The organism is Paraburkholderia sp. BL25I1N1, assembly GCF_003002025.1.
Lineage (GTDB): Bacteria > Pseudomonadota > Gammaproteobacteria > Burkholderiales > Burkholderiaceae > Paraburkholderia.
Window position 1 is genome coordinate 1 of sequence record NZ_PVZB01000015.1, and the last position, 57671, is coordinate 57671.

General features: G+C 60.9%; 39 protein-coding genes, 1 tRNA gene and 2 pseudogenes (1 of these 42 running past the window's edge). 18 read left to right on the forward strand and 24 right to left on the reverse strand.

The genetic code is table 11. The features are described from left to right. The coding region (locus B0G73_RS40945) for a hypothetical protein (protein ID WP_219907291.1) at positions 1-242 on the forward strand (242 nt) is incomplete at its 5' end. 149 nt (positions 243-391) lie between these two features. Here B0G73_RS40945 and B0G73_RS22395 read toward each other — a convergent pair. The 3 genes from B0G73_RS22395 to B0G73_RS22405 form a co-directional block, all read right to left on the reverse strand. Beyond that, the gene (locus B0G73_RS22395; protein ID WP_106283462.1) at positions 392-1780 is read right to left on the reverse strand and encodes an MFS transporter; all 1389 of its coding nucleotides are present in this window, start codon (positions 1778-1780) and stop codon (positions 392-394) included. A 90-nt stretch (positions 1781-1870) separates the two neighbouring features. After that, positions 1871-4066, reverse strand: coding sequence for an acetate--CoA ligase family protein (locus tag B0G73_RS22400; protein ID WP_258193417.1), 2196 nt, complete (start codon positions 4064-4066; stop codon positions 1871-1873). A gap of 8 nt (positions 4067-4074) precedes the next feature. Continuing rightward, positions 4075-5283 (reverse strand): acyl-CoA dehydrogenase family protein, encoded by a 1209-nt coding sequence (locus B0G73_RS22405; RefSeq protein ID WP_106283464.1) that lies wholly within the window; start codon positions 5281-5283, stop codon positions 4075-4077. 144 nt (positions 5284-5427) lie between these two features. Here B0G73_RS22405 and B0G73_RS22410 point away from each other — a divergent pair, with 144 nt between their 5' ends. Then, positions 5428-6276 (forward strand): IclR family transcriptional regulator, encoded by an 849-nt coding sequence (locus B0G73_RS22410; protein ID WP_106283465.1) that lies wholly within the window; start codon positions 5428-5430, stop codon positions 6274-6276. A 725-nt stretch (positions 6277-7001) separates the two neighbouring features. On the opposite strand, the gene B0G73_RS22415 is transcribed toward B0G73_RS22410, so the two are convergent. After that, complete coding sequence (locus B0G73_RS22415) at positions 7002-7574, reverse strand: hypothetical protein (protein WP_181196622.1); 573 nt, start codon at positions 7572-7574, stop codon at positions 7002-7004. Positions 7575-8112: 538 nt separating this feature from the next. On the opposite strand from B0G73_RS22415, the gene B0G73_RS22420 reads away from it, so the two are divergent. Both B0G73_RS22420 and B0G73_RS40125 read left to right on the forward strand, forming a co-directional pair. Continuing rightward, positions 8113-11664: a hypothetical protein gene (locus B0G73_RS22420; RefSeq protein ID WP_181196623.1), complete on the forward strand. Its 3552-nt coding sequence runs from the start codon at positions 8113-8115 to the stop codon at positions 11662-11664. Between the two features lie 275 nt (positions 11665-11939). Further along, the gene (locus B0G73_RS40125) at positions 11940-12881 is read left to right on the forward strand and encodes a hypothetical protein (RefSeq protein ID WP_146144226.1); all 942 of its coding nucleotides are present in this window, start codon (positions 11940-11942) and stop codon (positions 12879-12881) included. Between the two features lie 753 nt (positions 12882-13634). Here B0G73_RS40125 and B0G73_RS22425 read toward each other — a convergent pair. Then, entirely contained in the window at positions 13635-14846 is a 1212-nt protein-coding gene (locus tag B0G73_RS22425) for a hypothetical protein (RefSeq protein WP_106283468.1), read from the reverse strand. Between the two features lie 8 nt (positions 14847-14854). Further along, entirely contained in the window at positions 14855-15382 is a 528-nt protein-coding gene (locus tag B0G73_RS22430) for a hypothetical protein (RefSeq protein WP_106283469.1), read from the reverse strand. 204 nt (positions 15383-15586) lie between these two features. Here B0G73_RS22430 and B0G73_RS22435 point away from each other — a divergent pair, with 204 nt between their 5' ends. After that, positions 15587-15883, forward strand: coding sequence for a hypothetical protein (locus tag B0G73_RS22435; protein ID WP_106283470.1), 297 nt, complete (start codon positions 15587-15589; stop codon positions 15881-15883). A gap of 1058 nt (positions 15884-16941) precedes the next feature. Here B0G73_RS22435 and B0G73_RS22440 read toward each other — a convergent pair. From B0G73_RS22440 to B0G73_RS22450, 3 genes are all read right to left on the reverse strand, one after another. After that, positions 16942-17514 (reverse strand): OsmC family protein, encoded by a 573-nt coding sequence (locus tag B0G73_RS22440; protein WP_106283471.1) that lies wholly within the window; start codon positions 17512-17514, stop codon positions 16942-16944. Between the two features lie 12 nt (positions 17515-17526). Continuing rightward, positions 17527-18492 (reverse strand): hypothetical protein, encoded by a 966-nt coding sequence (locus B0G73_RS22445; protein ID WP_106283472.1) that lies wholly within the window; start codon positions 18490-18492, stop codon positions 17527-17529. 306 nt (positions 18493-18798) lie between these two features. After that, positions 18799-19842 (reverse strand): AraC family transcriptional regulator, encoded by a 1044-nt coding sequence (locus B0G73_RS22450; protein ID WP_106283473.1) that lies wholly within the window; start codon positions 19840-19842, stop codon positions 18799-18801. Between the two features lie 455 nt (positions 19843-20297). Between B0G73_RS22450 and B0G73_RS22455 the strand changes: the two genes are divergently transcribed. Further along, on the forward strand, positions 20298-20708 hold the full coding sequence (locus B0G73_RS22455; protein ID WP_106283474.1) for a hypothetical protein: 411 nt from the start codon (positions 20298-20300) through the stop codon (positions 20706-20708). 404 nt (positions 20709-21112) lie between these two features. Here B0G73_RS22455 and B0G73_RS22460 read toward each other — a convergent pair whose 3' ends face one another. Further along, positions 21113-21745, reverse strand: coding sequence for a bifunctional 2-polyprenyl-6-hydroxyphenol methylase/3-demethylubiquinol 3-O-methyltransferase UbiG (locus tag B0G73_RS22460; RefSeq protein WP_106283475.1), 633 nt, complete (start codon positions 21743-21745; stop codon positions 21113-21115). A 340-nt stretch (positions 21746-22085) separates the two neighbouring features. On the opposite strand from B0G73_RS22460, the pseudogene B0G73_RS22465 reads away from it, so the two are divergent. Beyond that, positions 22086-23221, forward strand: a pseudogene (locus B0G73_RS22465) (IS30 family transposase). 515 nt (positions 23222-23736) lie between these two features. Here the strand turns inward: B0G73_RS22465 and B0G73_RS22470 are convergent. The 10 genes and pseudogenes from B0G73_RS22470 to tig form a co-directional block, all read right to left on the reverse strand. Then, a pseudogene (locus tag B0G73_RS22470) lies at positions 23737-23988 on the reverse strand (transposase); the annotation flags it as partial. A gap of 389 nt (positions 23989-24377) precedes the next feature. Beyond that, on the reverse strand, positions 24378-26120 hold the full coding sequence (locus B0G73_RS22475; protein WP_258193420.1) for a DUF262 domain-containing protein: 1743 nt from the start codon (positions 26118-26120) through the stop codon (positions 24378-24380). 314 nt (positions 26121-26434) lie between these two features. Continuing rightward, entirely contained in the window at positions 26435-30145 is a 3711-nt protein-coding gene (locus B0G73_RS22480; RefSeq protein ID WP_146144227.1) for an SIR2 family protein, read from the reverse strand. Positions 30146-31367: 1222 nt separating this feature from the next. Next, a complete protein-coding gene (locus B0G73_RS22485) occupies positions 31368-32708 on the reverse strand; it encodes an integrase arm-type DNA-binding domain-containing protein (RefSeq protein WP_106283478.1) in 1341 nt (446 codons plus the stop codon). A 205-nt stretch (positions 32709-32913) separates the two neighbouring features. Beyond that, positions 32914-32989 (reverse strand) — tRNA-Val (locus B0G73_RS22490). Positions 32990-33070: 81 nt separating this feature from the next. Next, entirely contained in the window at positions 33071-33343 is a 273-nt protein-coding gene (locus B0G73_RS22495; protein ID WP_106283479.1) for an HU family DNA-binding protein, read from the reverse strand. A gap of 338 nt (positions 33344-33681) precedes the next feature. After that, positions 33682-36105 (reverse strand): endopeptidase La, encoded by a 2424-nt coding sequence (gene lon / locus B0G73_RS22500; RefSeq protein ID WP_106283480.1) that lies wholly within the window; start codon positions 36103-36105, stop codon positions 33682-33684. Between the two features lie 202 nt (positions 36106-36307). Then, positions 36308-37579, reverse strand: a complete 1272-nt coding sequence (gene clpX, locus B0G73_RS22505; protein ID WP_007182009.1) for an ATP-dependent Clp protease ATP-binding subunit ClpX — start codon at positions 37577-37579, stop codon at positions 36308-36310. Between the two features lie 183 nt (positions 37580-37762). Beyond that, on the reverse strand, positions 37763-38416 hold the full coding sequence (gene clpP, locus B0G73_RS22510; RefSeq protein ID WP_007182010.1) for an ATP-dependent Clp endopeptidase proteolytic subunit ClpP: 654 nt from the start codon (positions 38414-38416) through the stop codon (positions 37763-37765). 190 nt (positions 38417-38606) lie between these two features. Beyond that, the gene (tig, locus tag B0G73_RS22515) at positions 38607-39953 is read right to left on the reverse strand and encodes a trigger factor (protein ID WP_106283481.1); all 1347 of its coding nucleotides are present in this window, start codon (positions 39951-39953) and stop codon (positions 38607-38609) included. A 591-nt stretch (positions 39954-40544) separates the two neighbouring features. Between tig and B0G73_RS22520 the strand changes: the two genes are divergently transcribed. Both B0G73_RS22520 and B0G73_RS22525 read left to right on the forward strand, forming a co-directional pair. Then, positions 40545-41690, forward strand: a complete 1146-nt coding sequence (locus B0G73_RS22520; protein WP_106283482.1) for a glycerate kinase — start codon at positions 40545-40547, stop codon at positions 41688-41690. 62 nt (positions 41691-41752) lie between these two features. Next, positions 41753-42202, forward strand: coding sequence for a MarR family winged helix-turn-helix transcriptional regulator (locus tag B0G73_RS22525; protein WP_106283645.1), 450 nt, complete (start codon positions 41753-41755; stop codon positions 42200-42202). A gap of 26 nt (positions 42203-42228) precedes the next feature. Here the strand turns inward: B0G73_RS22525 and B0G73_RS22530 are convergent, their stop codons facing one another. Beyond that, entirely contained in the window at positions 42229-43815 is a 1587-nt protein-coding gene (locus B0G73_RS22530; protein ID WP_106283483.1) for a DUF3999 domain-containing protein, read from the reverse strand. Further along, the gene (locus tag B0G73_RS22535; RefSeq protein ID WP_106283484.1) at positions 43812-47201 is read right to left on the reverse strand and encodes a DUF2339 domain-containing protein; all 3390 of its coding nucleotides are present in this window, start codon (positions 47199-47201) and stop codon (positions 43812-43814) included. The genes B0G73_RS22530 and B0G73_RS22535 overlap by 4 nt, the downstream gene beginning before the upstream one ends. 292 nt (positions 47202-47493) lie before the next feature. Here B0G73_RS22535 and B0G73_RS22540 point away from each other — a divergent pair, with 292 nt between their 5' ends. After that, a complete protein-coding gene (locus tag B0G73_RS22540; RefSeq protein ID WP_106283485.1) occupies positions 47494-47781 on the forward strand; it encodes a hypothetical protein in 288 nt (95 codons plus the stop codon). 16 nt (positions 47782-47797) lie between these two features. Here B0G73_RS22540 and B0G73_RS22545 read toward each other — a convergent pair whose 3' ends face one another. Both B0G73_RS22545 and B0G73_RS22550 read right to left on the reverse strand, forming a co-directional pair. Next, the gene (locus tag B0G73_RS22545; protein WP_106283486.1) at positions 47798-48475 is read right to left on the reverse strand and encodes an alpha/beta hydrolase; all 678 of its coding nucleotides are present in this window, start codon (positions 48473-48475) and stop codon (positions 47798-47800) included. A gap of 95 nt (positions 48476-48570) precedes the next feature. Next, positions 48571-49539 (reverse strand): LysR substrate-binding domain-containing protein, encoded by a 969-nt coding sequence (locus B0G73_RS22550; protein ID WP_106283487.1) that lies wholly within the window; start codon positions 49537-49539, stop codon positions 48571-48573. A 157-nt stretch (positions 49540-49696) separates the two neighbouring features. Here B0G73_RS22550 and B0G73_RS22555 point away from each other — a divergent pair, with 157 nt between their 5' ends. The 8 genes from B0G73_RS22555 to B0G73_RS22590 all read left to right on the forward strand — a co-directional run. Further along, positions 49697-50764 (forward strand): ABC transporter substrate-binding protein, encoded by a 1068-nt coding sequence (locus B0G73_RS22555; RefSeq protein WP_106283488.1) that lies wholly within the window; start codon positions 49697-49699, stop codon positions 50762-50764. Between the two features lie 80 nt (positions 50765-50844). Further along, positions 50845-51924 carry an ABC transporter ATP-binding protein gene (locus tag B0G73_RS22560; RefSeq protein ID WP_106283489.1) on the forward strand — a complete coding sequence of 360 codons (1080 nt, stop codon included), beginning with the start codon at positions 50845-50847 and terminating at the stop codon, positions 51922-51924. After that, the gene (locus B0G73_RS22565; RefSeq protein WP_106283490.1) at positions 51911-52783 is read left to right on the forward strand and encodes an ABC transporter permease; all 873 of its coding nucleotides are present in this window, start codon (positions 51911-51913) and stop codon (positions 52781-52783) included. Before B0G73_RS22560 ends, B0G73_RS22565 begins: the two co-directional genes overlap by 14 nt. Positions 52784-52799: 16 nt before the next feature. After that, positions 52800-53597 (forward strand): ABC transporter permease, encoded by a 798-nt coding sequence (locus B0G73_RS22570; RefSeq protein ID WP_106283491.1) that lies wholly within the window; start codon positions 52800-52802, stop codon positions 53595-53597. After that, positions 53594-54730 (forward strand): FAD-binding oxidoreductase, encoded by a 1137-nt coding sequence (locus B0G73_RS22575; protein WP_106283492.1) that lies wholly within the window; start codon positions 53594-53596, stop codon positions 54728-54730. The genes B0G73_RS22570 and B0G73_RS22575 overlap by 4 nt, the downstream gene beginning before the upstream one ends. Positions 54731-54737: 7 nt before the next feature. Next, the gene (locus B0G73_RS22580) at positions 54738-55118 is read left to right on the forward strand and encodes a (2Fe-2S)-binding protein (protein ID WP_106283493.1); all 381 of its coding nucleotides are present in this window, start codon (positions 54738-54740) and stop codon (positions 55116-55118) included. After that, positions 55108-56514, forward strand: a complete 1407-nt coding sequence (locus tag B0G73_RS22585; protein WP_106283494.1) for an FAD/NAD(P)-binding oxidoreductase — start codon at positions 55108-55110, stop codon at positions 56512-56514. The genes B0G73_RS22580 and B0G73_RS22585 overlap by 11 nt, the downstream gene beginning before the upstream one ends. Continuing rightward, positions 56507-57671 carry the 5' portion of an FAD-binding oxidoreductase gene (locus B0G73_RS22590; RefSeq protein WP_106283495.1) on the forward strand. 8 nt of this gene lie beyond the right edge of the window, so the window shows 1165 of its 1173 coding nt (coding positions 1-1165); its start codon is at positions 56507-56509; its stop codon lies beyond the right edge, outside the window. Before B0G73_RS22585 ends, B0G73_RS22590 begins: the two co-directional genes overlap by 8 nt.

The following is a 57671-nucleotide window of genomic DNA, read 5'->3' on the forward strand; positions in this document are numbered from 1 at the left end:
GGTTCCTGTTCTTCTTTGTCACGGTTGCTTCGGTCATAGGACGTTATTTCCGTTATCGTCTCATGACCTCGGCACACAGAAAATCTGACAGGCTCGGAACTGACAGATGCGGCTCTGTTCGCCTGCTCACCTATGTCTTCCGCCAGTCTCTAGGCATCCCTCCAAGGACCGCTGTCGACCCGTTGCTGACAGTCGCGATTTTGCGACGCTTGTGTCGCGTTTCGGACTACAGCGGCCATTGATAAGATCGGTTCGCTAGCCTCGGCCTCAACCGCCGTTCGGCTGGGCAGCGCATCAACGGTCACCTTTGAGCTACATCGCTACATCAGCCCCAAACGCACAAGCTCGCTTGCTTAATATCTGGCATATCCAAGCCCGGTGCCATCCGACGCTACCGCTGCGTCGGATCGAACCGGTGACCTCGCGGAGGGCGAGTGGCGGATGCCACCGCGACAGAGTTGCGCCCGGGTGAAGGAAACACCAACAGCAGCAACACGACGCCTGCCAGCAGCACGACGGCCAACCCGATCAGCCCGTATTGCACGCTCCCTGTCTGCGTCTTGACCCATCCCACGAACGCCGGACTCACGAAACCGCCCGTGCCGCCAAGACTGGTAATCATCGCGATGCCGCCGGCAGCCGAAGAGCGCGGCAGGAACGTCTGCGGAATCGTCCAGAACACGACGAAGCAGCCATACGACGATGCCGCCGCAAGCGCGAGCAGTCCGACACCGACCGCTACGCTATGCCCCGCCGCCGGCAGCAGCGCGAATGCGAGCGCCGTCACTGCCGCGCTGCCCGCGACGTGCCAGCGCCGCTCCATCATCCGGTCCGAACTCGCGCCGACGACATACGTCCCCAGCGCGGCCGCGATGAACACCAGCGCGGACAGCAAACCGACATCGAGCACGCTCGCCACGCCGAGATCGCGGATGATGGTCGGCGCCCAAAAGCCGATCGCGTTGAACGGCATCATCACGGCAAAGTACACGAGCGCCGCGAGATACACACGCGGGTTGGCAAGCGCGCCGCGCAATCCGTCGAGATGACCGGTCTGCTTCGACTTTTCGTCGGCGAGCAATTCGCGCGCGATCAGCGCCTTCTCGCGCGCGTCGAGCCAGTTCACGTCTGCAGGCGTGTCGCCGAGGAAGAAGAACGCGAAGATGCCGAGCGTTACCGCAGGCACACCTTCGAGCAGAAACAGCCACTGCCAGCCGGGCAGCCCGCCGGCGCCCGCGAGGCGCGTCATGATGAACCCGGAAAGGGGCCCACCGACGATCCCCGCCACCGCCGTCGCCATCATCAGGAATGCGGTAACGCGTGCGCGCCGGGCGCCCGGGAACCAGCAGCTCAGGTAATAGATGATGCCGGGAAAGAAGCCCGCTTCGGTCACGCCGAGTAGAAAGCGCATGGCGTAGAACTGCGTCGGCGTGCGCACAAACATCATCAGGCTCGACACCAGGCCCCACGCCAACATGATCCGCAACAGCGTGCGGCGTGCGCCGATGCGTTGCATCCAGAGATTGCTCGGCACCTCAAATAGCACGTAGCCAATGAAGAACAATCCCGCGCCGAGCCCATAGGTCGACTCCGAAAAGCCGAGGTCGTGCATGAACTGCAATTTGGCGAAGCTGATGTTCACGCGGTCGATGTAGCTGATCACATAACAGAGAAAAAGCAGCGGAATCAGCCGGAAAAACACCTTGCGATAGGTGCGCTCGATTTCAACCGGCGTATACTCGCCCGCGTCGGTAGCACTGTGAATCGAAGAGCTGTGCATGATGGTCTCGCGAAGAAGACGAATTCGATATTCGATGGCGCCGCGACGTTCACGCGGCGCGTGGCCTCGGTGGAGGCTTTCAGAGAGGCCCTATCCGTCGATGATCGCCTGCGCGCGAGGCTCGGCTTCCCGCTTGCTCGCAGGCCTCGGCTCACAGCGTGCGAACGCGTCGCCCGCCCGCACGCCCTTGCCTGCCGGAAGCACGAAGAGCGGATTGATGTCGAATTCCTTCAGGCCAGGCGCGAGATCAAGCGCCATCGCGGACATCGCGACAATCGCATCGGCAAGCGCGTCGACATCGCAATGCGGCTTGCCGCGCGCACCGTCGAGCATTGCGAAAGCCTGCAGTTCGCGGATCATCGCACACGCCTCGGTGCGCGTGACCGGCGCGAGACGCCACGCCACGTCCTTCAGCACTTCGGCATAGATGCCGCCAAGCCCGCACATCACCGCGGGGCCGAACGAGGGATCGTTGTCGATTCCGACGATCATCTCCACCGCATCGCGAATCTCTTCCTGCACCAGCACGCCGTCGATACGCGCGCCCGGAACGTGCCGCCGCGCGTTCGCGACGATCTCGTCGAACGCGTTCGACAACATCGCCTCGTCGCGGATGCCGACGCGCACCGCGCCCGCTTCCGTCTTGTGCGGGATGTCCGGCGACTGCACCTTGACGACGAGCGGAAAGCCCACCGTTCGCGCAAACGTGCACGCCTCGTCACGGCTCTTCACGAGCGCGCCCTTTGGCGTTCCGATGCCGTAGTGTTCGAGCAGACGCTGAGCGGCGTGCTCGGTCAGTTCGGTGGGACTCTGCGCAACGAGCGCACGCGCCATGTCGGCGCGAAGCCCGTCGCATGCGGGCGCTCGGCCGGCGCGAGCAGCCGCCCGCGTGCGCCGTGCCTGCGCATAGTCTGCCAGCACCGCGAAGGCACGGCCGCAGCGCACCGGCGTCGCGTAGAGCGGCACGCCAGCCGTCTCGATCACACGATACGCGTCCGCCGCCATCTCGCGGCGCGCATTCCACGCGAGCATCAGCGGCTTGTCGGTCGCACGATGCATGCGCACGATCGCCTCGGCCATCGCGAGCGCGACCTCGCCGCTCGCCGCAGCCGCCATGATGGCGATCGAATCGATGCCCGGATCGTTGGCGATGATTTGCAGCGCGTCCGTGAAGATCTGCGGCTCGGCGAGGATGCCCGCCGTCAGGTCGACGGGATTGGCGAGCGATGCGAACGCCGGAACGATCGGCCTGAGCGCATCGAGCGTCGCGGGCGAGAGCGGCGGCACTGTCATGCCGTGTTCGCTGCACGCATCGGTGATCAGAATGCCCGCGCCGCCCGACAGCGTGACGACCGCGATCCGGTTGCCGCGCGGCAGCCGCTTCGCTTCGAACGCTTTCGCGTAGTCGCCGAGATCGGCGACATCGGTCACTTCGATCACGCCCGCCTGCCGGAAGGCCGTGCGATACAGCGCCGACGCGCCGCCCAGATTCGCCGTGTGCGAAGCAGCGGCCTTCGCGCCGTCGGCCGTATTGCCGACCTTCCACGCGAGGAGCGGCTTGCCCGCATCGAGCGCGCGCGTCGCCACGCTGACGAGCCGCCGCGCGTCCTTCAGCCCTTCGATATACGCGGCGATCAGCGATGTTTTTTCATCGTCGATACAGGCATCGACGAGATCGAGCAGGCTCACGTCGGCTTCGTTGCCGGTCGTGATGAAATGGCGCAGGCCGATGCCAAGGTCGTCCGCCATCAGCAGGAGCGCGCAGCCAAAGCCGCCGCTTTGCGAAATCAGCGAGAGGCCGCCCGCACGGTAATCGACGCCGAACGGCGCGCCGAATCCCGCATACACGTTCGCGCCGGTGCTGACGACGCCCTGGCAGTTCGGCCCGATCACGCGGATGCCGAATGCGCAGGCCACATCGGCGATTTCGCGCTGCAATGCGGCGCCCGCCTCGCCCGCTTCGGCGAATCCCGAACTGTAGACGATCACATGGCGAATGCCTTTTTCTCCGCACTCGCGCAGCATGGCCGGCACGCGGCGGGCGGCGACGAGAATCAGCGCGAGATCGGGCGTCTGCGGCAGACTGGCGACGGCCGGATGGCAGGCCACGCCTTCGATGTGCGCGTACTTCGGGTTGACCGGATACAGCACCCCGCGATAGCCGTGCTGAAGGAGAAAGCGCAACGGCTGGCCGCTGATCGATTTCGGATCGTTCGACGCGCCGATGATCGCGATGGAACGCGGCGCGACAAGCCGCTCGATGTCGAGTCCGCGCTGATACTTCATGGCGGCGCTCATGCGGCACACGCGGCGGTCATAGCGACGCCGTCCCTGGATTGTGCCGCGGGCGTCTGCGCCGCGCGGCGCAGCGTGATCTTCGCGATGTTCAGCTGATGAATCTGCGTCGTGCCCTCATAGATACGGAAAGCGCGCACATCGCGATAGAAACGCTCCACCGCGTTGCCCCTGAGATAGCCACGTCCGCCGAGCATCTGCACCGCGCGATCTGCGACCCGTCCGCACATCTCGGAGGCGAACATCTTGCACATCGACGCCTCCAGTGCGACATCCTCGCCGGCGTCGCGCTTGCGCGCGCTTTCGAGGATCATCGAGCGCGCTGCGTAAATTTCTGTCTGACACTCGGCGATCAACGCCTGAACGAGCTGGAATTCCGCCACCGGCTTGCCGAACTGCTCGCGGCGCGACGTGTAGGCGACGGCTTCGTCGAGCATGCGGATCGCGGGGCCGGTGCACAGCGCCGCGAGATGGATGCGCTGCTTGTTCAGCACCTTCATCGCGGTGCGAAAGCCTTGGCCCTCCGCGCCGCCGATCAGACCAGCCGCCGGCACGCGGCACGCGTCGAAATGCACATCGCCGACGGGCGAACCTGCCTGGCCCATCTTCGCGTAGGGCTCGCTCGTCGAGAGACCGGGCGTTCCGCGCTCGACGAGGAAGGCGGAAATCCCGCCCGCGCCGGGCATCGACGGATCGGTGCGCGCCATCACCGTGAAGAGACCCGCGATCGGCGCATTTGTGATGAAGCATTTGCTGCCGTCGAGGACGTAGTGGTCGCCGTCGCGGCGTGCGGTGGTGCGAAGCGCCGTGGCGTCGGAGCCCGCGTCCGGCTCGGTCAGCGCGAACGCGCCCGTCAGCGCGCCCGACGCGAGCTGCGGCAAATAGCGCCGCTTCTGGGCTTCGGTGCCGTCCGCGACGAGCGCCTCCGAGCCGATGCCGGTATTTGTGCCGACCCGCGCCCGGAACGCCACCGACGCCTGCGACAACGCGAAGGCACCGCGCACGAGCTGTTCCGTCGTCAGCCCCGCGCCGCCGAATTCGCGCGGAATGCTCCAGCCGAAGTAGCCAAGGGCGCGCATGCGCTCCACGAGATCGTCCGGCACGGCGTCGGCCTGCTCGATTTCGTTTTCACGCGGAATCGCTTCCTCGCGCACGAAACGCGCGACATCGGCGAGCATCTGGTCGAAATCGGTGTTTCTGCTGTTCATTCGCTGTCTCCGTGATATAGGTCGATTTATGGACCTACTATCGAACTTTTTCGTCCGGACGGGCAGCCTTGTTCGACTCTGCTGAACAGAGTTTGGATATGCAGAACGCTTGCGTCAGAATGAGCGCAGTCGACGGGAGGCTTCATGGCACACAACGACGCACCGAAAACCGCACCGGTCGCGAGCGATTACCTGGATTCGAAGGCGCGCTACACGCCCGACGAGTTCGACGGCGACCGCCAGTTCGCCACGACGCTCGCGCGCGGCCTCGACATCCTGCACTGCTTCACGCCGCGCGACCCGCAACTCGGCAATGCGGAACTCGCCGCGCGCACCGGCATGACCAAGGCGACGATCTCGCGCTTCACCTACACACTGACCCGGCTCGGCTATCTGCGGGTGAACCGCATGAATAGCAAGTTCCAGCTTGGGTCGGCCGTGCTGTCGCTCGGCTATCCGCTGCTCGCGAGTCTTGCGGTGCGGCAGATCGCCCGGCCGTCGATGAAGGAACTGGCGGATCACGTCCGGGGATCGGTGTCCCTCGGTATGCGCGACCGACTAAGCGTCGTCTATCTGGAGAGCAGCCGCAGCAGCACGCCGCTCGGCCTACCACCTGATATCGGGCTAAGCTATCCGATCGTGCGCACCGCGATGGGCCGCGCGCTTCTCGCTGCGCTGCCCACGGAGCGGCGCGACGCCTTACTCAACGAGATCGCAGTCAAGTCGCCCGACGATTGGGCCACGTTCCGCGAGCGCGTGCTGCGCAGCATCGACAACTTTCGGGAGCACGGTTTTTGCGCGTCATATGGCGATCTGCGGCGCGAAGTCCATGCGGTCGCCGTGCCGATGAAACCCGCCGCCGACGGTGAGATCCTCGTGTTCAATTGTGGTGTACCGTCGTATTTGTTGAAAGAAGGACAACTGGAAGGCGACGTAGGACCGCGCCTCGTATCGATGGTGCGCAGCGTAGAAGGCGCAATGGGAATATTTTAGAGACGCGGCCCAGCGAATGGCCGTTCGCCAAGGGAAGCCGACGTCTGAATGTCCGAGCGACGCGTCGAATGAATGACACCTCGTGGCCGACAGTCGCACGATGCGTTTGACCGTAGCCGACCCTGAGCCGCCATTGGGACCGACACCAAGTCGATGGCCGCTTCCCAAGGTCCAACGGCCATCCATGAGTCTGCGGCGGCCGGCGCATTATCGGCCAAAGCTGCCAGTCTCTGATCAGTTACTCGTATAGCCGATTGGTCTGAGTAAGCAGTCGTTTGGATGTTTCCAAGCAAGGATAGGTTTGCTTCCTATGTCGAGAGAGTTCGCGCGTATGACACGCTGCCATTCCTGATCGCGTCTCAACGCGACCTTTTTCGACCACCACAGCCCGAGGCGTTCGGCAGTCGACGAGCGACTCTTCTACGGTCAAGCCGTCGGAAGTCCAATGGCAGAAATTCGCTCTTTAGCCGCTGATGCAAATCAGCTAGAGCCGCGTATGTAGGGCAAACTGCGGCCTGAGTGGCCCCGCCAAACGCGCGGCGACAGGGCCCCGGCTAAACAATGCAAGGTCGTCTTTGAGCGGCGCTACATGTGACAATCGACGCGCATGCGCCGACATACATCTAACGCCGAAGCCCATCTGGTGGATGAACACCGCAGAGCGGACGCAACTTGCGTGACGTCCAGCCCGTTGGGGTTGAGTGTCATCCGTGCGGGTTCTTGTCTTAATGCGTCAGCCTTACGCACTCCAGTCCTTTGATGACAAGTCCGCTGACCACAAAGAACAAACCGCCACTCGCCAGTGTGAACTTAACGCATGCGCAAATCGTCGCGAGGTGTGGCCATGGCACGGCGGTCTCATCGTTCAGCATCTTCAGGATTGAAAGATTCTCGAGCGCGTCGGCGGGGCACGCAAGCAGTACCCCCCATGAGACGCACGTTCCGACCAGTGCTGTTTTTCCTCCTATTGCGCTCGCCAATATGGCGCAAGAGAGCGATAACGCGAAGGGGTACACCAGCAGGAATACGGAGTCCCAGTAGGTCTGACGACGCACTTCTTCAATCAGATGCGCGGCCTTGAGACTGGCGATCAGCGTCGTCGCGCGGTTCGTAGTCCATGGCGCCTCCAGTTCGACCACGCCGTTGGGTAAAGCTTCTTTTAGAATCTGCTGCGCATGTGAAAGATACGCCGCCAAGCCAAGCATCACGATGATCACGACGAGGCATGTGATTCGCTGCGCCGATGCTGGGAGCCACCAGAAGGGGGAGGAAAACGCATGCATGCCGACCTCCAGCATAAGGCCGTTCTCTAAAGGCTCGCAAGTGAAAGGGAGTCGAACATCTTATGCACTCGCGAGAGTTTGCGCGAGATCGACCGTTGCATCGTATTTCTAACAAATAGTTGACGTCATACTTTTAAGCAAATGCTTGACGCGCGATTCAACCAATTTTTGATGGATTACGTGCGCTAGCGCACGCACATTCAGGCTTGAGGCTAGTTTCACTGGTTTCGGCAGACTATATTTCACACCGGGCAAGAAACGGCTTATCCCGTGTCCGTGGATGAGCTGCTCAGTGGGCGTAGAACCGGCGCTGATGTAGTGGGAAAATCTCTACGGGAAGTGATACGTGCGCGGGAGTTGAATTGAAAGAACCAGTTCAAATTGTCGTATGCAGCAATCACCTCTCGCTGCATACGCCTATTCCCTACTAGGTCTCCCTGTCCACCTTCACGATCAGGCCGGTTTTCATAGCGCACACATCGCACTATCTGCATAAAATCTTTCTGATCCGTTGCGGTTCCGCATGGCTGTCGCGTCGACCCGAGGGGGCCTTATGGATGATCAGAAATGCAACTGCCCAACAGATCTTATCAAGCAAATCACCGATAAGGATGACCCGCTTTTCATTCCGTTTTCCGCCCATCCATATCCGGCAGCAAGTCCAAAATTCATTGGTAGAGATCATCCGTTCGCAACTTCAGCGGAAAATTCTGACGTCAACCCACCCATTACCGAATCGAAGGCGCTGGATTTGCTGAAAGATGATCTGGCGCGAGCGGAGGAGAAAGTCCGGCGGTGTTTCACGCATAACGGTGGCCGTCAGCCAGCGCTAGCGGTACCTCGGGGGCCGCGGAATATCTACCGCGACTTATGCAAGCAGGTGCCTGATGCGATCAATATGCTCGTATTTCTCGTGTTCAAAATGGATCCGCAATACCGGGACCATCTATTCGAACTCGCTGCCAGTCTTGATTGGCACTACCTCGCGCGGATCATACGGTCGCCAGTGTCTGTCCGCTCAAAACGTGCAATTGAACTCGGACAACATATCCGGGCCCTGCTTTCTTCGCCTCAGAGGCGCTTTGTATGCAAGACATTGCGGAGCCTGCCAATGGCCGGCCACCGCATGCTCGCAGACGAATATAGCCGGATCACCGGGCGGCTGACCGCACGCTATTCTTCCGTCAATGTGCAAAAGAGGATGCTGCACCATAGCGCCTCAGGAAGTCGTGGTCTGTCGGCGCTCTGTCTCTCCGGCGGCGGAATCCGCAGCGCGTCATTTTGCCTTGGGGCGATTCAGACGCTCGCCACTCACAGACTTTTCGGCCAGTTTCATTTTATCTCAACAGTTTCCGGCGGTGGATACATCGGCACAGGGCTCATGCGCTGGCTGCTCGCGAAAACGTTCGACAAGAATGACAACACACCAGCGGGACTGGAAGACCTGCAATCGGAATTGCAGCGCCTCAGGTCGAAGGACTATGTCGCCGGCCGAGCCACCGGCGTGGCTTTTGAAGAAGAAGGGCCGCTCTCTTGGCTGAGGATGAACAGCAACTATCTTTCGCGCCGCATCTCTTTGTTTTCGGCGGATGCGTGGACGATTGTCGCGACCTATCTCCGCAATCTGTTGATCGTCTGGATCATGTTCTGGCCGTGGGTGGCCATTTTCATTTTCATTCCGTGGTTTGCCGTCTGGCTTGGCGGATTTCCTCACGAGCCTTGTCCATGCATACCAGAAGCACTCGGCTTCGTGGGCACGATTGCGGGAGTAGTCGGCGCTTCTTATCTTTATCAAGGCAGTACGCAACATCAAGTTTCGGATCAAGGCAGTAAGCAACAACGATTTTCGAATTATCTAACCTGGCCATCGGAAGGCGATCAACGCGCCGCGTTCGGCGCGGCGCTCCTGTTTGTGGCCTCCTTACTCGTCTCCTATCTGTTCTGGTTCAACGCTGACCACTGGTCCCTCGCCGCTCATTCAACTGACTGTTTTCTTGCTTCCCTGCTGGGTTTTCTGAACCGCTACTGGTTCCTTACCCTGGCGATCGCGGGAACGCAGTACGTGCTCACGGGTTCCATTGCCGTCGGGAATACAAGCAGAAAGATCCTTATCCTCCTGTTTGCTGTTTCGATAGCTGTGGCATTGCAGATTCTCCTGCTCTATGGCGTCGAGCATTCCGTCGTTGACTGGAGGCATTCTCATGGAATGAAACTGGACGGCGGCAAGATACTCGAGTTACCTTCGGCCTTGCGCTCGGTGCTCACGCCCACCGCGGTGATCCTGGCGTTACTGGTCGGCGAATCGGTGAAGACCGCGCTGCGCTCACGCGCCGAGGCGCCTGACCGGCGCGAGCATCAAGGCCGAACCCATGCTTTTATCCTGATGATGCTCTCGGAGTGGGTCATCAGCGGAGCCGTGATTATTCTCGTTCCAGCCTTACTCTCTTCATACGGCGGATCTGTTCCGGCCGCAACGGCTGCCGGAAGCAGTGTCTCGCTTCTAATCAGCATCTACGCGGGATTTCGCCAAAACAGTCCGGGCAAACCAGACGCACGCTCACCTATGGGATTCACATTGCTCGGCAGTCTGGGAATGATTCTGCTCGCCCTGATCATTGCGATCGGGGCGTGGAAAGTATTCGAACATTTCGCAACTGCGCAACCGTGGCAGTCTCCGGTGCGCTGCGAGTGTACTGGCTTGTCCGAGACGCGGGCGCCCCCAATCGGTTTTAACGTGAGCTTGCCCGTCTCGGGGCGATCGCAAAGCGGCTTCACCGTTCCCCCAGATGAGCGACTCTGCGTGCTTCCGCAAGAGCATTGCGTCGACAGATCTTTCGCAGACTACTTCGCTGCCCAGCTCGCGCAGTTCGACAATGACGCGATGCGCAATACATTGGGGGCACTTGCGCTGTCCGCGATGGTTTGTTTCCTGTTGAGTTGGTTCATTCACATGAACGAGTTTAGTCTGCACGGTTTTTATCGGGACCGACTGATTCGCGCTTTCTACGGTGGCTTCCGGGGAATCACGAATCCGCGCGCTCCGCAGCTCTTTACAGGCTTCGATGCGAACGACGATGTGTTTTTGAGCAGATTGAAACGATTCTATCGGGTGTCGTCGCCTAAGTTCGATCACAAGTTCGATATGATGAAGCCGCCCTTTCTTGTGGTCAACACAGCACTCAATCTCGTGAAAGGGGATGCGTTAGCATGGCAGGAGCGCAAGGCGGATAGCTTCACGTTCACTGCGCTGCGCGCTGGAAACTACCGTTTGGGATACCGGCCAGTAGTCTATTTTGCCCAAGGTGTGAAGCTGGGAACTGCGATGGCCATTTCTGGCGCCGCGTTCAACCCGAACATGGGCTACAACAGTAGCGCGCCACTAGCTTTTCTCATGTCCGTGTTCAATGTGCGGCTGGGATGGTGGCTCGGCAATCCCCGCGCGGAGACATGGAAACACAAGGATCCCAATTGGTCGAGCTACCAACTGCTCAAAGAAGCGGCAGGCCAGACTGCCGATGACGGCAACTGGATTCACCTTTCCGATGGCGGACATTTCGACAATCTCGGGCTGTGGGAAATGATCCATCGTCGTTGTCGGTTCATCCTCGTGATCGACGCGAGTGCGGACAAGTCATTTTCAATGGAGGACTTCTATTCGGCGATCCGGAAAATCCGCATCGACATGGGGATCGAGATCGAGCCGGAGGACGAGCCTGTCCTGCTTTTTCCGCGCTCGATGCGGGCCTCCGGACGCTGCTTCGCCCGCTTCAGGATTCGATACTCGAGAATGGAAGGTCATAGGGGGCCGCCTGAACTGGATGGGCAAATTCTTTATCTCAAGCCATGCCTTTATGGACTTGAGCCCCCTGATGTCCTCGAGTATGCGGAAAAGCACCCGGACTTCCCGCATGAGCCCACAGCAGACCAGTTCTTCGGTGAATCGCAGTTCGAGAGTTATCGGAAGCTCGGCGAATGGGAGATGGATTGTTTGCTCAGGGACGTGCTTAACATCCCTCCACGGGACGACATTCCTGCGAACGTGCCTTTGAGTCCTCGCGATACACGCCGCAGAAACAAGAGCAAGAAAGATAGCCTGTTCTCATGAATATGCGGCGGATTCCGAGGAAATTCTGTATTCGCTGCGCCCGGATGGCGGCGCTCTTAACCATTGTTGTGAGGCTATTTCCAGCGGAGGCGGTCGCAGCCACGTCGGGTGGTCACGAGTCGCGGACCTTCCTACCAAGCGTCGCGAACCAGAGGCTGTTCTGTGAGTCGGGAGTGCACCCGAACTGGACCAAGATCGGTTGTGGTCAATCGCCAAAATGCAAGGCCAGGTGTATTCCGCTGCTTCCTTGTAATCAGAACCGGCTCGATACGATCATGAGCTCATGTAACGCGCAAACCTGCTTTCCGCTCAAATTACATCGCACGCTCGACAGATTCGGCTGCGCTTTCGCGGCGGACGAATTCTGGGCTCCAAATGACGCTTCTCCTCAGGCGAACGGATTGACGTTGAAAGACGGGAAGGTATCGATATCCTGGAACCGTCCTTCATGCAAGAAAGTTGAGCTTGATCAAATCCAGAAAGAGTTGAACGGCGAGTTGTTTGGTCCGAAATACCAGCAGCGGGCGTACGCTGAACTGCTGAAGCGTGGGTGCAATGTGGATTTGGCTCAGCTGGGGATAAATGGACGGTATGACCATGTAGCGCTCAAATGGCCCGATTTCACGCCGATCCCGCTCCCCTCCGGCCCTCAACCGCAGCCAGAGATGACGGTTCTATTCGAACCGCTGCCAGAAATGACCGTTCTATTTGAACCGCAGGCTACTGTAAGGCCGCTCCCGCTACCTCCGGTCGATTCTCCACAGCCCATCTGCACCATGCTCGATGAGCTCTCGAAGTCCCGGCGTTTTGCTTTGTGCTCCGGTTCTTCGAGCTCTCACAATGTCATGCTCACGTTCACTGGCCTTTCGTCGCCTGATGACCCAAACACTGCGGCCGTGATGGTTAGCGTCCCCGCGTCTCCCGCCGAAACTGGTCCCATCTCCCCTCCAGAGTCGCCGCCCGCAGCCATAGGCCACCCTGCTGCGGCCGCCGCCGCCGCAGGTTCGATCGGTCTAGGGGCGCTGCTTGCGGGCGTCGTCAAATCGTTGTCTGAGATGTTCAAGCGCAAGCGCAAATCGGCACAAGACATGCCGAACCCATGGCGTGTGCAAGACGTGGTCGTCATTGCCAGTCTGCCAGAGCCTTACACAGTGACCTCAAGTTTAGCGAGTCCCGGCAATGGAAAACGAGGCACCAATCCGAAGCGTTCCGCCTGAGCCCACTATCGCGTGGTTCGTTCGCGATCTGCTACCTGACGCAGCTTGGCACGAGTTCGACCTTGGGCTGGCTTCACTCCGCGGTTTGGAGCCGACCCGTCGCGCACTCGCCCGACACGGAGGGCGAGACGCTTGGTCACAATTCATCGCGGAGTCGCGCCGCGTGTTGCCCGACTTATTGTCGATTCCTTTCTATGACGTTATTCAAAAGTCCGCTTTGGTCTCACTCTCGCATAGAACGTTAACCGTGAACCTCCATCCGCTGCTGTCCGTCTATGCGGGCGGTCGTCCATTGGACGCGACAATCAAGCTCGACTGCACGGTACAACTCGAGTTTGGAGCAGTCGGGCGAGGGGGCTACGTGCTGGCGGATACAACGTTCCAGCTATGTCATGGAGGGAAGGACGTGATTCGGTCAATTGACGGACATCACTTTTTGCCACGGTGTCGCTAAGTAGGGACGTCATAACTTATGTCAGTTTTCTCGGACACCGTCGATATAGGCGCGTACTTGACATTTTCGTGAAAGGACATAACGTGAAATCACCAGTGATCTTTTTTCTTCTACTCGTCTAAGCATTAAGGCCGACGACGTTACGTAGTCCGTTCTTATATGGGCACAACGGTCGATGGTGCGTCAGCGTCCATTTCCACTCTGGGGGTGAAACGGCAGCAGTGTGCGTTCCGACCGCATGGAAGCGCCGACGGCAAGCGGCTCGTTCGACCCCGCTAATGGACGAGCGAAATCGTGCGCTAGAATTTGACGTGCAATCGCCGCATCACCAGGATCGCGACGACGATGAACACTGCGATCACACCGACTTGTAAACCGAACGCGGCGAAGTCAGACACTGCCTCGGGCTTATTGGCCGCGCGCAACTCGACCAAGAATTCCTTGGCCAGGGTCCGGTCTACAAGTTGCGGCACGGCGAACGTGGCGGCCATCGCGGCGAGCACGTTTTGATAGGTGCTCTGCCGCAATGCGCCGCGGTTCGCCAGCATCGCGCGGCTGGCTTCGATGGAAAAGTTGGCGTGTTCGCGCACAATGCGGCTCTTGCGCACAAAGAATTCGAGTTCCCGCACCGCTGTGTTCATCTGGTTCAGGTGCAAGGTCGCGACGGACCCGTAGACGGCCTCGTCCCGATACGCGGACAGGTTCTGCTCCTGTTGCATGATCGAAACCTGAAGCAGTTCGAACTCCTGCAACACCGCGAGATTCCGGCGCACTTGCGCGGCCGCAGGCGCGATCAGCGTGTTGAAGCCGGAAGAGGACTGCTTCTTCAACAAATCCCGTGCGCTCGACTCCATCTCCGCGAGCTGACGCTCGAACTCCGCGAGCCACCTTGGTTCGCGATACTGTCGGATCTGCCAATACGCCTTGTGAGCAAGCAGGTCGATGGATACGAGCAATGCTTTGTAGCCAAACAGGCTGTCCGTGCTCCATATGGGCGTTGTGGCATCGCTTTCCGTGACGGCCATGTACGTATTTTCGATCTCTCGCGGCGTGCCATCGAGCGCGATGGAAAGTAGACATAGCGCGCTTGACGCACTCACATCCTGTGCGAGTGCCGTGGGCGCCGTGCGCCCGCCGCTGAGCGGAAGCGCGAATGGAATCATGCGGTCGATGGCATCGGCGACCGTATTCTTCCGGACGTAGGCGTGATAGACCGACGTGTAGCCCCAGATGACCGTCGCATCCATCGTTGCAATCAGCTCGGCAGCGCGCCTGTAGAGAAGCGGCCACACGCTCTCCACGTCGCCTTTGCCGTTGAGCGCGACCTGCATCAATTCGGCGTCGTGTGCGCCCTGGGCCGGCTGAGGGGGCAGGAACATCACATCATCGAGCGTGAAAAAGCCCTTCTCTCTCCATGCCTCGGCGGCCTTGAAGATCCCGCCGAGCGACCCCGAGGGACCGTAGAAGGTCAGAATAAGCGCGGGTTCCTCATTGGGTCGATTGCTCTGCACCCCCCCTCCTATTCATTCGTGTTGTCATCCTGCCGGTGCCGTTCGAGGATTCGCCTCAGTATCTCACGCGCCTCGCGCATGCTGTTGCGCACCTGGGGCACCTTCTGTGCGACCGCCCCCCTTCTCACCGGAGCCTGAGCGAGTGCTTTCTTCAGGTCCTGTCGCGTGATCGCGCGAAGCGGTTCGGCGAGCGGGGACCCGGGGGGCATCGCATCCACAGTGAGCACCGCGATCCGCTTCATAGTGTCAATATGATCCGCGTTGTCGGACTCCAGTTCGTTCAGCAGCGCGTCGAGCCGTTTGAGATCGGCTGGGCTCCACACGGAAGTTACCTGCTCGAATTGGGTGCCGAGCCATTGCAACAGCTTGATCATGTAAGCGTCAGCGCGTGCCATGTCCTCACCCTCCAGGTTGGCCAGTCTTCTCCACAAGGCATCCATCAGTTGCGTGCGCATTTCATCCGGCGAATCCCGCGCGCGCTCTACGTGTTCTAACGATTGCGAGGTGGCCTGAACCGAGTCCTCCTCGCTGAACATAAGCAGTTCGCCGCGAAATTAAGCACTTTGTGCAACGGCGGATACCCTGAAACGTCCAGTTCGAACTGCACTACTGCTAAGGACAACAACGCGAGTTGCCGCTCTAGCACTATTGCCTGCCAAAAGAGCGCGCCGGAACGACGCGTTGGATTCACTCCACGAACCAACGATCGCACGCGTTCTCGCACCTGCGTAGCAGCGCGCGTGGCACAGCTTCTCCGGGTCGTCGCGCACGAGGGCAAAGAGCGCATCGAGATCGAGATCGGCCAACGACTAGCGGAAGAGCGCGCCGCGTCAGGGAAGACGCGCACCGAGCGCCGATTGGTAGTCGGTAAGCATCTGGGCGACCGGCTTCTTGCCCGCACGCGCCATCACAAGCAGATTGAAATGCAGCGTCGCGATTGGGAAACGGACTGCCTGCTTTTGGGACCCTCGATCAAATCAATGAATGGCCGAACCTCTCCTAGGGCGAAACAGTACATCGCACAGCCAGCAACTTGATAGCCTTCAGCTCCTTGGCGATCCTCCGTAATTCTATAAACAAGGAACAACGTGACCGATCCGGCATGCTCCGACGAACGCACCGATGCGCAGCGAGTAACAGACCGGAGAGCCACGCGCGGCACGGGGCTGCCGAGACTAAGGCTCATCAGCAATTCAGCCCAACTACTGGACGATGAGCGTTTCGATGCGAGTTTTATGTGCGATGTCCCACATTCATCGCATTAGACGTGCTCCGCGAACCGGAAAGTGTGCGCGCGAGCGGCACGGTCCTTGTTCGCCGGATCGGATGCCTCCCACGACAAGGCGCCGGACGATCTCTGTGTCTGATGTGCGATACGCTCCGGAACCGCTGCGACAGGCGTCGGGAGAATACGCGATATGCGATACGACGACTCAACAAAGCGGCCAGCATATCGAACTACGAGACTTTAGTTCTCGACGCGCTATTGAGAAAAGCACTGCCTTGCTTCGTTTCACGCCGACTTTGCGAGGCAAGGCGCGTTGACAGCCGGGTAGGCTTTGCGGCCTATACGCGTGCGCTGAAGGTGGCGGCCGCTGCCTGACGTGAAGCGGACGTTTGACCGTCGGTTAGCGCATTGACCCGAACGGCAGCAACTGGCCGAACCCGGCCCGGCGACGAAGGTCGCACCGCATCGTCGGAGGCCGTGGACGCCGAGGTCAGGTGCCGACCCGCTACAGCCCTTCGGCCAAGCCAGATTAAATGGCTGTTTGCAAGGTACAACGGCCTTTCGCTCAGTTAGGTCAGCGGGTAGACCCTCGCACAGAGTGGTTGGTCGGCGGGCGGCCTTGTAAACGAACGTCCGGTTCGAAGGATTTAGTCCGCGTGCGCTTGCCCTTGACCGACCGAGCTTATTCTGTCCACGCAGGCGTTCAGCTTGCGGCCTACCCGTTTCCAGTTGATTCTCGTCCAGGACTGCTTTTGCGCTAAGGACTCAGCAAGGCTGCGGCTTATCCCCTTTACGGATACCTCTGTCCATTTCCGGAAAGGCGGCGCCACGAAAACGATTCGGGTCGCGGCGCCCACATCGCGAAGTTCACTCGACCAGAAGAGTCGATTTCAAGGTGACTGCATTCGCCAGATTGTAGACGTTGGGAGAAGTGGCCATTACCGCGTCATGGATTTCGGCGAACTGTTGCTTAGTACCGCTACCCTTGATACGAACGGTGTAACGCAGGCTTTCGTAGCCGTTTGCCACGTCCGGGTCGATCCCGAGAAATCCTCTAAGATCGATGTCACCCTCAGTCTCGATCTCCAGAGATTGCAGCGTGATCCCGCGAACGGCGCATTGCGCCACGTAACCCACCGCTATGCAGGCGTTCAGCGCCGCGATCAGATGCTCCTGAGGATTGGCGAATTGGTTCGAGCCACCAAGTTCGCAAGGCTCATCGATATCGATCGTGAATCGACGCGACACCTCCTGCCCTCCGATCGCAAACCCCTCTACCTCGGCGCGAGTCCGGGTCTGCCCCTGCCAGGTCGTAGCAACGCGCCAACTGGTGGCGGCTTTCGATGCATCGCCCTTGACGCCCTCGATCAGGGCGAACAGGTCGTCGACGTTGACGCAGTTAACGATGTTAGGTTCATCGGACTGTGCATTGGCAATCATGTTCCATCTCCTTTAAAAACGTGGATTGTTCAGTTTCGGCAAATCGCATTGCAGGGTGGCGAGCGCAGCCTGGATGCGCATGCCCTGGTCTTCGGAGATGAGGCTATAAAGCACCTCCCTGAAACGGGGATGACGTACACCCGAGTGGATGTATTGCCACCTGTAAGCCTCGAGGAAATTCGCTTCGACCGACAGGGTTTCCAGTTCGTAGACTGCGCGGCCGCAGTTGGCCACGAAGTAACGCGCGTCGGCTGCGGCCTGCGCCTGCAGAATGCCGTCGATCGCGGCGACCAGTTCAATGAACTCGTCAACAGCCTTGTCGCGATCATCGGCCGTGACAGTGGCGTCGTGACGTCCCCATTCGAGCTCGTCGAGGATGGCGTGCTGACTCTCCTCCTTCCAGTGGTAAAGGAATACATTCTTGAACAGTTCGGAAAGCTGACCGTCTGGGTCGATGCTATGGCGGTAGTGGAGCTGGGTGAACAGTTCGATATGCAGTGTCAGCGCCAGTACGGCCCAGGTGCTCTTGCCGAGAACCACGGCGGCAATGGCATCAGGGTCGACGTTAAAGCGATAGCCAGCGGGCAGGGTTTCACCGATCATCATGTCGATGCGGCGAAACAGCGCCTGATGCTTAAGCTCCTCGTCGCTGAAGCGGACCAGCGCCTCAAGCGCCACCTGGTCACCGAGCCAATAGTCACGGCTGACTTCCAGCACCTTCGCATTGATGAAGCGCTCTACTAGTCCGAACACGTTGGCATACGTGCGTCCCTGAATCTGGCTGACGAAACGCTTCTCGCCATCGGACAGCGTGACGAAATTCGGAGCCAGGGAGAGTCCGTCGGGCAGATATTTCTGGGACGCGTCAAAGGTGCGGCCTCCAATCACGTCACGGTCGATGTCCCAACTGACCATCTTTGAGGCGCGAATGCACCGGGCGTAACGATCGCGGTCGGTGAGTCGCGATACTGCATTCATAGCATTTCTCCCAATATGGACCGACATGCGGTCGGGATTCGAGTGTTTATCTGCCGGCCAGGACCAGACGGTTGATCTGGCATTCCGGTACGCTCAAATGTACGACTGGGAGACGCGAGGTTCTATGATCAGGCCGCTGGGAGATATGACCGAAACCCCCGATCAGATTTGACGCGTGTGAATGAACGTTGCATCGGGCATGGCACGGGGCACGTTAGCGATTTGGTCAATTGGCGCAATGAGTCACCGTTCACGTCGTGCGCCTGCTGATGTTGTCGAAGCACACGTTGGGCTTAGTGGTCGGTGTCACTGATCCGGTGGTGGTGTGATGCGATTCGCGCCGAGTGCGGCCGGCCCAGACTCGGTAGCACCGTTTACCTTTCCTTTGCTCTTGCGCCAGCCGGCCGGTGGCATTCCAAATTCCCGCCTGAAGGCCCTACTGAACGCTGCCTCCGACTCATAACCAATGTGCTCCGCTACAGCGGCGAGTGACTTACTGCCAATCAGAAGTTCCTGCGCCGCGATCTGCATGCGCCATCGCGCCAGGTACTGCATTGGCGGTTGTCCAAGAAGATCGGTGAAACGTTGCGCCAACGCGGAGCGCGATAACCCCACCTTGCGCGCAAGCTCATCAACGGTCCAAGGGTAGACTGATTTTGCATGGAGCAACGAAAGCGCACGTCCAACATAGCGATCGCGCACGCCAGCCAGCCATCCTGTCTGGTCAGCAGGTAGCGCTTCAATACAGCTACGGACCGCTTCAACAAACAAGAGTTCGGACAGTCTGGCGAGGACGATCGTACCGCCCGCCCGCGAACCGGCTGCCTCGGCGGCAGCCAGCTTGAGAGAGGATTCAAGCCATGCTGCACGCGGATCTTGGCGCATATCAATCTTGAAGAGTCGCGGCAGCGATGAAAGCAGTGGGTTACTTAGCGTATCGTCGCAGGCCAGAAAGCCACATACGATGCGAGTCGTAGGTCCTCCGCCTCCGTGGGATAGCGTCATCACCTCACCGGGTTCTGTCTCCATCGGGCCGACTAATAGCGACTCCGTTGGCGTGGGCGCAAGATCCACGGCGCTGCCCATCACATGTGTTTCGCCTTGCGGCACCACGAGCAGTTCGCCGGCATTGAGATGAATAGCCGAATCGGGGTCGCCTGCCAGTTGTGCCCAGCAGCTACCTTCTATGATCAGATGGTATGAAACTACACGCTCAGATCGCGGCAAATACGCTGCACAGAGCGCAGCATCTGTGCGGCCTATCAGGCACCACGGTGCCGTGAAGGTTGCATTCAGATACACCGCGCCGCTTAGACGCACAGCGCGCAGGACGTCAGAAACTGCATCCATGAATAGCTCGCGTGAAATGCGATTTCCCGGGCAAGTGAAGGGGATGCCGCCCACTTCTTCAATCTGGCCGACGGGTACATGTTAAACCTGCTGCGGCGGCATATGACAAATACCTTACCGATGACGTCAACACGCATGATGCATCGCCGCGCGATTCGTATGGATGTTCGCGGGCGGCCCCTTAGCGAGCATGTCTGATCTCGATTGATTCCGGCGCAGGCCGTCCTGAGTCTCCGCACCGTTCTGTCGTTCATGGTCTGCGTTGCAATCGCGATTGGGATTAGAGGTGTGTCGGCTCGGCGACGGGCACGGCGACGTCCTGCCCCATCATCACAGCTCCTTCGGGTCTGCCTCGATACTTTTGAGTGTGGGCGCATCGCTGCGTGACACAACCGCGTGCAACCAGATCGCGCCCGTCTGCAGGAGGACCGGACAACCTTTCTGGACGTGCTGCAATGCTCAGGCGAACCAGAGGCAAGACTTGGACGGTCGGGCAAAAAACATCGACGCACGGCCAGGACGGCAACAAGTTGCGAGAGGCAAAGTTCGTCGCAGGGCGGGACGTGACACATCAACGCCATCCGTACTTCGCAGCCAAACCTTCCACGGATTTCGGAAGCCTGGCCGCCTCCAAACTTGCGCAGATCGGTTCACGCACAGTGGCTTACCGGTTCGGGCAATCGAAACAGCGTGAAATGCCGATGAAAAACCTGATAAGCCGTGCGATGTACCACCCGCTCATCGCACTATTCATGTTCTATTTGACCGACCTGATGCACCACGTCGACTACAGTCTGGCCGGCGCTCTGTTCGTTCTGGCAGCGAAATCCATGTCCCGCGTCGTGAACCTGTTCAACAAAGGGTAGCGCCATACGTCGGTACGGCACGCCAGGTGGATTAATAGGACGCAAGATGGAAGCATCGGGTTAGACAAGCGACAGCCTGGAATAGTCCTAATGGCTAGCTTTTCGGAATGGCCAACGCCCGTTGGACACGATCGGGACGCATGCGTCCCTTGCCAATGTGAAGCCGACGTTCGAATGACTGCATGAGAGAGCTTGCCAACGACTGTAGATGGCCCGTCCTCTGCCTGTCGCGGCCGACGACAGGCGTCCCCGCTTCTGCCGATTGTCTGAGATCCACGACTGGCCATTTCTCTGCGCGATGGACACTGTTGCAAATCGGCTGCTTTGCGCTGCATCAAAGCGGCTTGAGCGTAAGCATCTGCCAAGCCCAACGCGGGCATACTGTGGAACAGCCCCCTGGCGTTTCAGGCAACCGGCTTGCGCCACACGCTGGCTAGCCACGGCTGCCGCTCACGCGGCAAGCCGGCGGGCCGGTAATAGTGCTCAGTTTCGACGAAGCCTGCGTCCGCCATATATCGGCGCCATGCTTCGAGATCATGGAAGACGCCGTAGCGGCCGTGGCTCCAGCCTTCCTGATTCGTGCCGCGCGGGTTGGAGCTGAACAGCACGCCGCCAGGCTTCAGCGTCGCGTGCAATTGCCGCAACACGCGCGGCAACGCCTGACTCGGGACATGGAACAGCGCGGCGTTGGCGAAAATGCCGTCAAAGTGCGCGGCCGGCAAATCGAGATGCAGGAAATCCTGCTGCCAGACGTCGCAGCCAGTCGCGTCACGCGCCATTGCAACGAAGCGCTCGGCGCCATCGAGGCCGACCGCGCAATGGCCGAGTGTAGTGAAGGTCTTGAAATCTCGCCCCGGCCCGCAGCCGAAATCCAGGATCGTAAGAGGCGGCTCGACTTCGATATGGTGCAGCAGCGCCGCGATGTTCTGCGTGACGTCGTGGTCGTACGTGCCGTTGCGGAAATCTTCCGCGTGCGCGTCGTAGTGCTGCAACGTGACGGCACTGATTTTATCGAGGTCGCGGGGGTCGAGTTCCATGCGGGAAGTATATCTCGGGGCATTTCCCGCACGACTACGTCGTACTTCCGTTGTCATCAGTCGTGGTCGGTTGCGTGCCGAACAGGACGAACAACGCGATTCCGTGTGCGCAACTGATTCCTCTTGGGTTTCCGAGAAAAGCGCACGGTATCAGGCGAACGGCTGGAGATGGCCGTACCTTGCCGATCGTCGTGCGATCGACCCGTGCGTGCCACGAGCGGCAGCACGCGACCCACTTCGGACGCTTGACCAGGCGCGACCTCATCGGCGGCTTTTCGGGGCGGATTCAACCGGTCGATGCAACACACTGAAGACTGCGCAAGCAGCAGGAGTGTTGCAAATGAAGCAGAGACGCCGGATTTATTACAGTGAGACGCAGAAAGCGCTGATGTGGGAACGTTGGCGCAACGGCGAATCTCTGCAGAAGATCGCCCAGCTCTTTGATCGTAACCACTCGTCGGTTCAGGGGATTCTGGCTGAGACAGGCGGGATCCAGCCGCCACAAAGGCACCGCTCGGGATTGGCGTTGACGCTGGAGGAGCGCGAAGAGATCTCGCGAGGGCTTGTGGCTGACGATTCGATCCAGTCAATTGCAAAACGACTATCGCGAGCGCCTTCCACCATCTGTCGTGAGATCAAACGTAACAGCGGACCAGACGGTTATCGGGCGACCTACGCCGACCAGCTTGCATGGGATCGGGCACAGCGTCCCAAAGCCTGTAAACTGGTTGAGCACCGGATGCTGGCGCAGATGGTTGCAGGCAAGCTCCAGTTACAGTGGTCACCGCAGCAGATTGCCGGATGGCTCAGGCGGGCGTATCCAGATGACGAGGACCACCACGTGTCTCACGAGACGATCTATCTGCCCTGAAGAAGGAGTTGCTGGCGCATTTACGGCGTACCCGTGCCATGCGCCGGTCGCGCCACCACACTCAGAAGACGGACGGTCACGGCAGGATTCGGGACACCGTATCAATCAGCGAACGCCCCGCGAGTGTTGAAGACCGCGCGGTACCCGGGCATTGGGAAGGTGATCTGCTGTGCGGCAGCGGAAGCAGCCAGATAGCAACGCTTGTCGAGCGTCAGACACGCTATGTCATGCTGGTCAGGATCCCCTGCAAGGATAGCGAAACGGTCATCAATGCACTCATCAAACATGCCAGCAAGTTGCCCCAGGAACTCTATAAATCGCTGACATGGGATCGGGGAACAGAGATGGCCGGGCACAAACGCTTCACCGTCGCCACTGATATCCAGGTCTACTTCTGCGACCCCCAGCATCCATGGCAACGTGGATCGAACGAAAATACAAACGGGCTGTTAAGGCAGTACTTCCCGAAAGGCACCGACCTGTCAGCGTATTCGCAGGCTAAACTCAATGCCGTGGCAAGACGATTGAACGAGCGTCCGAGAAAGACACTGGGCTACGAAACGCCTGCCGAACGGTTCCAGCAAACTATTGCATCGACCGGTTGAATCCGCCGGGTGCAGCGGTCATTATCCCTTCGAGTCCGTCGGCAAGTCATCGGCCTTTGCGGACGTTCGCCGATCAGACGTCGTGCGGCGACTGACCGTCACTTTGCCGCCATTGGCGATGCAGTGAAGGCGATTGTTAGCTGAGGTTGACCCGGTTCGACGGATAGATTTGCAGTTGAGTTTAATGTGGTGTGGCACCTCCCGATAAGGTTGAATCGCGGGTTGTCCACGGCCGGGCGGCGGGTCGACTGTCACGACCACGACGCTGCCCGGCGGTGGGCAACCCGCGCGGCGATAAGCTTTGATCTTGCGCATGCAGGTTTTCAAACTCGAGCGGCGAACAGTAGCCGATGCTGCTATGCAGGCGGCGTATGTTGTACCAGCTCGTGCGACACGTGTCGCCGTCCGCCGGACGCAAATCGGCAATGTAGTGGATGGCAAAGTCTGTTTCATGAATCCGTACCGCTCTTCGGTGGAATGGATCCCGTCTCCCTCGCGAACCAGGCTGCCGCGTGAGAGAGTATGTCGCGCTCCATCTTCAGTTGCCGGACTTCACGACGCAACCGTGTGAGCTCCTGCCGTTCGGCTGTGGTCAGACCGTCATGCCGCACGCCTGTGTCGCGATCAGCCTGTGCCACCCAGTTGTAGATGGTCTGTGCGGTAGGCTCGAACTCCTTTTCCAGTTCCTCCGGCCTGCGTCCAGCCTTCACCAGCTCGACCATTTGCGCCCGAAATTCCGCCGGGTACGGGGTACGATGCTTGCCCATAATCGGCACCTCCTTCTCCAAAGGATAGATGTCCGTTTTTCTGGGTCAACTTCAAGCTTCGAAGAAAACGAGCGGGTATTCACACTCACACCAACCGTTCGGTATTCAATTAGGCGAAGGGCCGGTTCGATACCTTGAGCGAGCCATTGACGCATAGAATCAAGATGGGGTTGAAGTTCAATCCACGCGTTAGAGATCGACCTAGCGGGCCCGCGCCCGACTAGGTCGTCGCTACGCGGCGACACGAGCCTGAGACACATTACCCCGTTCGGCCAGAAGTGCCCAAGCAGTTCATACAAACGGCAAGGTGCAGGAACGATGATAGCGGATAGGTCCGCTTACTCCTCGTTTAAACTTGGTGAGTGACGATCGGGTATCGCATGCTCAAACTATTCTTGCTCCGGTGCTGCAAGCGTGAGCCCATACAACTCGTTAAGCGCCCGCAGCATCTTCTGTTTTCGGTCATTTGCAAAGGCAAGATGGTCGTCCCAAAGGACCGAGTCGGCCGTGGGGATGAAGTCATAGGACGCCCAGTACTTTCTGCCATCTTCACTATTGAAGAACTCTCGGGGATGACGCGCCCGTTTGTAATTGTTGACTTCCGCTGGCATAGGCTGAAAATTCCACAGCACATCCACGGCCTCACGATAGGCCTCATCCTGGTTCGCCAGGTTGATCGGGAAGATGTGATCTACCTGTGGTTTGCTGTCGTGGAAGATGTAGCTGCGGCTCGGCATGAGCACCTTAGTCGCCAGCCAGGGAAGATTTAGCAACTGGTATTCGTGCAAGTCGCCAGTGCGGTTTTTGTCGATAGCGATCTGACGAATTGCCTCCAGCGGAAACGCTTTGCCCGCTTTGCCCGCCTCCACAGCTTTGCGTGCAAATGCAGTGACCATAGTCTGGGTATTCCAGTCGCAGAACTGCGACAGCAAAAAGTACTGATTGATCAGCTGCAGTTCGACGGCCTTCATCGCGCGGATGCGCCACTCGTGACCACTACGCCTGCGCTCCGTCAGATAGGCGGCAATGGGTAGTACCGCGAGCCAGCGCGGCACAATCGAGGCGTGGTTAATGTTCAGCAGCCCCTTCAGATAGTTGGAAAACAGTTCGACCAGCGGCTCCGTGTCGTTTTTCAGCGCATCCTGGAAAGCTTGAATGTCGCCGTTTCCCAAACGAGTCTCATCTATGCGGATCGTGTTCTTAATGATCAAATGGAAAAACTGCAGCACTGCAGCCGATGAAAACTTGATACCTCCGCTTCGTACGAAGATTCTCTCGGAAAGCGCCCAGAGCCTTTCTTCATAATCCGACTGGACAGCTTTGATCTTTCCGAGCACAAGCTCCAATTGGGTTAATGCAATTCCTCCCGTATTCAAGCGGCGGAATACCTCGTTGACCTCTTTGGGTGTATCCGCTTTGACCGAAAAGTAGGCGATCGACTTGACGTTGACGTCCACGAAGATCTCCCACAATGCGCTGAGGTTTTTGCGCACCCGCAATTTTGCATCTTTGTTCTCCCCTCCGGCCACCCCGACGCGCTCTTCGAGATCAATCTTTTCGTCCTGGTTACAGCGCATGCAAGCCAATTCCGTCATGCGGAGGTACCGAGCCGCCGATGGTGAGCTGGCATCGCGGAAAAGAAATCCGGTTTCGTCCGACTCGGCGGTAGATGGGTCGAACAAGAGGTCATAGTGCAAAATCCGACCGTTGAAGCGGTTCCGGAGTACGGAGAACAGAGTCTGCAAGCGCTGCTGTCCGTCATAGACCAGCGCCTTCGGGGCGCCCCACAGTCCCTCATCTACTTGACGGGCATACTTTCCCGGGGCGTAATCCTCGACGAAGCGGCGGTAAGGCACTCGTTGCTCTGTTTCCCAAAGCACCACACCACCAATTGGGTAGCGCTTGAGGAGTGAGTCGAGCAGCAGGCAAACATAGTCTTCCGACTCGTGGCGTGCCCCCCACACATACTGCCGTTGTACCTGTGGCAAAAACCATCCATTGTTCGGCGCGTTCAGTTTGTCCAATGCTTCGCGGACGGAAATACCTGCATACGACATGCTTACTGTTCCCGATAAAATGTTGAACGGCTGCTTGAGCTGAAGCCGTAGCATAGCGGCAGTCTTGTCGAGCATCAGCTAGTCGGCCGCTTCCGATGTTGCTCTTTTCGATGTCGGCGACCAGCCATTGACCGCACACGGCCGAGCCTTGACTGACGGTCGACTCGCCAACCTCGGCCAATGCAGTCATTCAGCGACCGCCCCAACTCAGGCGGTTACGCGCCCATAGATGTACGACCCGCGAATGAGGGCGCACGAGCAATCAACAGAGCAACCGTTCACAACCGTCGTCGACGTTGATCGCGTCGAGCGCAGTTGTTCGCGAACTGTCCGAAGTGTAGACACTCAGAGATAGATTCACCCGGTAGTGACTAGGCTTTTGTATCGCCTCAATCGATGACAATAGCGTTGTCTGCCGCAGCAAAGCGGACCTCGGGCAAGGCATCATCTTTCGAATCGGCAATCAGTCCGCGAAGCGTCTCGTCTTCAGGAAAGATGGCTGCAAGGGTCGAGGCAAGCTTCACGCACACAACCCGTACCGTAGAGGCGACGACAGCTTGGCGACTTCTTCGAATGATGTTCACATAATCGGTCGACTTATAAATTTCAGGAACCACTTCGCGAAGAGTCTGTTGCTGCTCCTCAGAAAGGTGACCGGCAATCAACAGCTCTCCCGCTAGCCACAGAAGCTGCTGCAACTCCATCATCCGGCCTGATTCGATGATGCCAATCACCAGCGTTACGAGCCTTCTAAATTTGGTGGATTGACTGCTTTCGGGTAATTTCATCCATCTATGCACAGCGATAGCGGCTTGACTAACTGATATCGGATTTCCGCCCCGAAGGGCGATGGCAATATCTCTCGCCACGGCAGTAGCGGTGCTTGAATCGCCCTCTGCGAAACTGACGAGCGCAGGCAAAGCAGTCATTGCGCCGTCTACATCCGAGTAAAGCCTGTGCAGTTGTTCAAATCGGCTCGATGTCTTGGTTTCAGAAGATAACGACGGAACAACGGCGTACGAAAGAGCACGACCAATGCTCAAGGCAAGCGAATGCCGGGCGTTTGCGGCCACATCTGACCCATTGTCCGCTGCTGTGACGGGTCTCCAATTCGTCAGGCGATCAAATAAAGCCAAGGCTTGGTTTACGTCAGGATATAACCGAGTCTTGTCGCTGCTCGCAGCCGCAGCCATCCCGTTGTAAGTCCACATAGCCGCGCGAATTTCCGGCGAAGGAAAGGTTCGCAGATCCTTTTGCGTATTATCGAGAATCTCGGAGCCATGATCGTACAGACAAGAACGAATAAGCTGCTCGACACGGGTTCGATCGCCGGCTGGTAAAACGGCCAACGTATGAGGATACAGACCCGTTTCCGGCAGATTTTCGTAGCTTTCAGAATCGCCCCAAATCGCATGAAATAATGCAATGGATTCCCTTGCCGTGAGGAAACCGTCGGTAGCAGATAAAGGCAGAAGGCGAAGCAGGGCTGCGCTTTTCGCTGTCCCGTTGGCCTCCCTAACTGCGCGAATCAACGCGGCGATGCGTTCATCCAGGACGGAAGATCTTTCGCGTGCCCCAAGGTGCTCAATAACGGGGTTTGGCCATGACCAGGTGGTGCCAGCCTTGATTTCCTGAGGGAGAGGAAACATGAGCGCGTCGAGAAGCAATTCTCCTTGCTCAGATGCGGGAATACTAGTCATCGAGTTCGAGAGAAGTGATTCGAGCGATTCTGACAGCCAGTGGCCCTGCAATTCAGGAGTATGGCCCATTTCCGTTGCTAGTCGAAACAGGATATTCGCCTCCGCTGACGGCACTCGAACAACGAGCCGTCCTAACACTTCCAGTAGGACGCGGAGTCTGCCTAAACAGTGGTCTCGCGCCTCGGCGGATGCCTGCTTACATTCTTGATGCCAATACCTGACTGCGGCGGAGAGTTGACGAACTGAAGCCTCGACAGCGTGCTGTTCAAGACAGGCCACACGAATGCGTCCCAGCCCGTCCTTGATAGCTTCCGAATCGCGGCTGCTCGAAGAGCGGACGGTCAATGCCAGGTCTATTAGGTCATCCCCTGTTCCACCGTGAAGTAGCAGGTTAGTTGTCGTTTGTACGAACAGGCTAACGTTGTAGCCACGAGCTCTTAGTCGCAACGGGATTCCACAGACTCTGGTGAGTCCATCCACGAAGAGAAAATCCGAGGAGTCAGGACTATTGTTAGAGCTGTCTTCTGAGTGGTCGTGATAGCGGCCTTGCTGAAACTGTGGCTCAATTGGATTTTGTTGTCTATCGTATGCCTCGCGTCGCTGGTCGATGTCACGCCGGAACGAATCTAACCATGTCCACGGGTCACACTTCCACTTCCGGAAATTACTCTCAACGAAAGTTGGTAATTCTTCAATGCCTTGGTTGTCCTCGCTATTACTGACAGCATCCAGCAGCCAACGCGCCCAGAGAAGGCGCGACATGATCTGGATGGATTGTCGATCTCGTCGATGCTGTTCGCGAAGATCCCCATACGCAGAGGCGATCAAGTCAATCGCTTCGGCTGATCGACCGAGTTCCACGAGCATGGCCATTTTCCGCAATTTCCAGATGGGGTCCTTGCCAACAATGCGGGGAATCAATTCCGTCAACTTGACGTAATCTAGGGAGTCACGGGCAAGCAGGGCGTGATGATAGGCTATTTCTGCGCTAGCATCCTGAACGTAAATCTCATTGTCCTCAATGACCTTGATAAGTGCAGCGTTGCGAGTTTCAACCGCCTGCTTTCTTTCGTCGGTGTCGGTTGTATCCCATCGCGAGTTGTTCAGTAACCAGAGGGCAATATCACCCTGCTGACGTTTGGTGAGGGCGTTCGATGGACTCGAACGAACCAGAGAAAAAAGCGCATCAGCGAGCCACAGCCGTATGTGCGAGTGGGCGATGGCCTGGCGCCAGCCTAGTTCGTACAGTAGGGCAGCGCGATTATCAGGCGTCAACGCCGCAATATTCTGCGGATTGGGGAATGGAGTGCTCACCTGATTATTGATCGCGGAACGTAGCGATGGAGGGCAGACCACCCAATGCGGATACGAGATTCGATCTTGTTGCAAGATTGGAATCTGTTCAGTCAAAGCCTGCGCACCGTATTCAGGGTCTCTGTGCAACTTTGCGTGATCTTCTGCGTTTCTGATGCTGCTAACGAGACGAGTCGGGTACCACTCGTGCGGTTTAGGCTTGGACCTTTCCGCGTCCCGCATCGCCTGCAGGAACAGTGCGGTTGCTTGGTGATGTTGAAGATCGCGATCCTCAAGGTGTGCGACGGTGGGATACAGGTCAACGGGAGCTACATTGATAGATTCCAGATACTTACGGCGAGCAGGGGAGATATTTAGGGCCCCGACGAGATAAATTTTTCGAGCGTGATTCGCCAAGTGGTCGCGCACCCACCCCGCCCATTGCAGGAAGTTCGGGTCGTCACCGGAAAAGCCAAGCAGACACAGCTCGTTTTCGATGAATACCTGTCGGGCCATGTTGACGAATGGCGCGAATCGTTCCGGGTACGTTCGATAGTCCTCTTGCGCGGCGATGAGGGTGTCAGTGATTCCGATCGTGCCGTGCAGTTTCACGATTCGCGGAGTCTGGGCCCAAGCCAAATCCGACGCCTTGGTGACGACGGTGTAGTACGGACCGTGAACGTTGTCTGCAGCGCGCTCTAGAAGAGTATCCCAATTGGTGGTCAGGACGTCCGTCCACGGAAGCGACAAGAGCGATTTGTAGAGTGGACCGGCTCGCCACGCTTGATCATCTATCTCAGACCGTATCCGGTCGTTAAGGGCTACCGTGCCGAAGTAAGTTCTAAACTCTTCGGCGACCCTCAATGGATCGGTAAAATTTAGATTCGTATCGTCAGCGTAAAGATCGCGGGCAAGCTTCTGCGTGAAGCTACCCCAAAGAGGCATCTTCTTACCATCGCCAACATGATGAGCCGCACTGCGACTAAATCCTGCACCAATCATGATAGCGGCGCCGTGCTGGTGCGAATCAAGGCGATGCAGCGCCGATGCGAGCTTTCGAATCGCTGGATAATCAGGCAGGTCCGAAACTTTAGGATCTTTTGCCACTTTGATTGCCGAAAATGGGTAGGGTGCTACTTTAACCGTTGTTTGTGATTCGAGGGAAAGCGTGTTGGTAGCTCATGCGGCGCTGATAATCTGCGTAATTGACCGCGAGACTTTTGGCAGCCAGAGGGTCGCGAGTACTCATCCACTCGCATCGGCACCTGAAATTCGAGGCTACGGCAGCGCGAATGGCGGCAAAACGCCTATCAGCTGACCTCACGGTGGCCGACACTCGAACGTCAGCAAAGGCCGTCGGGCGACAATCGAGCCGTGCGGCTCAGTGGCCGGTTTCAAGGCGGAGCCGCCGTCGGAGCGTCTCGGTCGCCGGCCGCACGAACGTCTCTTGATGGCCGATAGCACCGCTTCGATGAACGTTTTACAGAGTCGACGTTGGAATCCTCAACGGCAGTTGTCCGGTGGTTGGTGTGAACGTGTACTCCCGGCCACGAAGCGCCATTCGCTCTCACTGTCGCTCGGACGGTCAGACGTCGGATTCACCCAACTGACGGCCATTCCATTCGGAAGGTACCGACGCACCGACGTGCAGGCGAACGGCACTGTACTTCGCGCAAGTGCACGTCGCGCTTTTGCGACAAGCAACAAAAAATTCAAGCGCGCCACGTTTGAGTACGTTCGCGAGTACACCGGCCCGCAGCCACGCCGACATTTCCCTTATGCGTCAATAAATTACGCATTTCATTTGGCTCCCCTCCTGGGCATCCCAGTGCTGTATAGCGAATAACAGACGAGTCCAGAGGACTACAAAAATTGACAAGGCTATGGACAACCTTGTTATTGCAGTCCAGCTAGAGCCAGCACGAACCAGGCGCAGATGGGTACGTTTTTGAGCACACTGAAAGTTCGAGATCAGTCAATGTACTCACCTAGCCTTCCCCGCTCGTATAGCGGGAGCGACCCCGGCGAAAGCGCCCACTGTGATGTCCGCGATGGCGACGGTCTGATAGTCGGAGTGCTACCGGAGGACGCCAAGTTTGGGCATTTTTGCTGTTGCTGAGGCAACGTCGCGCATCTTGCCCAGCGCGTGTGCTTGTCGTTCCTCGCAGATCATGCACGTGAATAATTCGAAGTCCGCTCTGCTCATTTGCCAATCGTGAGATGAAACTCTCGTGGAGGTTGCGGATCCGCTTGGTCACTTGGCGCCGGTCATTTAGCAGAACAGATTTCTCACCATCCCTCGCCGGTACCCCGGCTATCGACGGAAAACTCATTGTGCAGTAGTGGATTCCAGCTCTCCACCCGTCGTCGCTTGCTCCACAAACGACGTCCTTTCCCCGGCCGGCATGTACGACTGGGCGATACCGTCCTGGCTGTTGTCGCCCGCTAGCCGATCGAGGTAGTCGGCCCAGTCCTGACTCATCCGTCGCCGCTGGTTGAAGTATTGAGCCCGATCGTATGCGTCTCCGAGTTCCTCGTCGCTGCCATGAGCAAGATGCCGTTCAACCACTTCCTTGTCGTAACCCAAGCGCTCCCGAATCAAGGTACGGGCAGTGGCGCGAAAGCCATGCCCGGTCATTTCGTGGCCCGAATACCCGATAGTCCGCAGAGCCGCGTTGATAGTGCCGTCCGACATGGGCAGGCCGGCCTTACGGCTTGGAAATACATAGCCCTCCGGGCCGGTTAGACGATAAAGATCCCGAAGTATTGAGACGGCCTGGCGGGACAGCGGCACGAGGTGAGGCGGGCCACCCTTCTTGCGCGCCAGCTTTCCCTTCATCATCGCCGCCGGGCAGGTCCAGAGTGCCTTGTCCAGTTCGAACTGTTCCCATCGAGCGGTTCTTATCTGGCCCGGCCTCTGAAAAACCAACGGCACGAACTGCAACGCGGCTCGCACGATCGGTGTGCCTTTATATGACTGAATCGCCCGCATCAACTGACCCAGCGCCTCGGGGTCCGTGATGGCTGCGTAGTGCTGCACCGGCGGCGTTCTCACGCCGCCTACTTTGGGATCGATCGCGGGATTTTCGGACGATTTGATGAGGCCGTTCTCGACCGCATGCCGGAAGACGCAATTGCACGTCTCCCTCACCCTTCTTGCCGTGTCGAGGACGCCACGGTCGCGCGCGCGACGAATGACCTGTTCCACATATTCCGGCGTGGTGATCTCGGCGATCGGCCGCCTGCCGAGCCAAGGGTACACGTTCTTCGCGAGCCGCCGTTCGATCTTGTCGAGATAGTCGGCGGACCAGTGCGCTTTCTGCTCGGCGATCCACGCCTTTGCGACAGCTTCGAAGGTCGCATTCGCGCTGAATCTTGCACGACGCTTGTCTTCGCGCCGCTTTTGCATGGGATCAATGCCCTGACGCAACAGCTCTCGTGCGGCTGCATGAGCGGCGCGTGCTTCCTTTTCGGAGACTTCCGGCCAGCTACCGAAAGCCATCGTCCTGGTTTTTCCAGCGAAATCGTAATTCCAGCGCCACAGCTTGGCACCTTCGGGCTTGACCAGCACGTAGAGCCGCCCCCCGTCTGACAAGGTGTAAGGTTTGGCTGCCGGCTTCGCGTTGACAATCTCGAGCCGGGTGAGCTGGTGGAGAGGAGATCGAGCCATCGTTGTATTCCGCGTCTGGAATTGACACAAGACACAACATACATCGGAAAATACAACGATAAAAGTGCGGGTTCTAATAGCCGACCGTGGACGTTTCTGGACAGGCCGCAGGCAACAAAAAACCCGCAAAGCCAATGGCCACGCGGGTTTCAGGGACTTCAACGTACTTTTTCAGACTGTACTGGACAACTGTGAATCACGAAACTGGTGGGTGCTGAGAGGCTCGAACTCCCGACCTACGCCTTGTAAGGGCGCCGCTCTACCAACTGAGCTAAGCACCCGTTTCATGATTCAGTGCTGCTTTCCTGCTTCTACCTGCTGCCCGATCTTCGCCTATCGACGTCCCTCAAGCAGCAAGCCCATTAGTTTAGCGCATCCTTCAGAGCTTTGCCAGGCCTAAATTTGGGGACCTTCGCCGCCTTGATTTTGATGGCGGCGCCAGTGCGCGGATTGCGCCCGGTGCGCGCGGAGCGCTTGCCGACCGCGAACGTGCCAAAACCGACCAACGTCACCGAACCGCCCTTCTTCAACGTACCTTTGACACCATCGATCACTGCGTCGAGTGCACGGCCTGCCGCTGCCTTCGAAATGTCGGCTTGCTGCGCAACGTGATCGATCAATTCCGTCTTGTTCATCCCAACCCCCGAGAATGTTTATGGCAATCGTGACGGCGCTTTATTAACGCCTGGCATCACGCGGCCGGCGGGCAACGCCGGGCGCAATCATTAGAATGGGCCGAAACCCTTGTGTCAAGCGGGGTTGAGCCTGATTTGCGAGGATTTCGAGAAGGCTTCCTATAACAAAATGTTGCGGCGAATGGATGCACGCACAACCAGTCGACAGGCGCATGCCGCTTTACTCAATAGATGGGAAAACGCCCCTCGCGAGACGCCCGACGGAAGTCGCGCGGACAATAAAAAACCGCGGCCGAGACCGCGGTTTTCTTCGAGCAAAAGCTTCTTTGCCGACTGCCTTAGTGCTTCACGACTTCCGTTGCCGCAGCGTCCTTGCCGGGCTCCGCTGCAACCGGCGCAGCAGGCTTGGGCTCCTCTTCGGGCAACGCCGCCGGCACGCGTTCGAGCGCCAGTTCGAGCACCTTGTCGATCCAGCGGACCGGCACGATCTCGATCGCGTTCTTCACGTTGTCCGGAATCTCCGTCAAGTCCTTGACGTTTTCTTCCGGAATCAGCACCAGCTTGATACCGCCGCGATGCGCCGCCAGCAGTTTTTCCTTCAAGCCGCCGATCGGCAGGACTTCGCCACGCAACGTGATTTCGCCCGTCATCGCGACATCGGCGCGCACCGGAATTCCGGTCAACACCGACACCAGCGCGGTCGTCATCGCGATACCGGCAGACGGACCGTCTTTCGGTGTCGCGCCTTCCGGCACGTGAATGTGAATGTCCTGCTTCTCGAACGCTTCGTCCTTGATGCCGAGACGGCGCGAACGCGAACGAACCACCGAGCGTGCTGCCTCGACCGATTCCTTCATCACGTCGCCGAGCGAACCCGTACGAATCACGTTGCCCTTGCCCGGCATTACCGCGGCTTCGATGGTCAGCAGATCGCCGCCCACTTCCGTCCACGCAAGACCCGTGACCTGGCCAACCTGATTTTCCTTCGCCGCCAGACCAAAGTCGTACTTGCGCACGCCGAGGAACGTATCGAGATTGCTGCCGTCGACCTTCACCGCGCCTTCCGCCTTCTTCAGCAGAAGCATCTTCACGACCTTACGGCAGATCTTCGAAATTTCACGCTCGAGCGAACGCACGCCCGCTTCACGCGTGTAGTAACGAATGATGTCGCGGATCGCGGTTTCCGTCACATCGACCTCGCCATCCTTGAGGCCGTTGTTCTTCTTTTGCTTGGGCAAAAGATAACGTTGCGCGATGCTGACCTTCTCGTCTTCCGTGTAACCCGACAGACGGATCACTTCCATCCGGTCAAGCAGCGGCGGCGGAATGTTCAGCGAGTTCGACGTCGCCACGAACATCACGTCCGACAGATCGAAGTCGACTTCGACGTAGTGATCGGCGAACGTATGGTTCTGTTCCGGATCGAGCACTTCGAGCAGAGCCGACGACGGATCGCCGCGGAAATCCTGACCCATCTTGTCGACTTCGTCGAGCAGGAAGAGCGGATTGCGCACGCCGACCTTGGTCAGGCTTTGCAGAATCTTGCCGGGCATCGAGCCGATATACGTACGACGGTGACCGCGAATCTCGGCTTCGTCGCGCACGCCGCCGAGCGCCATACGCACGAACTTGCGGTTCGTGGCGCGAGCGATCGACTGACCCAGCGACGTTTTACCGACACCCGGAGGCCCAACGAGGCACAGGATCGGCGCCTTGACCTTGTCGACACGTTGCTGGACCGCGAGATACTCGAGAATACGTTCCTTCACTTTCTCGAGACCGAAGTGGTCTTCGTCGAGCACGCGTTCCGCATTGGAGAGGTCGTTGTTGACCTTGCTCTTCTTGCGCCACGGCAAGCCGATCAGCGTGTCGATGTAGTTGCGCACGACGGTCGCTTCCGCCGACATCGGCGACATCAGCTTGAGCTTCTTCAGCTCGGCGTCGGCTTTCTTCTTGGCTTCCTTCGGCATGCGGGCAGCGGTGATGCGCTTCTCGAGTTCTTCGAGGTCCGCACCTTCTTCGCCTTCGCCGAGTTCCTTCTGGATCGCCTTGACCTGTTCGTTCAGGTAGTACTCGCGCTGGCTCTTTTCCATCTGGCGTTTCACACGCCCACGGATGCGCTTTTCGACCTGCAGGATGTCGATCTCGGCTTCGAGTTGCGCGAGCAGATGCTCGAGTCGCTCGATCACCGGGAACATTTCGAGGATGTGCTGCTTCTGGTCGAGCTTGAGCGGCAGATGCGCCGCGATCGTGTCGGCCAGACGACCCGCTTCGTCGATACCCGACAGCGACGTCAGGATCTCCGGCGGAATCTTCTTGTTCAGCTTCACATACTGGTCGAACTGCGACACGATCGCGCGGCGCAGCGCTTCAGTTTCGGCGCTGTCGGCGTGGTCGGGTTCGAGCGGCATGACTTCGCACGAGAACTGCGTTTCCTGTTCTTCGATGGAAAGCGTTTTCGCGCGCTGCAAGCCTTCGACGAGCACCTTCACGGTGCCATCGGGCAGCTTCAGCATTTGCAGGATGTTGGCAACACACCCTACTTCGTACATGTCCTTTTCGGTCGGCTCATCTTTGGCAGCCGTTTTCTGGGCGACGAGCATGATGTGCTTGCCGCCTTCCATCGCTGCTTCGAGAGCCTTGATCGACTTCGGGCGGCCTACGAAGAGCGGAATCACCATGTGCGGGAAGACGACTACGTCACGCAGCGGGAGCAGCGGGAGCGTAATGCGTTCCGGCGGAAGGAGTTGGGTTCCTGACATTTCATTTCCCCATGAGTGGAATCAGTTCGTTCGATAGGTGAGGCCAGCAGAAAAGATTGCAAGCCTCCGCGTGTGGGAAAAGTTCAGTGACTCCGAAGGTTCAGTGACTCCATAGTGAAAACAACCAGCCTGACCACACGATAAACGAAAAAAGCCGTTCACGTTGCCATGAACGGCTTTTTTTGCAGAACCCGAAAGCCGATCAGTTCGAACCCGCCACTTTGGGCGCGTCTTCGTAGATCAGTAGCGGTTTGCCGTCGCCGTCAATCACGTTGTCGTCGATGATGACCTTGCTAACGCCTTTCATTTGCGGCAGGTCGTACATCACATCAAGCAACGCTTGTTCCAGGATGGAGCGCAAACCACGCGCGCCGGTCTTGCGACGAATTGCCTTACGTGCGACAGCTTGCAACGCGGCCGGACGAATTTCGAGCTCGACGCGTTCCATGTTGAACAGCTTGTGGTACTGCTTCACCAGCGCATTCTTCGGTTCGACGAGAATCTTCATCAGCGCGACTTCGTCGAGCTTGCCGAGCGTGGCCACCACCGGCAGACGGCCGATCAATTCGGGAATGAGACCGAATTTGATCAGATCTTCCGGTTCGACTTCGCGCAGCACTTCGCCGGCGTCGCGGTCCTGCTTGCTCTTCACGCTCGCGCCAAAGCCAATGCCAGTCTTCTCGGTACGATCGACGATGACCTTTTCGAGGCCGTCGAACGCGCCGCCGCAGATGAACAGAATGTTGGTCGTGTCGACCTGGATGAAGTCCTGATTCGGGTGCTTACGGCCGCCCTGCGGGGGCACCGACGCCATCGTGCCCTCGACCAGCTTCAACAAAGCCTGCTGCACGCCTTCGCCTGAAACATCGCGGGTGATCGACGGGTTGTCGGACTTGCGGCTGATCTTGTCGATTTCGTCGATGTAGACAATGCCGCGCTGGGCCTTGTCCACTTCGTAATTGCAGTTTTGCAGCAGCTTCTGAATGATGTTTTCGACGTCTTCGCCGACGTAGCCGGCTTCTGTCAGCGTGGTTGCATCGGCAATCACGAACGGGACGTTCAGAAGGCGCGCGAGCGTTTGCGCGAGCAGCGTCTTACCGGAACCGGTCGGACCGATCAGCAGGATGTTGCTCTTGGACAGCTCGATCTCATCTTTCTTGTCGAGATGCTTGAGGCGCTTGTAATGGTTGTACACCGCGACCGCGAGAATTTTCTTCGCGCGTTCCTGACCGATCACGTACTGGTCGAGGATTTCACGGATTTCCTGCGGACTCGGCAGATCGGACTTCGACAAGCCCGCCTCGATGCCCGCGCCTGCAGCCTCATCACGGATGATTTCGTTGCACAGGTCGATACATTCATCGCAAATGAACACCGACGGGCCGGCAATCAGTTTCTTGACTTCATGCTGACTCTTGCCGCAAAACGAGCAATACAACAGCTTTTCGCTGTTAGAACCTTTCTTGTCCGCCATAGATGTGTGAGCCTCCGGACACTCGATTACATGATACGCCGTTTGCCCTGGCCTCGCAGTTTGCGCGGGGCCGGGCTTGAGCCAAGGTGACGGCGTTTGCCGCAGGCATTCGGACGAAGTTTGATTATTTCACAACCGATCCGGCTGCGTTTTTGCCCCATTTCGGGGCAAAAACGCACCATCTCAAGGACGCTTATGCGCTACCTGGTCGACGAGGCCGTAAGCTTGCGCATCGTCGCCGGACATGAAGTTGTCGCGGTCGGTGTCGCGTGCGATACGCTCGACGGGTTGGCCGGTGTGATGCGCGAGCAGATGATTCAGCCGTTCCTTCAAATACAGGATTTCGCGCGCCTGAATTTCGATGTCCGACGCCTGGCCGCGCGCACCGCCCAGCGGCTGGTGAATCATCACACGCGAATTCGGCAGAGCAAAACGCTTGCCTTTCGCGCCGGCTGCCAGCAGGAACGCGCCCATGCTGGCCGCAAGACCCATGCACAGCGTAGACACATCCGGCTTGATGAACTGCATCGTGTCATAAATCGCCATGCCCGCCGAAACCGAACCGCCCGGGCTGTTGATGTAGAAACTGATGTCCTTGTCGGGGTTCTCGCTTTCGAGGAACAGCATCTGCGCGACGACGAGATTGGCCGTCTGGTCGTTCACTTCGCCGACCAGGAACACGATCCGTTCCTTCAGCAGACGAGAATAGATGTCGTATGAACGCTCGCCCCGGCCGCTCGTTTCCACGACGATCGGCACCAGTCCGAGCGCCTGCGCTTCGAGATCCCGCGACGACTGGGAGGTCAACGTGTCCAGCATTTGAGCGCGAAAGGTCATGCAGTAGATCCTTGTCTGAAATATTCTAAATATTAGATGCTGGACAGGTGCGGCCGACAACCCCGTATTCAAGTGCGATCAGTGCATGCGCGCCGTGCAACATGAAACACAAACGCAATACACAATTACGGCACAAAAAAACGGCGTGCGGGCCGTCGCTCCGACAGCCGGCACGCCGTTGCAGCGACGCTTACGCTTGCGCCGTTGCGCTTGCCAGTTCTTCGAAGCTCACTTCCTTGTCCGTCACCTTGGCCTTGCTGAGAACGAAATCGACGACGTTGGCTTCAACGACGTACGCTTCCATTTCGGCAAGACGTTGCTGGTTGGAATAATACCAGCGGACGACTTCCTTCGGGTCTTCGTAGCTTTTGGCGAACTCGTCCACTTCGGCACGAATCTGCTCCGGCTTGGCTTGCAGGTCGTTGGCCTTGACCAGCTCGGCCAGCACGAGGCCCAGCTTGACGCGGCGCTCGGCCTGTTCCTTGAACATCGCAGCCGGGATCGGCGCATCTTTGGCGTTCGGCACGCCGCGTTGCTCCAGATCCTGACGCGCCATTGCGACGAGACGTTCCTGATCCTGTTCGATCAGAGCGTTCGGCACGTCCAGTTCGGAAATCTTCAGCAACGCGTCCATCACCTGGTTCTTGACGATGGCCTGCGTGCGGCGCTTTGCTTCGCGTTCGAGATTGTCTTTGATCTCAGCGCGCATCTTGGTCAGATCACCGTCTTCGATGCCGAGGGACTTCGCGAATTCAGCGTCGATTTCCGGCAGGTGCGGCCACTCGATCTTCTTCATCGTGATCGTGAATTGCGCGGTCTTGCCGGCGACTTCCTTGCCGTGATAGTCCTCAGGGAACGCCAGATCGAATTCCTTCGATTCGCCGACCTTCAGGCCCGTGGCGGCCTTTTCGAATTCCGGCAGCATGCGGCCTTCGCCCAGCACGAACGCGAAGTCGTCGGCGCTGCCGCCCTGGAACACTTCACCCTCGATCTTGCCGATGAAGTCGACCGTTACGCGGTCGCCTTCTTTCGCTGCCGTGTCGCCGCCGCCGTCACCGTGCTCGCCGGCTTCGCCGCGAGCGTGGAAGTGCACGCGCTGCTTGCGCAGGATGTCCAGCGTGCGGTCGATTTCCGCTTCGCTGATGGTGGTCGTGGTGCGCTCGATTTCAGCCGTGGCGACGTCGCCCAGCTTCACTTCCGGATACACCTCGAACGTCGCGTCGAACGCGTAGTCGCCTTCGGTGGCGTCGGACTTCGGCGCGAAGCTCGGCTGACCGGCGACGCGCAGGTTTTCGGTGCGGCTGATGTCGAAGAATTCCTTGCCGACCTTGTCGCTCAGCACTTCGGCTTCCACCTGGCCCGAATACTGTTGCGTCACCATCTTGAGCGGCACCTTGCCCGGGCGGAAACCCGGCATGCGCACGTTCTTCGCGAGTTGACGGATACGCGAGTCCACTTCCTTCTGCACGGCGTCCTTCGGCAGGGAAATCGTGACGCGGCGTTCGAGCTTGCCGAGGTTTTCAACAACGTTAGCCATGGCTTCAATCGTCCTAAAATTATTCGAGCGAATCAGTTATCTTCTCCGTGCCGCTTGTCGATCTCGTGCGACGTCGCGTTTTTTGGTCGCGTTTAGGTCGCTTCGCTTCGATTGCGCGCCTGCGCCGCGGGCTTGCAGGCCGCCGGCAGCACGGTTGGGTCCAAAGAGCCGAATATTTTAGCAAACTATTTGCGCGCCTAGCCGGGGATTCGATGGATGGGCGCGTTTTTGTCGAGGTTTTGGCCGGATTCCGGCCGCTTTCCGTGCTGTTTCGTACCCGTTTGCGCACTGTTCCAGTGCGACCTGGCTCTCGCGCGCTGCTGGGCTGCGCCTGTCTGCACGAAGTTTTCCCGGCGACTTCGCTTTAGCTTGTCTGCACGAACTCCCGCGGACTTCGATTCAGTCACCAGCCCCCGACAAGAACAGAGGCCCCCGCCACGCGGGCGCCCTGCGGCCGTCAATGCCGGCTATGCCATTCGACATATTCAGTCGGCGCGCCCATGCTGATAAGCTAATGGACGCGCTTGGGGCTGCGCCTTCATCTCGCCGTTTCACCCGCCCTCGCAACGATTCCAACCAATCAGAGACACCATGCCGAATTCGCCGTCCTCGCCCGTCGTCGTCATTGCTCCCGACTCCTTCAAAGGCTCGCTCAGCGCGGAACAGGTCGCGCAGGCCATCGCAGCGGGCATCAAGCGCGCCCGTCCCGCCGCGGAGGTGCGCATCTGCCCGATGGCCGACGGCGGCGAAGGCACACTCGACGCCATGCTCACGAGCGGCGGCGAACGCCGCACGCTCAGCGTGCGCGGCGCCGCCGGTCCGGTGCGCGAAGCGCTCACGGGCCTGCTCGCCGACGGCAGCGCGATCATCGAAACGGCGGAGGTCGTCGGCATTACGGACCCGGTGGGAATGGGCGTGCCGGTGGAGGCGCGCAGCACACGCGGCATGGGCGAGGCGATCGGCGCGCTGATGGACGCCGGCGTGCGGCGCTTTTTCGTCGCGCTCGGCGGCAGCAGCACGAACGACGGCGGCGCGGGCCTGCTGACCGGCCTCGGCCTCAAGCTGTTCGACGCACAGGACAACGAGCTCGACGCCACGCCCGAACAACTCGCGCGCCTCGCACGAGTGGACGTGTCGCAACTCGACGCGCGTCTCGCGAACACGCAGTTCGTCGGCATGTCGGACGTGGACAATCCGCTGACCGGCGAACACGGCGCAACGGCGGTGTTCGGTCCGCAAAAGGGTGTGAAGCCGGAGCAGGTTGCCACGATCGACGCCGCGCTCGCCCGCTTCGCCGATCTGCTCGAACCGGCGCTCGGCCGCACGGCGCGCGAACTGCCCGGTGCGGGCGCGGCCGGCGGCCTCGGCTTCGCGTTGCATATGCTCGGCGCGCAGTTCGAACCGGGCGCGGAAACCGTCGCACGGCAAATCGGTCTGGACGCCGCGCTCGAAGGCGCCGATTGGCTGATCACGGGTGAAGGCCGTTCGGACGTGCAAACGCTGCACGGCAAGGCGCCCTTTATCGCCTGCCGTCATGCCCAGGCAGCAGGCGTGCCGGCCACGCTCCTGTCCGGCGGAGTCGACTCAGCCGCCTTGCCGCGCCTCGCCGAATATTTCAGCGGCTGCTTCTCGCCGGCGCCCGGCCCGATCACGCTTGAAGTCGCGATTCGCGACGCGGCGCGGCTGTTGGCGGACGAAGCCGAACAGTTGACGCGCCTGAAATACGGCACGCGTTGACCGGCAAGGCGGTTGCGGCAACAATCACAGCGCCGCGACCGCTCACACACTACGGGAAGACCATGAAGGACGCCAAAGCCGGGCTCGAACAGTTCCTGACATACCGTCTGCATGTCCTCAACAAACTCGCCGAACGCGGCATCAGCGAACGCTATCAGACCAAGCTCGGCGTGACCTTGCCTGAAGCGCGCGTGATTGCGTCGGTGGGATCATTCGGGCCGTTCTCGATCATGGAACTGGCAAGGCATGCCAATCTCGACAAGAGCCAGGCAAGCCGTGCCGCCGAAGCGTTGATCAGGCAAGGACTCGTGAAACGCGAGGCGAGCGCCGACGACGGCCGCGTCGTACTGGTGTCGCTGACGCCCGAAGGCCGCGCGCTGTATCGAAAGGTCATGCCGATCGCGCGCAAATGGAACGGCGACATGTTCGACTGTCTCGACGAGCAGGAAAAACTCGACTTCGGACACGCGCTCGACAAGATCATCGGCACGATGACGGCGCGCGAGGAATGACCTGCGCGCCGTAGGCGGCACTGAATTCAGCGCTTGCCTTCGCCCTGCCCATCGGCGTCGCCCGCGGTGGGCGCCGGGTTGGGCGCACTAGCCGCCGCGCCCGCGGTGGATGCGGGGTTGGACGCCGGGTTGGACGCCGGGTTGGACACACTACCCGCCGCGCCCGCGCGGCCGGATTCCACCGCAGCACCCGCAGCGCCCGTCGCCGCCGCACCCGCCACGCCAGATCCCGCAGACGCGCCGGGCCCAGCACCCGGCGCACCGCCCGCCGGCACACGAGCACCACGTGCGAGCCGCCACGCGATCGCAGCAAGCGAACCCACGGCCAGCAGCAATGCCGCCCATAGCAAATAGCGGCGCATCGCATCCGGATCCCTCGCGGACTGCGCCCTCGCGGCCTGCTCGGGTGACAGCGCCTCACCCAGGCGCGCCGTCGCGGGGACCGTCGAGGCGCCCATCAAGAGATCGTCCCGGCTCGCCGCGGACGACACCGTCGTCGCGCTACCCACCGCCAGGGTGAACGGCGCGGTCCCACGCGCGACGAACGTCAGGACCGCCGGGCGCCAGCCCGCGGCGACCGTCAGTGTGCCGCTGCCGAGTCCGCCGTTGCGCGGGTCGACCACTACACGCCACTGACGATCCGTGTCGGGCGTCAATTCGAGCGAAGGATTGCTTTGCTCCACCTCGCCGTTGTGCAAGCGGAACAATGTCGCGCCCGCCACTTCGCGCCATGGCGTATCGAGCCCCGTGCGCGAATAGACGAGCGCAGGCGCAACGGTATTCGGCTGAGGCAGATTCAGGCGCAACCGGTCGACGGGATACGGGCCGCCGGTACTGAAAAAATACTCGCCGGGTTTCGGTCCCGCGTGGGCGACGATGCCTTCGCGCCATGCCCGCTCCGCGCGTTGCGCGGCGTCGGCGGCAAGCGGCTGAATCTCCATGTCCAGCGACTCGACATACGGCGTGCCGTCGAGCCAGCGCAAACGCAGGTAGCGCGCGCGATTGCCGTCCAGTTCGATCCGGTCCTGACTCAGCGTGCTGCCGTTGTAGCTGACCTTCAGCAGTTGCGCATCGCCGGCGGGTTGCCAGTGACGCAAATCGTCGCTCGATTCGACGGTGACGCGCCCTTGGTAATTGTCGTCGCGCAGATGCACGAGCACCGCGGTCACCCGGCTTGCATGCGACGCGCGTCCGAGGTCGATCAGGTCCGTGTCGTGTTGCGCGCGGGACGGCGGCGCCGAGGTCGCGCGCAGCGAACCGTCGGCGGCGATCGTCACGCCGAGCGGTGCGGCGGAACTGCTAGCGGCAGCGGGCGGCAACGGAAACCAGCGCACCGGACGCAGCGTGGGCGGCGTGCGCGGCGGCTCGCGCGGCGCATCGAGCGAATACGGCACGGGTTCGCCCGTGCCGTTGAAGACACGCACGTCGCCGAGATCGTGACGCTGGCTCGCCGCGTAGACGGCGGCCGGCAGCGTCACGCTGTAGTACGCGGCGCCTTCTTCGAGTTGCAGCGCGAAATGCTGCGCGAAGTCGTCGGCGGCGATGGCGGGCGCGGACGCCCACATCGCCGCGATCGCAAAACACCAGCCGGTGAATGTAAAGGCACGCTTCATTGCTTGGATTCCACGACCAGAGCCTTGGGCGGTAACGGTGAGAAGTAGCCGATCAGCAACAACATCAAACCGATGCCGATAAACGAAACGATCCGCTCGATCCCGGTCACGTGAGACAGATCGAACAGGAACAGCTTGACCACGGTCGCCGCCAGCAGCGCGCCGCCGATGAACCAGAACATCCGGCTCGCCCGGCGCGTCGCCCAGATCATCATGGCAAGCGCGCACACCGTCCAGAATACCGATATTGAAGCCTGTACGAGCATCGAGTGTGACATGGTCTCGAACTCGTACGGCACGCCGGTCCAATGATGCAGCGTGCGCAGCAGCATCGCGTTCAGCCAGACGAATCCGGTCGCGCCGGCCGCTACTTGCAACGGCACGCGATATTCGCCGATCGGCACGCCGAGCCGATGAATCCGCGCGAGCCAGAACGCCGCCAGCGCGAACACCACCGCCTGCACCAGGTCGAGCGGATTGAGCAACGGCAGACGCGCCCATGCGCCGCCGTCCTGCGTCAGGTTCGCGAAGAACGTCCATATCCACATCACCAGCACGAGCGGCGTCGACGCGATCGCGCACAGCCGCACGATACTGTCGCGCCGCGCGAGCCACAACCCGGCAAAAGCAAACGCGCTCCAGCCGACCAGAAACACCTGCTGCAGACTGAACGAGGCGAGCACCGCACCGACATCGTACGCCGTGTGAAAACGATGATGCAGCGTGCGCAACAGCAGCGCATTGAACCACAGGAACAGCGTGGCGAGCACCAGATAGTCGAACGCTCGCGGATGCCATTGCACGCCCAACGCACGCAGTTTGCGCAGCCACACCGCACAGGCGACGAACGCGAGAATCTGGGCGACATCGAGTGGATTGAGGATCGGCAGCCACACGAGCGGCGCGGCGCTGCCGTCGCTCGTCACACTTGCGATACTCCACGCCCACAGCAGCACGGCGAGCGGCGCGGCGGCCCACACCTGATACGCCCGCATGAAGCGCGCGACCGGCCAGCGCAGACGGTGCCCGGCGCCCGCCAGCAACAGCAGCGGCACACCGAAGCCATATGCCCACGCGCTCCAGCTCCATGCGCCTTCGGGAACGTAAGCCCGCAAAGCCCAATAGCCTTCGAGCGCGGCAAGCGCGCCGGCCGTCCAGAACATCAGTGTATGCAGCGGCGCGAGCACGATATTGCTGACGTCGCGCTGTTGGCGCCACAACAATCCGTACACCGAGAGTGCGGCGAGCGCGCCGACCAGCCAGCCGTAGCCGCTCAACGGCGCCATACCTAACGTGAAAAGCTCGGCCGTGAGGAGCGCGAGAACCGGCACGAACGCCAGCGCCGGCAATTCGGCGAGCGGCCAGCGCAGCGCGCGGCGCGCGCCGTGAGCCAACCACGCTGTCAGCACGGCGAAGAGCGCGACGGCGGCCGCCTCATAACGGCCGCGTTCTAAGCCAGGACGAGTGCTCACGTACGCATGGATTTCGGACAGGCCGCCCAAGGTCCACCACGACAAACCCCACACGCTGGCAACGAGGCCGATCCGCGGCATCCACACGTGCCACTCGCCTGCTTCGCTGCGGCCGTGCAAACGCCATCCCGTGAAAATGCCCGCGAGCGCGATCAGCACGGACGCGATGTAGGCACCGTTCAGGACCGGCAAGACGCTCGCGTCGTAAGTCTGAGCGATCATGCCGACCGCATAGGCGCCCGCCGCGGCCAGTTGCAGCAGCAGGCCGAAACCGAACGCGCTCAGGCGCCGTTGACGCACGGCGAGCCAGCTGATCGCGGCCCCTTCGATGGCCCAGGTCGCGCTCGTCGTCGGTCCGGTGAACGCGAGCGGCACGGCGAGCGTGGCAAAGATCACCGCCAGCGCGAGCATGGCCTCGAACATCATGCCGAGGCGTTCCCGGCGCCGCGACAGCCAGCCCGCGATCGCGAGGTAGAACGCGGCCAGCGCCACCGCACTCCATGCCAGCCCGAACCCGGTGTTCTTCATCAACGCGGCTTGCAGGCCGATCGCCACCAGCGGCGTGCCGAACACCAGCGTGCCGTCGACGTAATGCTTGAGGGCGATTTCTCGCCGTACCGCGTAGAGCAGCGCGATGCCGACGTACATCAGGAAAAACAGAATCAGGAACGGCTCGGTGCTGGCGAGCAACTCGGGGCGGTAAGCTACCGCGCCCCACGCGGCGCCGATCGAAAACGTGAACACGAAGCCGAGCAGATTCAGCGGGCGCCACGCCTTGAACCAGGCGATCGCGAAGATGCCGGCATTGAGCAGCGCGTAGTAGCTGAACAGCATGACGTGACTGCCGCCGCCCGTCGACAGCAATATCGGCGCGAGAAAACCGCCCGCGCTTCCCATGAAGGCCAGCGACGAAGCGTTCTGCCGGACCGCCAGGAATGCACTGAGCGCGCAGATCGCGACCATCAGCGGAAAGGCCGCGCCCGCCGGCAGCAAGTGATACAGCCGCGTGGCCGCGAAGACGGTCAGATACAGCGCGCCGACGCCGCCGCCTTGCAGCACCAGCCCATACGCGCCGCGTCGCTCGCCGATGCGCCAGCCGAGCACGATCAAGGCGGTCGCGGCGAGCGCCACACCGGCAAGGCGGAATTCGATCGGCAGCAGGCTATTGTCGGCGGCGTATTTGAGCAGGAAGGCGATGCCGAAAAACAGCACGACGATGCCGACCCGCACGACCGTGTTGCCACCTAGAAGCCAGTCGCGGCCCGCTTTGAAGATGCGCTCGGCGAGACCAGGGCCGCGAGGAGGCGCGGACGCTGTCGCGGGAACGGGTTGTGCGGCCGGGGCGACGGAAGCAGCGCCGGGTACGCCGAGTGCAATTGATACGTCTGCTGCGCCACGAGCGGCTGTTGCGCCGTCCGCGCTCGCTGCATGCTGAGCGGCCGACGCCATCGCTTCGGCGCCTGTCGACGAGCGCGCAGTGGCGAGTCGCATCGCTGGCGCCTCGGGCGGCGGACTTGCCGTCCGCTCATTGGCAGGCGGGATCGCATAAGGACTCGACGCGGCGTCCGACGGCGACCGCTCGAACGCTGCCGTGTCGGCGACCTGCGCATCAGCATCCATAGCGCCCTCGACGCCGCCCGCTCGCAACTGACGAATCTCGCCGCGCAACGCGACGATCTCCCGCTCGAGCCGCTCGACGCGCGCCGCCAGTTCGCCCGGAGGGTTCCAACTGTCAGTGGCGGCCGGGTTGGCCGCGGACGGCGTTGCGGCATCCACGGACTTCTTTTGCAGCAGACGCGAAAACGCAAAACCAGCCACCGCACCCAGCAATGCGCCGAGGCTGATCGAGAAATTGTTCGACAAGGCGGCCAGCATGCCGACCACCGCACCGAGCACAGTCAATATCACGCTCATCGCAGCCCTCTTTTTTATTGTGTTCTGTAGCGAGATTTATTCAATGATGCACCGATTAATCCGCGAGTATTACGCAACCGATACGACGAAAATCGGCGCGCAGAATACCATGCAAATCGCGCTTTCGAGCCAACAATGAAGTGAATGGCGCCTATGCAAAAATGCTTGATGATTTTTCCGACCGCACACAGCCGCGTATCGGCGTCCGCTCACGGCAAGCGGCCAACCATGTCAAAATTCGCCGCCGGCCGTCGGGCCATCCCTCTCCCACATTTCATCCAAGGAAGTTGCAGTGGACATCAACAAACAGGTCGCGGCCCTCACCGCTTCGGAACTTCAGACGGCCGGCGCGAGCCAGGCCACGGCGATTGCGGTCAGCGTGCTGCTGCGCCATCTGCGTTCGCCTGAGCTGGCGAAGCTGTTGTCGTCGGCGTTCGAAAACCATCAGGCGGTCATGCTGCAAACGCCGTGGCCCGAGCCAATGCTGCAGGCGTTCGAGTCGACCCGCCGGTTCCTCGAAGGCGCCGCGCAAGCGGACCTGCCCGGCACGCAAGCGCCTGCGCAAACGCCGGACGCCTGAGCGCGGCCGGGCTGTTTCAGGAAGACGCGAGCAGCGCGCGGAGCCAGGTGCGCAGCGCCGATATCTCTTCCGCGCATACCGAATGCGGCATCGGATACGTGCTCCAGTCGACCTTGCAGCCTCGCGTGATCGCAAAGTCGCGCGCGGCCTCCCCTAACGGGATCGGCAACACGTCGTCATACATGCCATGCGCGGCAAAGATAGGCGTGCCACGGTTCGCGGCGCTAAAACGGCTGTCGATAAAGCCCGGCGACGGCACATACCCCGACAACACGATCAAACCGGCAAGCGTCTCGGGATGCGTCAGCCCCGCCGAATAGGTCATCGCCCCACCTTGCGAAAAACCCGCGAGAAAGATGTTCGAAGTGGGAATGCCGCGCCGGTTCTGCGCGTCGATCAATTGCCGCACGGTTGCGCAAGACGATTCGATACCCGCTTCGTCAATCTGCTCATTGATGTTCTGAAACGAGCGGATGTCATACCACGCGCGCATCACGTAGCCGTTGTTCGCGGTAACGGCAATCTCCGGCGCGTTGGGAAACACGAAGCGCACGGCAGGCGCATTGCCAAGACGCAGTTCGGGCACGAGCGGCACGAAGTCGTTGGCATCGGCGCCGAGACCGTGCATCAGGATCACGGCAAACGTGGGATTCGGCGCGCTTTCAATTTCAATGGTGGGCGGTTGCTCGGTCATGTATCGCGATTACCCGGTTTCAGAAAACGGTCAGAGGATCGGAAAGAGTACCAGCAGGATATACCGGCAGGCGAGACAAGGCGCCCCTGGCATCTTCAAAGCCTGTCCCCTCCCGCCTCGGCCCGCGACCCCGCGCGCCCGCGTCCGGCCCGACTCCGCGCCGGCGCCACGACCTCGGCGAGCAGTTCCTCATGCAGTTCCCGCAAGACCTCGACAAACGCCGACGCCAGCCGCTCCCGCGGTCTGTGCGGAGGAAACAGCAGATAGGTCTGAAAGCGCGTGGCCGGCAGGAATGGGCGAATCACGATTTCCGGCCCGGCGAAGTCGCGCGCGACGATGGGATGCGCGAGGGTCACGCCCATGCCGTGGCGGACCATCTCGCAGCACATCGCCGCGTATTGCGCCTCGATCGACATGACCCGCTGCACGCCCGCGCGCTGGAACACCTCGTCCATCAAGGTGCGCGTGCCGTCGCCGTGACACAGCGAAATGAAGGGCTCGCCTTCCAGATCCTCCGGCTTGATACTGCGCTTCGCCGCCAACCGATGCGCCGCCGGCATCACGCAAACGGCAGCCACGTCCGATAGCTGTTCGACCTCGCAATCGGATGCCTCGCTGACATACACCGCCACACCCAGGTCGCAGAACTGCGAGGCCGTCCAATGATTGACCGTGCCCGACGTATTCACGTGCAGCGACACGGTGACATCCGGAAACCGCGCGACAAAACGCTTGATGGCGTGCGGCACCAGCGTCATGCCTGCGGAAGGCATCGCCGCGATGCGCAGACGTCCGCTGCCGAGATTGCGAATCTGCGCCGCGGCATTCGCGAGGCCCTGCAAGCCGACAAACGCGCGCTCCACTTCGCGAAAGAACGCTTCGCCCTCGCTCGTGGGAATCAGCCGCACGCCGCTGCGCTGAAAGAGTTGCAGCCCCGTGTCGCGCTCGAGTTGCGCGATCAGACGGCTCACGTTCGGCTGCGACGTGAAGAGCGCCTTTGCGGCGGCGGTCATCGACCCCGACACCATCACCGCGCGAAACGCCTCGATGTGCTTGAGATTCATCCGTATTCTCCCTTAGACGACACCTTTCAATCCATATCATCCATGCATGGATAGGTATTTTATTCGTATTGGACGGCATGACTAGCCGGCGCGACACTGCATTCCAACGACGGGCAGCGAAGCCCGCGTCCCCACACCGGAACTGGAGATCGTCGTCATGAAAAGAGCGTTGCATCGCCGCCTGTCCGCCTCGTCCCACCCCGCCTTCGCGGCGCTTCTCGCCGCTTCCACCCTCGCCGCTCCGCTCCTCGCGCAGGCCGACACCACGCTCTATGTCGCCAACGTCGGCGGCTCGAACGAGCAGCTCTACCGGCAGAAGATCATCCCGCCGTTCGAGAAGGCGCATAACGTCAAGATCGTCTACGTCGCCGGCAATTCGAGCGATACGCTTGCCAAGCTGCAGGCGCAGAAAGGCCATCAGCAGATCAACGTCGCGGTGATGGACGACGGCCCCATGTACCAGGCGATGCAGCTCAACCTGTGCGCGAAGCTCGACGACGCGCCCGTGATGAAGGACGTCTACCCACTCGCGAAGATCGGGCCGAGCGCGATCGGCGTCGGCATGGTGGCGACCGGCATCGGCTATAACGAGGAGGCCTTCAAGAAGGCCGGCCTGCCGCCGCCCGACTCGTGGAAGGCGCTCACCGACAGCCGCATCAAGGGCAAACTCGGCGTGCCGCCGATCACCAATACCTACGGCCTGCATACGCTCGTGATGCTCGCGCGTCTTTCCGGCGGTGGCGAAAAGAACATCGACCCCGGCTTCGCCGCGATGACCAAACAGGTCGCGCCGAACGTGCTGTCCTGGGCGCCGACGCCCGGCGAGATGGACGGCCAGATGCAGTCCGGCGACGTGATCCTCGCGCCATACGGCAGCGGCCGCGCGGTCGCCTTGCAGAACACCGGCTTCCCGCTCAAGTTCATTTACCCGAAGGAAGGCGCGGTCGCCTTGCAGGTGGCGGCGTGCGCGATTGCGGAGAACGCGCAGCCGCAGTTGTCGCAGCAGTTCGTGCAATACCTGTTGAGCCCGGAAGTGCAGGTCTTGCAGGCCCAAGGCATCGGACTGGGTCCGGTCAACAAGACCGTCAAGCTCACGCCTGAGATCGCCGCGCGCGTGCCCTACGGTCCCGAGCAGATTTCGAAGCTGACCGCGATGGACTGGACCACGATCAATCAGCACCGGACCGAATGGACCGAGCGCTGGAACCGTTCGGTCGAACGCTGAAATGCGGCACCTAGTACGGCACTTCAGCGGCACCAGCGGGTTCCTCGCGCGACGCGCGATCTGATGAAGGAGCGAGGCGCATGGCCTTCCTGACTCTGCAAGGCATCTCGAAACGCTACGGCGATTTTACGGCGGTCGATCAACTCGATCTCGCGGTCGAACGCGGCGAATTGCTGTCGCTGCTCGGACCCTCCGGCTGCGGCAAGACCACCACGCTGCAAATGGTCGCGGGCTTCGTCACGCCGACCACCGGCCGCATTCTGCTCGATGGCCGCGACATCACCAGCGAACGTCCCGAGAAGCGCGGCATCGGCGTGGTGTTCCAGAGCTATGCGCTGTTTCCGCACATGACGGTGGCGGCCAACGTCGGCTTCGGGCTGGAGATGCGCAAGGTCAAACGCAAGGAGCGCGACGAGCGCGTCGCCGAAGCGCTTTCCCTCGTGCGCCTGAAAGGCCTCGGGCACCGCTATCCGAAGGAACTGTCGGGTGGCCAGCGTCAGCGTGTGGCGATTGCGCGCGCCATCGCCATGCAGCCGGAACTGCTGCTGCTCGACGAGCCGATGTCCAATCTCGACGCCAAGCTGCGAGAAGAGATGCACATCGAACTGCGCGCGATCCAGAAGCGCCTCGGCATCACGACGATTCTCGTCACGCACGATCAGGTCGAAGCGATGACCATGAGCGACCGCATCGCGGTGATGCATCGCGGCGCGATTGCGCAACTCAGCACGCCGTACGACGCGTACGAGCGCCCCGCCACGCCGTTTGCCTCGACGTTCCTCGGCCGCACCAACGCGCTTTCGGGCGAGGTGCTGCGCCGCAATCCGCGCTGCGCGGAAGTCGCCGTGGCCGGCACGACGCTGCATGTGCCGCACGAAGGCCGTCATGTCGACGGCACGGTGAACGTTTATATCCGCCCGGAAAAGGTTCATCTGGCCAATGGCGAGGCGCGCCTGCGCGGCCGCATCGCGACGCGCGTGTTCGTCGGCAATCAGTGGCTGCTCGAAGTGGACACCGAACTCGGCAAGCTGCGCGTCGCGCAGCCGAACCACGGCGCGCCGCCGCCCGAGGAAGGCCACGAAGTCGGCCTCGCATGGACCGACGACGATCTGCGCGTGCTCACGCAAGACACTCCGGAGAGCGCTCATGGCCACGCTTGACGACGCCCGTCCTGGCGCCGCGCCGTGGCTGCTGTCGGGGCCCGCGCTGCTGCTGTTCGTCGGCCTGTTGCTGGTGCCGCTGCTGCTCACGCTGATGCTGTCGTTCCGCGTGTTCAGCGATACGGCCGGCGTCACGGCCGCCTATACGTTCGCGAACTATTGGGAAGTGGTTAGCGATCCGTACTACGGCACGATCTTTCTGCGCACCACCGGCCTCGCCTTCGCCGTCACGCTATTGTCCATCGTGCTCGGCGTGCCGGAGACCATCGTGCTCGCGCGCATGAAGCGTCCATGGCAGTCGCTGTGTCTGCTGGTCGTGCTCGGTCCGCTGCTCATCTCCGTGGTGGTGCGCACGCTCGGCTGGCAGATCCTGCTCGGCAACAACGGCGTACTGAACAACTTGCTCCAGGCGCTGCATGTGACGGACGAACCCATCCGTCTCGTCTTCACCATGACGGGCATGATCATCGCGCTCACGCATGTGCTGGTGCCCTTCATGGTGATGTCGGTGTGGGCGACCATGCAGAAACTCGACCCGCAAGTGGAATGGGCCGGCCGCTCGCTCGGCGGCTCGCCGTTCGCGGTGTTTCGCCGCGTAGTGCTGCCGCAGATCATGCCGGGCGTGCTGTCGGGCTCGATCATCGTATTCGCCTTGTCGGCATCGGCGTTCGCCACGCCGGCGCTGATCGGCGGCCGGCGCCTCAAGGTGGTCGCCACCGCCGCTTACGACGAGTTCCTCGGCACGCTCAACTGGCCGCTCGGCGCGAGCATCGCCGTGCTGCTGCTGATCGCCAACGTGGCGATCGTGATGGGCTGCAGCCGCCTCGCCGAGCGCCGCTTTCAGCACATCTTCGATTGAGCGGGAGACAGCGATCATGAAACAGAACGGCATTCTCGGGCTCGTCTACAACGCGTTCTTTCTGACCTTCATCCTCGCGCCGCTCGTGGTGGTGGTGATGGTGGCCTTCACCGACAAGGGCTTCATCTCGATGCCTTTCGATGGCGCGTCGCTGCGCTGGTTCCGCGCGATCATCGAAAACGGCGACATCGTCGCGGCGTTCTGGCTGTCGGTGCGGCTCGCGTTCGCGGCGGCGAGCATCGGCGTGCTGCTCGCGGTGCCCGCCGCGCTGGCGATCGCGCGCTATCGCTTCCCGGGCCGCGCCGCGCTCACCAGTTTCTTCCTCTCGCCGATGATGATCCCTGCAGTCGTGCTCGGCATCGCGTTCCTGCGCTTTCTGTCGCTGCTGCATCTGTCGGGATCGTTCTGGTCGCTGGTCTGCGCGCACGTGATCATCGTGCTGCCGTATGCGTTGCGGCTCGCGCTGTCGTCGGCCGTCGGGCTCGATCGCGATGCCGAGCGCGCCGCGCTCTCCTGCGGCGCGAGCCGCTTCACCGCGTTTCGCCGCGTGGTCCTGCCGATGATCCGCACCGGCGTGGCGGGCGGCTGGGTGCTCTCGTTCATCCAGAGTTTCGACGAACTGACCATGACCATCTTCGTCGCAACGCCCGGCACGACCACGCTGCCCGTCGCCATGTACAACCAGATCGCGCAGACGATCGATCCGCTGGTCGCTTCGGTGTCGGCGGTGCTGATCGTCGGCACGGTCCTCCTGATGATCCTGCTCGACCGCATGGTCGGACTGGATCGCATTCTGATCGGAGAAACCCGATGACATTGACTAGCACCGCCAGCCCCGACGTGCTGGTGCTCGGCGGCGGCCTCGTCGGTTCGGCCGTGGCCTACGGGCTCGCCCGCGAAGGCGCGCGCGTCACCGTGCTCGACGAGGACGACGGCGGCCTGCGCGCGTCGCGCGGCAATTTCGGCCTCGTCTGGATTCAGGGCAAGGGCTACGGCCTTTCGCCTTATGCGCGCTGGTCGCGCAGTTCGGCCACGCGCTGGCCGGGACTCGCGCAGGCACTGCTGGACGAAACCGGCGTGGACGTGGCGTTGCGCCAGCCGGGCGGCTTTCACTTTTGCTTCAACGACAACGAACTCGCCGAACGCGACAAGCGCCTCTCGACGCTGCAAGCCGAATTGGGCGATTACCCCTACCAGATGCTCGATGCCGCCGAAGTCCGCGCGCGTATTCCGCACATCGGCCCGGCGGTGATCGGCGCGAGCTATTCGCCGATGGACGGTCACGTCAATCCGCTCAAGCTGCTGCGCGGCCTGCATACCGCCATGCAGGCGCGGGGCGTGCGGCTCGTGTCGGGCGAACGCGCCGAGCGCATCGAGCCGCAAGCACAGGGCTTCGTCGTGCACGGCAGACGCGGGACGTATCGCGCGGCGCGCGTGGTGCTCGCTGCGGGACTCGGCAATCGCGCGCTCGCGCCGTTCGTCGGACTCGACGCACCGGTCGCGCCCAATCGCGGGCAAGTGCTGGTGAGCGAACGCGTCGCGCGCTTTCTCGACTATCCGACGCTCAACGTGCGCCAGACCGATGAGGGCAGCGTGCAGTTCGGCGATTCCATGGAAGAAGTCGGCTTCAACGATTTCACCACCACGCACGTGCTGACCGACATCGCCCGGCGTGGCGTGCGCGCCTTTCCGATGTTGCAGCACGTACGGCTCGTGCGCATGTGGGCCGCGTTGCGCGTCTACAGCCCCGACGGCTTTCCGATCTACGACCACTCCGCGGCGCACCCCGGCGCGTTCGTCGTGACCTGCCATAGCGGCGTGACGCTGGCGGCCGCGCATGCGCTGCGCGTCGCGCCGTGGATCATGGGCGCGCCGATGCCCGACGAACTGCCCCATTTTTCCGCGCGCCGCTTCGAGCACGCCGGTGAACTGACTCCCGCTCATTGAATCCGACATGACTACCCAATCGACTCACACGCTTTTCAAGCCGCTGCCGGGCGCGCAAGGCTCGGCCGCCACGCACGTCGACATCTGGTTCAACGACCGGCCGTTGTCCGTGCCGGGCGGTTGCTCGGTCGCGGCGGCCTTGCTTGCGGCGGGCGTATCGCGCTTTCGCGCGACGCCCGTCTCCGGCGCAGCGCGCGCGCCCTTCTGCATGATGGGCGCGTGCTTCGACTGCCTCGTCGAGATCGACGGCATGCCGAGCCGTCAGGCCTGCATGGTCGAAGTCAAAGCCGGCATGCGCATCCGCTCGCAGGAAGGCGCGCGCGATCTGCCGCCGTTGGGCGCGACTGCGCCGACCGACGCACCGCTGGAGAACGCCCATGAGCGCTGATTTCGCTTCCGAAGCCGTCGACGTCGTCGTGATCGGCGCCGGTCCCGCCGGCATGAGCGCGGCGACGCGCGCGGCGCGCGCCGGCCTCTCAACGGTGCTGATCGACGAACAGGACGCCGTGGGCGGCCAGATCTATCGCGCCATCGGCCGCGCCGATGCACGCCGCAAGCAGATTCTCGGGCCGGACTACGCGGCGGGCGCCGCCATCGCCGAAGCGTTCGCCGCTTCGGGCGCGCGGCATCTGACCCGTGCGACCGTATGGCAAGTCACGCGCGAGCGCGGCGTCAATTATCTGCGGGACGGCAAGATCGGCAGCTTCGACGCGCAACGCGTGATTCTCGCCAGCGGCGCGCTGGAACGGCCCTTTCCGATTCCCGGCTGGACACTGCCCGGCGTGCTGACAGCGGGCGCGGCACAGATCCTCTTGAAGAGCGCGGGCGAAGTGCCCGCCGCGCCGCCGGTGCTCGCGGGCTGCGGGCCGCTGCTGTATCTGCTCGGCTGGCAATACGTGCGCGCCGGCGTGCCGATCCGCGCGCTGGTCGATACCACGCGCCATGAAGACCGCTGGCGCGCGAAGCGGCATGCGTTGGCGGCGCTGCGCGCGTGGCCGTTCCTGAGCAAAGGCTTGCAACTGATTCGCACGCTGCGCGAAGCGAACGTGCCGATCTTCGAGGCCGCCGACAATTTGCGCGTGGAAGCGCGCATCGGAACGGATCATGTCGAGCGTGCCGCCGCGCTGCACTTCACGACGCAAGGCACCGCGCATCGTATTGAAGCCGATGTGATCCTGCTGCATCAGGGCGTCGTGCCGAACACGCAATTCACGCAGGCGCTGCGCGCCACGCACCGCTGGGACGACGCACAACTCTGTTTCACCCCGAAAGTAGATGCGTGGGGCGAACTGGACGTGCCCGGCATCTTCGTCGCGGGCGATGGCGCGGGCATCGGCGGCGCGCAGGCGGCGGCCTTGCAAGGCACGCTCGCCGGTCTCGCGGCGGCCGCGCAGCTCGGCGCGCTGACGGCCGAGGTACGCGATGCCGAAGCCGTCGCACACCGCCGCGCGCTCGCGGGCGTCATGCGCGTCCGGCCTTTTCTCGACAGCCTGTATCGTCCGCGCGACATCAACCGCATTCCGCGCGACGAGACCATCGTCTGCCGTTGCGAGGAAGTCACCGCGGGCGAGTTGCGCAAGTTCGTCGAACTCGGCTGCGTCGGACCGAATCAGGCGAAGTCGTTCGGACGCTGCGGCATGGGTCCGTGTCAGGGACGCATGTGCGGTCTCACGGTGACCGAAGTCATCGCCGACGCGCGCCGCGTCTCGCCCGCCGAAGTCGGCTACTACCGCATCCGTCCACCGATCAAGCCGCTCACGCTTGGAGAACTCGCCGGTGAGTGACACGACCGACATCCAGGAAGCCGATGTGCTCGTGGTCGGTGGCGGCCTGCACGGCACGAGCAGCGCGTTTCATCTGGCGCGGCGCGGTGCGAAGGTAATCATGCTCGAAGCCGACTATGTGGCGCGTCATGCGTCGGGCGTGAACGCGGGCGGCGTGCGCACGCTGGGCCGCCCGTTGCCCGAGATTCCGCTCGCGCTGATGTCGCGGGAAATCTGGCACGGCATGAGCGATCTGCTCGGCGAGAACGGCGGCTTCGTGGCATCCGGCCAGTTGAAAATCGCCGAAACGGATGACGAACTCGACGCGTGCCGCCAGCGCGTCGCGCAGCTCGAATCGCATGGATTCACGCACGAGAAAGTGATCGATCGCGACACCGTGCTCGAACTCGAACCGGCGCTCGCGCGGCATGTCACCGGCGGCATCTGGGTCGAGCGCGACGGTTACGCGCTGCCTTATCGAACCACGACGGCATTCCGGCTCGCCGCGCAGCGGCTCGGCGCACGTTTTCTGGAAGGCACGCCGGTGCGGCGCATCGAGCAGCGCGGCACAAGATGGTTCGCCGTCACACCGCACGGCACGTTCAGCGCGAACCAGTTGCTCGTCACCGCGGGCGCATGGTCCGGCGAATTGGCGAAGCAGGTCGGCGAGAGCGTGCCGGTGCATCCCGAAGGTTTGATGCTGATGGTCACGCAGCGCGTGGCGCCCTTCTGCCGCGCGACGCTCGGCGCAACGGGCCGGCCGTTGTCCTTCAAGCAGTTCGACAACGGCACGGTGGTGATCGGCGGCAAACTGATCGGCATTGCCGATCTGGCGAATCGTCACGGCGAAGTCGATTTTGCCCGCCTCGTGCGCAGCGCGCGAACCGTGACGGATCTGTTTCCTCATCTGCGGAATCTCGGCGTGAACCGCGCGTGGGCCGGTGTCGAAGCTTTTACGGAAGATGAACTGCCGGTCATTTCCGCGAGCCGCAAGGCGGCGAATCTGTATTACTCGTTCGGCTACTGCGGCAGCGGTTTTCAGCTCGGGCCGGGTTGCGGCCAGCTCGTGTCCGAACTGATGCTGGACGGCAAACCCTCGCTTTCGCTCGATGCGTTTGCCATTGATCGTTTTAGCCGCTCGGCCGCGGCTTCCCGCTCTGGCGCTTCGCATCTCGTTG

Bases quoted from the DNA above. Each gene is read 5' to 3' on its own strand.
- B0G73_RS22395 (WP_106283462.1), bottom strand. From the start codon at position 1,780: ATGCACAGCTCTTCGATTCACAGTGCTACCGACGCGGGCGAGTATACG.
- B0G73_RS22400 (WP_258193417.1), bottom strand. From the start codon at position 4,066: ATGAAGTATCAGCGCGGACTCGACATCGAGCGGCTTGTCGCGCCGCGT.
- B0G73_RS22405 (WP_106283464.1), bottom strand. From the start codon at position 5,283: ATGAACAGCAGAAACACCGATTTCGACCAGATGCTCGCCGATGTCGCG.
- B0G73_RS22410 (WP_106283465.1), top strand. From the start codon at position 5,428: ATGGCACACAACGACGCACCGAAAACCGCACCGGTCGCGAGCGATTAC.
- B0G73_RS22415 (WP_181196622.1), bottom strand. From the start codon at position 7,574: ATGCTGGAGGTCGGCATGCATGCGTTTTCCTCCCCCTTCTGGTGGCTC.
- B0G73_RS22420 (WP_181196623.1), top strand. From the start codon at position 8,113: ATGGATGATCAGAAATGCAACTGCCCAACAGATCTTATCAAGCAAATC.
- B0G73_RS40125 (WP_146144226.1), top strand. From the start codon at position 11,940: ATGAGCTCATGTAACGCGCAAACCTGCTTTCCGCTCAAATTACATCGC.
- B0G73_RS22430 (WP_106283469.1), bottom strand. From the start codon at position 15,382: ATGTTCAGCGAGGAGGACTCGGTTCAGGCCACCTCGCAATCGTTAGAA.
- B0G73_RS22440 (WP_106283471.1), bottom strand. From the start codon at position 17,514: ATGATTGCCAATGCACAGTCCGATGAACCTAACATCGTTAACTGCGTC.
- B0G73_RS22445 (WP_106283472.1), bottom strand. From the start codon at position 18,492: ATGAATGCAGTATCGCGACTCACCGACCGCGATCGTTACGCCCGGTGC.
- B0G73_RS22450 (WP_106283473.1), bottom strand. From the start codon at position 19,842: ATGGATGCAGTTTCTGACGTCCTGCGCGCTGTGCGTCTAAGCGGCGCG.
- B0G73_RS22455 (WP_106283474.1), top strand. From the start codon at position 20,298: ATGCTCAGGCGAACCAGAGGCAAGACTTGGACGGTCGGGCAAAAAACA.
- B0G73_RS22460 (WP_106283475.1), bottom strand. From the start codon at position 21,745: ATGGAACTCGACCCCCGCGACCTCGATAAAATCAGTGCCGTCACGTTG.
- B0G73_RS22475 (WP_258193420.1), bottom strand. From the start codon at position 26,120: ATGCTCGACAAGACTGCCGCTATGCTACGGCTTCAGCTCAAGCAGCCG.
- B0G73_RS22485 (WP_106283478.1), bottom strand. From the start codon at position 32,708: ATGGCTCGATCTCCTCTCCACCAGCTCACCCGGCTCGAGATTGTCAAC.
- B0G73_RS22495 (WP_106283479.1), bottom strand. From the start codon at position 33,343: ATGAACAAGACGGAATTGATCGATCACGTTGCGCAGCAAGCCGACATT.
- lon (WP_106283480.1), bottom strand. From the start codon at position 36,105: ATGTCAGGAACCCAACTCCTTCCGCCGGAACGCATTACGCTCCCGCTG.
- clpX (WP_007182009.1), bottom strand. From the start codon at position 37,579: ATGGCGGACAAGAAAGGTTCTAACAGCGAAAAGCTGTTGTATTGCTCG.
- clpP (WP_007182010.1), bottom strand. From the start codon at position 38,416: ATGACCTTTCGCGCTCAAATGCTGGACACGTTGACCTCCCAGTCGTCG.
- tig (WP_106283481.1), bottom strand. From the start codon at position 39,953: ATGGCTAACGTTGTTGAAAACCTCGGCAAGCTCGAACGCCGCGTCACG.
- B0G73_RS22520 (WP_106283482.1), top strand. From the start codon at position 40,545: ATGCCGAATTCGCCGTCCTCGCCCGTCGTCGTCATTGCTCCCGACTCC.
- B0G73_RS22525 (WP_106283645.1), top strand. From the start codon at position 41,753: ATGAAGGACGCCAAAGCCGGGCTCGAACAGTTCCTGACATACCGTCTG.
- B0G73_RS22530 (WP_106283483.1), bottom strand. From the start codon at position 43,815: ATGAAGCGTGCCTTTACATTCACCGGCTGGTGTTTTGCGATCGCGGCG.
- B0G73_RS22535 (WP_106283484.1), bottom strand. From the start codon at position 47,201: ATGAGCGTGATATTGACTGTGCTCGGTGCGGTGGTCGGCATGCTGGCC.
- B0G73_RS22545 (WP_106283486.1), bottom strand. From the start codon at position 48,475: ATGACCGAGCAACCGCCCACCATTGAAATTGAAAGCGCGCCGAATCCC.
- B0G73_RS22550 (WP_106283487.1), bottom strand. From the start codon at position 49,539: ATGAATCTCAAGCACATCGAGGCGTTTCGCGCGGTGATGGTGTCGGGG.
- B0G73_RS22555 (WP_106283488.1), top strand. From the start codon at position 49,697: ATGAAAAGAGCGTTGCATCGCCGCCTGTCCGCCTCGTCCCACCCCGCC.
- B0G73_RS22560 (WP_106283489.1), top strand. From the start codon at position 50,845: ATGGCCTTCCTGACTCTGCAAGGCATCTCGAAACGCTACGGCGATTTT.
- B0G73_RS22565 (WP_106283490.1), top strand. From the start codon at position 51,911: ATGGCCACGCTTGACGACGCCCGTCCTGGCGCCGCGCCGTGGCTGCTG.
- B0G73_RS22570 (WP_106283491.1), top strand. From the start codon at position 52,800: ATGAAACAGAACGGCATTCTCGGGCTCGTCTACAACGCGTTCTTTCTG.
- B0G73_RS22575 (WP_106283492.1), top strand. From the start codon at position 53,594: ATGACATTGACTAGCACCGCCAGCCCCGACGTGCTGGTGCTCGGCGGC.
- B0G73_RS22580 (WP_106283493.1), top strand. From the start codon at position 54,738: ATGACTACCCAATCGACTCACACGCTTTTCAAGCCGCTGCCGGGCGCG.
- B0G73_RS22585 (WP_106283494.1), top strand. From the start codon at position 55,108: ATGAGCGCTGATTTCGCTTCCGAAGCCGTCGACGTCGTCGTGATCGGC.